The sequence below is a fragment of the Actinomycetota bacterium genome, assembly GCA_030017835.1.
Lineage (GTDB): Bacteria > Actinomycetota > Aquicultoria > UBA3085 > Oleimmundimicrobiaceae > Yes70-04.
This window is the reverse complement of sequence record JASEGU010000005.1, coordinates 1-57,671: the sequence shown is the minus strand read 5'-3', so window position 1 is coordinate 57,671 and position 57,671 is coordinate 1. Positions and strand designations below refer to the sequence as shown.

Genomic DNA, 57,671 nt, shown 5'->3' with positions numbered 1-57,671 from the left:
TAAACCAAACGCCGATAATAACTACGCACTGGCTGCTTAAATAGCAACCACGTCCTTTAAGAAAAGCTCACGGTCTTAAATGGACGTCGCAAGTGAGCTACTTTTAAGCCGACTCCCGTAGGCTTAAGGGGAAATTTACGGGATAACTCCAAAGGATCTTTGCCGACCGGGGCCTTTGGAGCGAAAAATTAGATCGGATACGCTCGTAGAAGGCTTGACCTGAGTTGCTCTAGGACCGGAGTTCGATTCTCCGCACCTCCACCAATATTTAAAGCCTTGCTCACCCGTGGTAAGGCTTTAGTTTTTGAAAATCAAGAAGCCGCAAATCATCCGCTCCCATTTAATTTCCCTTAAATTCCATCTATAATGTATCAGTCATTTTTCAAGGATTCGAGGCGCAATTTGAATGAGAAACCGATAGGCATCTTCGACTCGGGCGTCGGTGGGCTGACCGTGGTCGGCGAAGTCTTAAGGCAGCTTGAAGGCGAAAGCCTGATATATTTTGGCGATACGGCCCGTTTCCCCTATGGCCTGCGTCCGGCCGAGGAGCTGAAGAGATTCGTCTTTCAGATAGCCGATTTTTTGCAGGGTCAGGGCGTCAAGATGATCGTCATCGCCTGCAATAGCGCCTCGGCGGCGGCCCTAGAAGAGGCCCAGAGGCACTTTTCCATTCCGATAATCGGGGTGGTCGAACCGGGGGCCAGGGCCGCCGCCCAAGCGACCGTGAGCCGCAAAATCGGAGTCATCGGGACTCAGGCGACCATCTCGAGCGGTGCTTATCGGAGGGCGGTCCACGCCTTCGATATGGGAGCGGAAATTTTCGATCAAGTAACCCCCGAATTGGCCGACTTCGTTGAAGAGGGCAAGCTGAGCGGAGAAGAGGTCGAGATAAAATTGAAGGGTTATTTAAAACCACTATTAGACGGAGGGATAGATACCCTCATTTTGGGCTGTACCCATTACCCTCTTCTCGGTAAGACCATAGAGAAGGTGGCGGGGAACGGCATAAGCCTCATAAACTCGGCCAAAGAGACGGCCATGGAGATAGGGGAGATATTGCAGAGGAAGGGTTTTATTAATTCCGGCAGCAATCTGAAAAGATGCAGGTTCATATCGAGCGGCGATTCAGATAAGTTTTTGAGGCTCGGCAGCCGCTTTCTGGGTGGAGAAATAGGGACGGTAGAACAGACAATACTAGGATGAGGTGGAATATGATGACTAAATATCGAGATATCAAGATAAATTTCATAACCAGAGCGGCCCTGATAGCCGCCCTCTACGCTGGCTTAACGGTCGCTTTTGCCCCCATAAGCTATGGGCAGGTCCAACTCAGGATATCGGAGGCCCTGACCGCTTTAGCCTTTTTTGAGCCGGCGGTGGTACCCGGTCTATTCATCGGCTGCATGATAGCCAACATATACGGAGGTCTGGGTCCTTGGGATATCTTCTTCGGTTCCTTTCTCACCCTCGCTGCGGCCATCATGACATGGCGCATAGGCGCGCACTTTTTGAAGAGACCGACTAAAGGCCACCCCCACATCGGAGCACTTTTGGGCCTTACGCCGCCCGTATTATTCAACGCCTTCGGAGTTGCCCTGATCCTGAAGATGGTCCTTGGCCTGCCTTACTGGTTGAGCGTCGTATACGTCGGTCTTGGTGAGGCGGTCTCCGTCTACGGCCTCGGCTATCCACTTCTGCTCTTTCTCCTTAAGCGGGGAGGCGTTCCAAAGGACGGGTCTTAAGTGAAGCTGACTATCCTTGGAGCCTCGGCCGCCTACCCCGGCGTCGGCCAGGCTTGCAGTGGTTATCTGCTTGAAGATGGAGAGACAAGGCTTCTGATAGATATCGGGACGGGATCATTGAGCAACCTGTTGAGGTGGATCGATCCCTCTGATCTCGATGCCTTGATAATAACCCATCTCCATCCCGATCACTTTCTTGATATCTATCCCTTAAGATATCATTATCAATTCGACGCCTCTAGGCCGGATTTCAGACTGAAAACCTTCGCTCCAACCGGGGCTTTTGAGCTGATCGGATCGATACTGCCCGAAGGTGCCGGGGCAGAGATGTCCCGTATCTTTGATTTCAATGATATAGTTGATGGCATGAGCCTGGGCATCTCCACTCTCAAGCTGAAATTCGACAGGACCCGGCACTCCATAGAGACTTTTGCCGTTACTGTCAGCGGAGATAAGAGATTCGTCTATACGGCCGACACCGGGTATTTCGAGGGGATGGTAAGGATTGCGGCCGGCGCAGACCTTCTGCTCTCAGAGGCTACATTACAACAAGCTCATTTGGGCATGACCGAAGATCATCTTGCGGCCGAGGAGGCGGCTCACCTTGCCAAGGAGGCGGGCGCAAAGAGGCTGATTTTGACCCACATCTGGCCGACTTACGACAAGGCGGTCTCACTTGCTGAGGCCAAAGGGATCGGTTTTAAAGGGGTCGAGTCGGCCGAAGAAGGCCAGATATTTCAGTTTTAGAGTCTAAAATCAGTTCTATTCGATGGAGGGAAGATGTCTTTTAGGGTTGACGGCAGGGCTTACGACGAGCTTAGAAAGATCGCTATTCATAGGAACTATATCGCTCACGCCGAAGGCTCGGTCTTAATTGAGCTCGGAGGCACCAGGGTCATCTGCACGGCCACCGTAGAGGAGGGCAAGGTACCGCCATTCCTTCGGGGGAGCGGCCAGGGCTGGGTCACGGCCGAATACTCGATGCTTCCCAGATCTACAACCATAAGAAGTAGCCGCGAATCGTCGCTTGGCCGGGTGGGGGGAAGGACCCATGAGATACAACGCCTGATCGGACGGTCTCTTCGTTCGGTTATCGATCTGAAAAAGCTTGGCGAGTTGACCATTTGGATAGATGCAGATGTCATCCAAGCCGACGGCGGTACCAGGACGGCCGCAATAACCGGCTCCTTCGTAGCTCTGTTTGATGCCGTGAAATACCTTTATGATCAGGATAAGTTCGACTCATTTCCGATCGGGGCCGGGGTGGCCGCAACCAGCGTCGGTATAGTGGGAGGAAGGCCCCATCTTGATCTCTCCTTCGTGGAGGACTCGGCGGCCGAGGTCGACATGAATGTTGTCATGACGACGGCCATGGAGTTTATCGAGGTGCAGGGAACGGCCGAGTCTAAGCCCTTCAACAGGGCAGAGTTCGATGAGCTCTTGAACCTGGCCGAGGTCGGCCTCCTGGAGCTGATCGAAGCTCAAAAGGCATTGATCGGAGAAGATTTCGAGAGGTTCATTCCGTTTTCCGGGACGGGGTAGGATGAAGATCATAATAGCCAGCAAGAACGACGGAAAGATAAGGGAGATCGTCGAGATACTGGGCTTAAAACCGTCTCAAGTCTTGACCTACAAGGACTTTTCTGACTGGCCTGATATCGAAGAGACAGGGGCCACCTTTGAAGAGAATGCGAGAATAAAGGCTCAGGCCTTGACGGAGTGCCATGATATGGCCGCCTTGGCCGACGACTCCGGTCTTCAGGTCGATCATTTGGGCGGCAAGCCCGGGGTCTTATCGGCAAGATACGCCGGAGTTCAAGGTGACGATAACGCCAACGTTGCAAAGCTGCTCAAGGAGATGGAGGGCGTGCCGGAAGACGGAAGATCGGCTAGATTCGTCTGCTTGGCCGTCCTTACGCTTCCAGGCGGCAAGAACTATTCTACCTGCGGCGACTGCAAAGGAGCGATCGCAACCGAACCAAGGGGCCTTAAAGGCTTTGGTTACGACCCGGTCTTCGTCCCGGATGGCTATAATAAAACCATGGCTGAACTTGAACCAGAATTCAAAAATGAGCTTAGTCATCGAGGCAAGGCTTTTCGGCAGATGAAGGAGATAATAGAGGTCCTAAGAGATTGATTTGAGCCCCCATGAGGCTACAGACGATTTTTAGGGCAAGATGTTGCACAAAAGCGATACTCAACTCTTTAAGGTTGACGCGATCCCTTAATCGATTTGCACGCCACGAAACGGGCCTCGCTCATTTGACTGCTTAAGATATTTTTCTTATACTACTACTGGTCTTTTGCAAGGTATGCCCCGCAAATATTGCGGGGCAAAAATATTCTTTGAAAACCTTATCATTTGTTTTGAGCGATCTTTTATAGATCACGCGGGGTGTAGCGCAGCTTGGTTTAGCGCGCCTGCTTTGGGAGCAGGAGGCCGGGGGTTCGAATCCCTCCACCCCGACCAGGAATAAACCTGGCCAGATTTCAGAGATTGACTCTTAGATGGTGGCTGTAGCTCAGTTGGTTAGAGCGTTGGACTGTGGCTCCAAAGGCCGGGGGTTCGAGTCCCCTCAGCCACCCCATCATCTTTTTAAGCGGGAGTAACTCAGTGGTAGAGTCACAGCCTTCCAAGCTGTTGGTCGCGGGTTCGAGTCCCGTCTCCCGCTCCAACATCGCCGAAGCGATGGGTGAGTGCTGAAAGCGCTTGGTTGGGTAAATTTCAACCAGCAAAAGTTTGACCAGATGCGCCTGTAGCTCAGCTGGATAGAGCATCGGACTTCTAATCCGCAGGTCGGGGGTTCGAATCCCTCCAGGCGCGCCAGAGTTTTAGCTAAAGATGATCCATGCATATAAATGCGGGCCGTTAGCTTAGTTGGTAGAGCAGGGGACTCTTAATCCCAAGGTCACAGGTTCGAATCCTGTACGGCCCACCACTTATCTTTATCACCGTCGATCAGATTTGCGGGTGTGGTGGAATGGCAGACACGCATGCCTTAGGAGCATGTGCCGCAAGGCGTGGAGGTTCAACTCCTCTCACCCGCACCATCATCATAAAAACCGTTTGGAGACGAATCCTTGAAGGTAGAAGTAGAGCGCGGCGAAAAGAATAAGGTCATCTTGAAGGTGGAGGTCCCCAAGGAGGATGTGGCAAAGGGGATGGTGGCCGCTTATGCCAAGATATCCAAGAAGGTCAATGTCCCCGGTTTTCGCAAAGGAAAGGTTCCCAAAAAGGTCATAGACTCCCATTTTGGAGAGGGATTGGTCATCGATGAGATGATCAAAGAGGTCGTTCCGGGCTCCTACGAACGGGCTGTGGCCGAATCGAATGTGGAGCCGATAGATCTTCCCAAGATCGACGTCAAGGAAGCCGGGGCAGATCATCTGGTCTATCAGGCTGAAGTCGAGGTCAAACCCGAAGTGATCCTTGGCGACTACAAGAAGATATCGGTCAAGAAGGCTGAAGTTAAGGTGACCGACGACGAGGTCAAGGCCCAGATTGAGTCGGCTAGAAACCGGAAGGCAACCTTGAGCGTAGCCGATGATAGGCTGGTAAGAGAGGGCGATTTTGTCATGATCGACTTCGAGGGTCTTTTGGACGGCAAAGAGTTTGAGGGTGGCTCAGGGATCGACTCAATGATCGAGATCGGAGGCCAGATGCTCCTTCCCGGATTTGACAAGAACCTGATCGGAGCCGGCGTCGGAGACGAATTGAGCTTTTCCATAGACGCAACGGCCGATTTCGATGCTGTCGAGATTGCGGGCAAAAAAGTAGATTTCAAGGTAATCGTCAAGGAGATAAAGGTCAAAAACCTTCCCGAGCCAAACGACGAATTTGCCGATATGGCGGCCGGCTGCAAAGATATGGCCGAGTATAAGGCCGATATCAAAAAGAAGTTGACCGATATCAAGGCAGCCAAAGCTGAGGAGGACTTTCATAGGGAGATACTGATTAAACTAGCCGAAGAGTCAAAGGTTGATATACCCGCTATAATGGTTGATAGGAGGGTAGATGATATGGTGAGTCAATTTATGGTCGGCATGAAGTCCCGTGGTGTCGGGAGCGACGAGTATTTCAAGGCTACAGGGTCAAGTCCCGATATTCTCAAGGAGTCTTTCAAAGAGAGGGCGGCCGGGACCGTAAAGGAGTCACTCGTTCTTGAGGCGCTGGCCAAAAAAGAGAAGATAGAAGTCTCTTTCGAAGAGGTCGACAAGGAGATTGGTGAGCTGGCCGACGGGATAGGCGAGGAGAAGGAAGACCTCAAGAAGACATTGCAAGAGAGGGGCGTCATATCAGATATCGAGGACGATTTATTGATGAGAAAGGCGATGGAACGCCTGGTCGAAATGGTTAAAGCCAAGGCGGATAAGAAGGACAATAAAGAGGAGGAAACGGGTAAATGAGTCTGATACCGATAGTAATAGAGCAGACCAATCGAGGCGAGAGATCATTTGATATATACTCCCGTCTCTTAAACGAGAGGATAGTCTTTTTGGGCAGTGAGATAGATGACAATGTGGCCAACGTGATCATCGCCCAGCTCCTTCATCTCGAGTCTGATGATCCCGAGAAGGACATCCAGCTCTATATCAATAGCCCAGGCGGGCTGATAACCGACACCTTGGCCATCTATGACACGATGCAGTACATAAAACCGGACGTTTCGACCCACTGCATCGGTCAGGCGGCAAGCGGCGCAGCCGTTCTACTTCTTTCGGGAGCGGTTGGCAAGAGGTTCGCTCTGCCAAATTCGCGAGTGCTTCTACATCAACCGCACGGCGGGGCCAGTGGCCAGGCTGTTGATATAGACATCCAAGCTAAAGAAATACTTAGGATGCGTCGATTACTCGATGAGATAATAGCCAAGCATACTGGCCAAAGCATAGAGAAGATATCCTCAGACACCGATCGCGATTACATAATGACTGCCGAGGAGGCCAAGAATTACGGCGTGGTCGATGAGGTAGTTGCTGAGAGGAAAAAATAGGGAGCTTTAAATGGCAAAATTCTCAGATACCCCTCCTGAACATCTGAAATGCTCTTTTTGCGGCAAAGGCCAGAGGCAGGTCAAAAAACTGATAGCCGGTCCCGGCGTCTATATCTGCGATGAGTGTATCGATCTCTGCAACGACATCATCGATGAAGAGTTGGAGCCCGAGACCGAATTCAGCGTGGACGAGCTGCCCAAGCCCAAGGAGATCTTTAGTATCTTGGGCGATTATGTGGTCGGTCAGGAATCGGCCAAAAAGACCCTATCGGTTGCCGTCTACAACCACTACAAGCGGGCCAAGATGGGCAAGGTCAAAGAGGATGATATCGAGCTCCAGAAGAGCAACATCTTAATCATCGGGCCAACCGGTTGCGGAAAAACACTGCTCGCCCAGACTCTGGCCAAGATATTAAACGTTCCCTTCGCCATCGCCGACGCCACCGCTTTGACCGAGGCCGGCTACGTCGGTGAGGATGTTGAGAACATACTGCTCAAGTTGATACAGGCGGCCGATTTCGACGTCAAGAAGGCCGAGACCGGCATCGTCTACATTGATGAGATCGACAAAATAGCCAGGAAATCGGAGAATCCCTCGATCACCCGGGACGTCTCCGGCGAGGGCGTTCAGCAGGCACTTCTCAAGATACTCGAGGGGACGGTGGCCAGCGTTCCGCCCCAAGGCGGCCGCAAGCATCCGCATCAGGAGTTCATTCAGATAGACACCACCAACGTCCTCTTCATTTGCGGCGGAGCCTTTAATGGTTTAGACAAGATAGTGAGCTCTCGGGTGGGTAAGAAGGGCCTCGGTTTTGGGGCCGACCTTAAACCCAAAGATGACGAGGACATCAGTCATATCTTGGAGTACGTTCTCCCCGAAGATCTGGTCAAATACGGACTCATCCCCGAGTTCGTCGGACGTCTGCCGATGATTGCGGCAGTCAATAATCTGACCAAGGATGACCTGATAAAGATACTCGTCGAGCCGAAAAATGCCCTGGTCAAGCAGTTCAAAAAGATGCTCTCATATGACGGAGTCGATCTCGTCTTCACCGAGGGGGCGCTTCTGGCCATCTCTGAGAAGGCGCTTCAGAGGGCGAGCGGAGCAAGGGGTCTTAGGGCCGTTCTGGAGAAGATTCTGCTCGGTCCCATGTACGAGGTTCCTTCGACCTCATCCATCTCCAAGTGCGTTGTCACCAAGGATACGGTGGTCAAAGAGATGGAGCCGACCTTGGTCGCCGAGGGTGAAGATCCAAATCTAGTCGATGAGGAGATAACGGCTTAAGAGAATCTCTTAAAGGCTGTCGATAAGCTCAAAATCCCCAACTTGTTTGGGGATTTTCTTTTTGGCCATCGTTTTTAAGCTTTAGCCAAACATTTAAAGATTTGTTAAGATATCCTAAAGGTTAACAAAAGGGGCAATCTGTTAGATGTCGGGACATTCCAAGTGGAGTTCGATCAAGCATAAGAAGGCTGCGGCCGACGTAAAAAAGGGCAAGATATTCAGCAAGCTCTCAAGGGCCATAACGGTTGCTGTCAAAGAGGGCGGTGGCAAGGTCGAGGGCAACTCCCCCTTGGCCTTGGCCGTGGCCAAGGCCAAGGAATACAATATGCCAGCTGTAAATATCGATAAGGCCATCAAGAAGGGGACCGGCGAACTGAGCGGCGAGTCCTATGAAACCATCGTCTATGAGGGATATGGCCCGGCCGGGGTCGCGGTCATGGCTTACGCCATGACCGATAACCGTAACCGGACGGCCGCCGACGTTAGAAACATATTCTCCAAGCACAATGGCAATCTGGGCACCACCGGCTGCGTGGCCTGGATGTTTGATCGCAAAGGGGTGGTCTCGGTCGATAAGGACGGCTCGTTGACGGAGGACTCCATACTTGCCATCGTTTTAGAGGCGGGGGCCGAGGATATTGTCGATGAAGGCGACCGTTTTGAGATAATTTCTGATCCAGCCGATCTCAAAAGCGTTCTCGAGGCGCTAGAGGCGGCCGGTATCGCAAATAATTCGGCTGGCATCAGCTGGCTGGCCAAAGAGACGGTAGAGCTGTCCAAGGACGACGCCAAGAAGGTCCTAAGGTTCATGGACGCCTTGGAGGATCACGACGACATTCAGGAAGTCTATTCTAATTTCGATATCTTAGACGAGATCATGGAGGAGCTCTCCTGATATTCGCACAGGTTCAACAATCTCTTAAGAGGTTAACCTTTTGATAATCTTAGGGATAGACCCCGGTCTTGCCACAACCGGTTATGGCGTGATCGATTGCATAGGCAACAAGATAAGTCCGATAGACTTCGGGTGCATCAGGACCGAGGCGGACTTAAGTCTGGCTCTGCGCCTAAGTGAAATCTTTCTTCAGACCGAGGAGCTGATAGAGAGGTATGCTCCAGAAGAGGTGGCCATCGAGCGCCTCTTCTTCAATTCCAACGCAAAGACCGCCTTTTCGGTCGGCCAGGCGAGAGGGGTTGTTCTTTTGGCCATGGCAAGATCGAATCTTGTCATCGCCGACTATACTCCGCTTGAGGTCAAGCAATCGGTTGTCGGTTATGGCCGGGCTGAGAAGAGACAGGTCCAAGAGATGGTCAAGACCATACTAAACTTAAGCGTTACGCCAAGGCCCGATGACGCTTCGGATGCCCTGGCGGTCGCAATATGCCATTTTCACTCAAGGAAGATGAAATCGCTTAAGTAATCCTTAAAACCCCCACATGGGTGGAGATTAAGATCGGGAGGAAGATGATCTCCTATCTGGAAGGGATCATAAAAGAGAAGTCCTTGGACAGGGTCGTCTTATTGACCGGCGGGGTCGGCTATGAGCTCTTCATATCGGGGGCCACCCATGGGGACCTAAAAGATGTCGGCGCCCAAGCCTCCCTATTTGTCCACCTTCACATCAGAGAAGACATCATGCAGCTCTTTGGCTTTTCGAGCCGGGTTGAAAAAGAGATGTTTATGAAACTCATCTCGGTGTCAAAGGTTGGGCCAAAACTTGCCCTATCCATATTGAGCAGCCTCTCTCTGGCTGATCTTACAGGGGCCATAATTTTAGGCGATATTGACCTCATCGTCAGCATTCCAGGCATCGGCAAGAAGGTGGCCGAGCGGCTGATTTTGGAGATGAAGGAGAGGGTAGAGGTGCCCGCATCTTTCATTGGAGAGAGCGGGATTTACGAAGACTCCGATTACCTGAAGGCAAAAGAGGCATTGGTTAATCTGGGCTACTCTCAGACCGAAGCATCCATTGCGCTCAAGAACGAAGTGCGCAAGGATGCTTCGGTCGAGGATATGATAAAGGCGGCGCTAAAGAGGCTTGCCAAGAGCTAGCCGCCGAGGCTTAAAAGATCCATTGAGCCGGATTGGAGAACGGTTTGGAAGATAGGATGCTGGGCGGTCACCTGACCGAAGAAGAGATAGAGTATGACAGAAGCCTGCGCCCTAAGCTTCTTAGCGAATTCATCGGCCAGGAGAGCGCAAAAAAACAGCTTAGCATCTATATTGAGGCTGCCAGAAATAGAAAAGAGGCTCTAGATCACGTCCTTCTATCGGGCCCGCCGGGACTCGGCAAGACGACCCTGGCCACCATTATCGCAAATGAGATGGGCACAAACATCAAGATAACCTCGGGCCCGGCCTTGGAGCGGGCGGGAGATCTGGCGGCCATTTTGACCAATCTTGAGCCCTTCGACGCCCTCTTCATCGATGAGATACATCGCTTAAACAGGTCGGTCGAGGAGATTCTCTACCCAGCCATGGAGGACTTCGAGCTCGATATAATCATCGGAAAGGGGCCGAGCGCAAGATCACTGCGCCTCGATATCCCACATTTCACTCTGGTCGGAGCGACGACAAGAACCGGCCTTATAACCTCACCACTACGCGACCGCTTCGGCGTCCAAGCCAGGCTTGATCACTATGCGGCCTCCGAACTGAAGGAGATAATCATCCGCTCCGCTTCCATACTCTGCATAGGGATAGATGACGGTGGGGCCGAAGAGATCGCCAAACGTTCGCGCGGAACGCCCAGGATAGCAAATAGGCTCCTAAAGAGGGTTCGTGATTACGCTCAAGTCAAATGCGACGGCACCATAGACCAGGTGGTCGCCACCGAAGCTCTCTCCTTCTTCGAGGTGGACAAGGAGGGGCTGGACAAGCTGGACCAGAAGCTGCTTCTGGTTCTGATCGAGAAGTTCAAGGGAAGGCCCGTCGGTCTGACGACTCTGGCAACCGCTCTGGGCGAAGAGCCTGGTACGATCGAGGATGTCTACGAGCCCTATCTTCTGCAACTGGGTTTTTTGATGCGTACGCCGCGTGGCCGGGTAGCCACCGAGAAAGCCTATGACCACCTGGGAATCGGATATTCAGCCAGCAACGAGTCCCTATTCTAACCCATTCTGCCCGGAGCGTACTCTTCGCCCAAGGAGGTAGTCATTTGACTAGAAAAGCAAATAGGATCCTTCTTCCCTTCACCAAATCTAGTCCGAGCGGGATCTTGATAAAGATAGCCTCCCAGATGATAGGGGGTCCGTCCAGCAAATTGATAGCCTTAGGTCTTGTGGAAGTGCCCGAAGACCTCTCCCTAAGTTATGGAGCCATCCCCGCTCGCAGATTCCGGTTTGCGATAAAGAACTTTTTCGAAATGGGCAGAAGCGAGACGGTTGAAATGAAGACCCTGGTCGGAGTGGCTCGCGTGGCCGGTCCGGAGATAATCGAGACGGCCAGAAGAGAGGATTGCAACTTAATATTTCTGGAGTGGAACGGGAGAAGGCCGAAAGCGCAAGACAGGAACCTCTCCTTGATCGATGAGGTTGCCGATGGCTACTTGGGTGACATTCTTCTCGTCAAGCCGGGCAAGACCGACCGGATGGATAGCATACTTCTCCTCATCAGGGGCGGGATTCACGCCAAACTTGTGCTGAACATAGCTAACTCTATCGCCAAAGAGCATGGGTCAAAGATTTCTCTGCTTCACGTGGCAAGCCTGGCCTTTGGCCAGGCCGAAAAGGACAAAAGAGATCTAGAGACCTATCTTAAGAAGGATTCGGCCCTAGCCAGGGATGTGGAGATCATATCAATTGCCTCCGAAGACGTGACTAAAACAACCCTTGAGTTTGCTTCCGGGTATGATGTGGTGATCATGGGGGCCACTGCCGAGGCCGAAAAGGGAGCCCTAATCGGTCCCATTTCGGAAAATATCGCAAGAAAGCTGGAGAATACCCTGATAATTGCCAGATCCTCCTCTTCCTCTAGAACCAAAATCTTCGAATCGGAAAAGGAGTCAAAAGAGGGGGCTAAGGTCAAGCCGGACATCTCCACCATCGTGGATAGATGGTTTGCTGAAAACACCTTTCATGTGAGTGAATTCGACGACATAGATGAACTTCTCGAGCTTAAAGTCAAGCAGAAGTTGACCATCAGCCTCGGTCTTCCCACTTTGAACGAGGCCGAGACGATCGGAAATATTCTCTCAATTCTAAAGGGTGAGCTCGTCGAGAAGTATCCTCTTCTCGACGAGATAGCCATCTTGGACAGCAAATCTATCGACGGGACCAGAGAGATCGCCAAAGAGCTTGGGGTGAAGATAATCACCGATGATGAGGTCCTTGCCTCTCACGGAAGCTTTCCCGGCAAGGGTGAGTCGCTCTGGAAGAGCCTCTATGCTCTAAATGGCGACATAATCGTCTGGGTCGATAGCGACATAAAGAACATGAATCCCGGTTTCGTCTACGGTCTGGTCGGCCCGCTTCTAAAATATAACAAAATCAAGTACGTCAAAGGATTTTATCACCGTCCCATCAAAGAGGGGGGTAAATATAAGGAAGCCGGCGGCGGCCGGGTGACCGAGCTCGTCGCCCGGCCCATAATCAATCTATTCTTTCCCGAGCTCTCCGGGATGGTTCAGCCCCTGTCCGGCGAATACGCTGGCCGCCGGGGGGTCTTGGAGCAGGTCGGCTTCTACTCCGGCTACGGGGTCGAGATAGGTCTTCTGATAAACATCTTAGAGAAGTTCGGCTTGCAGGCTTTCGGTCAAGTCGACCTGATAAAAAGGATCCACCGCAACCAAAACCTTGCCGCTTTGAGCAAGATGTCCTTTGGCATAATCGGGGTGGTTATCGATCATCTTGAACGGGAGAAGAGGGTCCATCTCCTTCAAGAGACCAATAAGTCGATGAAGTTGATACATCAAGATCCCAAGAATTTCTTTCTCGAGGTCAAAGAGATAGCAGACATAATGAGGCCTCCGATGATCGAGGTTGAAGAGTATGTTAAAAAGTTTAAAAAGGGCCTTTGATTCACTCAACTTGGGCTCCGGACGCAAAGAGAGAGGCGTTCTCCTTGCCGTGATCGCGCTGGCCCTGATCCTCCCCTTCATGATCCCGCTCTTTTTTAACCAGCCCACAGCGGGAAGAAGAAAGGTTTTGAGCGTCCCCAAATTCTGCCAAGCTCCCTACAGTCATCTTTGCGGTGCGACCGTCGCCTCGATGACATCGGCCTATCTTTTGGGCGACGAGATCGATAGGGATACCGAGATAGCTAAAGGGCTCTTTGGAAAGGATGATTTCGACCGGCCCCTCTTCATTGAGGATATCGTCGAGGGGATCGACCGATTGGCCGCCCATCGGGCCAAGATCAAGCGGGAACCCTTGAGCTTCAAGGCGGTAGAATACCAGATAGATTCGGGGTTTCCCATAATCGTTGTCGCCTGCCACAAGGGTCTCAATTTCTCTCACGCCGAACTCATTGTCGGCTACGATAGGGCAAAAGGGGCGGTCATCTACCATGATCCCTGGGATGGCAAGGAGTATAGCCGGAATTATCTAGATTATGTCAGCAGCGACAGGAAATACTGGCTATACTCGGCCTATTTCGGCTAGGATAGTAAAACGATTCAGTCCAACATAAAGTCGCCACTGCAACGAGGGAAGAGGCCAGCTTTCGACCCCATTTCGAGCAGACGGCTCACGGCCCTTACGCCTTCGCCTTTGAGGCTTAGAGAAAAATCGTTCACGTAGAGAGTGATGTGGCTCTTTATGACGTCATCATTCAATTCGCTGGCATACCTCCGAACGTAATCCATCGGTCCATCCGGATCGGCTAGGGCAAACTCCAAACTCATTTTGATTAGGCGTTCGATCGTCTTAATCATCTCCCGCCCAAGGCTCTTTTTGGCAAAGATTGCGCCCAAGGGCAGGGGTAGGCCGGTCTCATCCTGCCACCACTCACCCAAATCGGCCACTTGGAAGAGGCCCTTTTCGGCAAAGATGAACCTGCTCTCATGGATTATTACCCCCGCATCGACCCGTCCACTCAGGATGGATGGAATTATCTCATCAAAACGCATCTGAATCGGCCTACCCAAAGTCGGGCAATAGAGCTTTAGGAGGAGACTTGCAGTCGTAAATTCTCCCGGGGCGGCCATCCTCTTGCTTGGGAGATCTCTCTTTTTCAGGGGCTTTTTGGCGATAATCAGGGGGCCGGAGTCTCGACCGATGGCCGCCCCGCTGTTTAAGAGGACATAATCATCGAGCAGATGGCCGAAGGCGGCAAACGAGAGCTTACTGACATCAAGCTCCCCCTCAAAGGCCATCTCGTTCAGCTTCTGAACATCTTCGATATGTGGGTCGAAGGAGGGACCATTTTGCTTAAGAAGGCCGTTTACCAAGGCGTAGAAGATGAAGGTATCGTTGGGACAGGGGGAGAAGCCCAGGCTAATCCGTTTCAAGGAGGGCCTCCAGGGCTAGGTTATCCACGATGGATGAGATCTTGGCCGCCGCCTCTTCGAGCTTCCAGGCCGCTCTATCTCTCACCCCGACCATGTTGCTTACGCACCTGATCTCGACTAAGGGGGTGTGATAAATCTGACAGACCCTGGCCAGGGCCGCACCTTCCATGTTTTCACAGATGGCGTCAAATCTTTTAGCAAGGCTCGCCCCTCTCTCTTTGGAGCCGCTAGACGAATTTACGGTGACGAAATTTCCTCTCTCATAGGGGATATCAAGTCTTTTCATGCTCCTCTCAACCTTGTGCAAGAGATCATTTTGCAGGCTAAAAGTGATCTTTTTGTTCAATTCTGCCAGGTCAAAAGGGAGTATCTCATTGCCCTTGGCCAGCCCTAAATCCCCGAATGATTCCCTGATCGCAAGGCAGATGTCCAAAAGATTTGCTCCACCACCCTGGTAGGCTCCGGCAGTGCCAAAGAGGATGACACCATCGAAATTGTCGGTTTCGAGCCTTCTTGTCAAAGAGATTGCGCTTTCGACCATACCAAAGCCTGAGATCATAAAGCTCGACCTTGAGCTCCCGCCGTAAAGGGATCCAGTTATCGTCTTCGATTCCAAGTGGGTCGGGCAGACCATCAGATACATATAGACCATTAAAAAGAAGTTCGACTTCAAGGTCAATCCCGTTTGACGGATTGGTTCATCACCCTGATCTTTGCCTTCCTCTTCTTGGTCTATGCCTACTCGCTCCTCTGGAACATCGGGATCGAAATTGACATAAATATCTTGATGCCCGTCGCCATCGGTCTTCTGATATTTTACTCAAGCGTTCTGATCGAGCACGCCAAACCGAATTGGTTTATCGGCATAAGAACCCCTTGGACTCTGAGTAGCGACGAGGTCTGGGAAAAGACGCATAAGCTTGGAGGAAGGCTATCCAAGGTGGCCGGCCTGATCTCGGCTTTTGGCGTTCTCTTCAAAGATTTTGCCTTCTTCATAGTCATCATCCCGGTCACCCTTGTCTCCATCTACTCAATCCCCTACTCCTTTTTCGAATATCAGAAGCAGGCTTCCAAGAATCCTTAAAAAGAGCCCAAATCTTTTTGTAAGTCACATTTCTTTCATATTTGCCGATATAAAGATAGATGCCCGTTTGGGCCATTAATTATCGAGGCGATAGGCAGACAAAGGGAGAGGGAGACGATATGGCGGTCTATGCAACCCCCAAAGAGAACATGGGCTTTGAGGTCATACTTCAGGACGGCAAGAGCCTCCGCATCAGAGCAATTGCACCGGAAGACAAAAGAAAGCTGGAAGAATTCTTCTATCGTTTGAGTCCTCAGACCAGATATTTCCGCTTTCATTACGCCAAAGAAAAGATAACCGCCGAGGAGCTCGCCTATTTTACCGAGGTCAATCCCCCAAAGAGGGTGGCTTTCGTGGCCACCATCGGCGAAGGTGAGGCCGAACGGATAGTTGGAGTCGGCAGGTGGGACATAATAGGCGATGGCAAAACGGCCGAGATTTCCTTCGTGGTCGAAGATAGGCTCCAGGTCCGCGGGGTCGGAACCGCCCTCATCGAGCAGTTGGCAGGGGCCGCAAATAAATTCAAAATCAAGAAGTTCGTCGCAAATGTTCTGCCCGAAAATACCAGGATGCTCAAGATATTCGACGAGAGCGGGTTTAAGCTTGACAAGAACTTCCATGAAGGCGTCTACGTAATAGAGATAGACTTAGAAGAGCAGGAGGAGTTCGAAAAGAGACAGCTAATTAGGGAGCACATGGCAAGGTCGGCCGGGGTTAAAAGGCTCCTCTATCCAAGGAGCGTGGCCGTCATCGGAGCTTCGCGCGATCCGGAAAGCGTCGGGGGAGCCGTCTTTCGCAACCTCTTGGAGTATCCTTTTAACGGCCCGGTCTTTCCGGTCAACCCCAACGCCTCATCAGTTGCCGGCGTCTTATCATATCCCTCTGTCACCGAGATCCCCAGCAACATCGATCTTGCTGTGATAGTCGTTCCGGCCAAACGCGTCATCGATGTGGTAGATGAATGCGGCAAAAAGGGCGTGGCGGGACTGGTCATAATCTCGGCCGGCTTCGGCGAGTCGGATGGTGAGGGCAAAGAGAGGGAGCGCCTCCTCAAAGAGAAGGTCCTCTCCTACGGCATGCGGGTCATTGGGCCGAACTGTTTGGGCATCTTTAACGGTGATGCCGATGTCCAGATAAACGCCACCTTTTCACCGATAAGACCGCCCAAAGGACGTCTTAGTATCGGCTCTCAGAGTGGGGCGCTCGGCCTTGCTCTTCTCGATTATTCCAAGGACATGAACCTTGGCATCTCAAAGTTTGTCAGCATCGGAAACCGCCTCGACATATCCAGCAATGATCTGATCGAGTTCTTCGAGGATGACGAGGAGACCGATGTCATCCTGCTCTATCTGGAGTCATTCGGTAATTCCAGAAGGTTTAGCCAGATCGCAAGGCGCGTCTCGCGCAAAAAACCGATCATCGCGGTTAAATCTGGCCGCTCGGCCGTGGGGGCTAGGGCCGCCTCCTCACATACCGGGGCGCTGGCCGCCTCTGAAGTAGCTGTCGAGGCCATGTTCAAAAAGTCGGGCGTCATCAGGGTGAGCACCATCGAAAACATGTTTAACGTGGCCGAAGTTCTGGTAAATCAACCGCTTCCCAAGGGGCCGCGGGTGGCCGTCTTGACCAACGCGGGCGGGCCGGGGGTTTTGGCCGCCGACGCCTGTGAGGGCTGGGGTCTGGTGGCCCCGCCCTTGAGCCAAGAGACACAAAAGAAACTCAGGGAGTTCTTGCCCAAGGAGGCGGCCGTAACCAATCCGGTCGACATGATCGCCTCGGCCGAGCCCGCTTCATACAGGAAGGCCTTAAAGGTCATCCTTGAAGACAAGGGGATAGATTCCGTCATCATGATCTATATACCCCCGCTTGTGACCCACCCCGAAGAGGTGGCGGCCGAAGTAAAGGCGGCTATGGAGGGGTATAAAGGGGAAAAACCTGTCATCGCCTGCTTCATGATGTCCCGTTCCCCTTCAGTCGATCTCAAGATCGATGAAGCGCGCTACGTACCCTCCTTCATCTTTCCGGAAAATGCGGTCGGGGCCCTGGCCAGAGCATATCAATATGCCAAGTATAAGGAGGCCGAAGAGGGCAAGGTCGTCAAATTCGATGATATCAACGCGGAAGGGATAAGAGCCCGCTTTTTGGAGAAGATGGCTGTCTCCTCCAAGGAAGGCAATTGGCTCATGCCAGAAGTCGCCGCAGAGTTACTTGAGGCCTATGGCATACCTATAGCCAAAACTGGTGTGGCGGCCTCCGAGGAGGAGGCCGCCACCTTAGCCAAAGAGATCGGTTTTCCGGTCGTCATGAAGATCCGTTCCGATACCATAACCCATAAGACCGATGTCGGCGGGATAGTCTTGAACCTGAAGAACGAAAAGGAGGTCAAAGAGGCCTTCAAGAAGATAAGAGAAAAGATGAAGTCTCTGGGTCAACTGGATGAGATGATGGGAGTGATAATCCAGCCCATGCTGGCCGATGGTCAAGAGGTGATAGTTGGGATGTCGCTTGATCCAACCTTTGGGCCTCTCATAATGCTGGGTCTTGGCGGAACCTACGTCGAACTCATAAAGGATGTGGCCTTTGCCATCCATCCCTTGACCGATATAGATCCGAAGAAGATGCTCGCTCAGCTTAAAGGGAGCCGGCTCCTTACCGGCTGGCGCGGCTCGAAGGAGAGGGATATCATTTCCTTTTGCGACATCATTCTTCGTTTTTCGGTCATGATCTCAGATTTTCCCGAGATAGATCAGGCCGAGATGAATCCGGTCATGGTCTTCGATAAGGGGAGAGGCTGCGCGGTCGTGGACGCCCGCATCTACGTCAAATCCGATGAGGTGGATTAGATATGGCAAATGTAGTTTAATGTTGGGGTTAAGAAAGTTATTATCATTCCAAACTTGAGGTGAAGTCGTGAAACGATTTCGTTGGCAGATAATACTTGGACTGACCCCTGGTAATAGCCTCTCTGCTTTTGTATCTACTCTATTTCTCGATATTTCAGGACTCTTACCATATCGCCATCTATCTTTTGGGCGACATCGCCTTCATTCCCCTGGAAGTTCTCCTCGTCACCTTGGTTGTTAACGAGCTCCTTAGCCACCGCGAAAAGGTGGCCCGGCTCGACAAGCTCAACATGGTCATCGGGGCCTCCTCTTCGGATGGTTTAAAAATGGACTCGCATGTCGCCATAATCGATTCCACCCCATCGGTTAAGGCGGCTCACCAGATCCAGGCCGTTACGGTCGGACCCGACAAAAAACTCTATGTAAATGTGGGCGACGGCATGATAGATCCTGAAGTTGCACAGGATGAGAGCGATCTTCGCGGTAAGATTCTGCGCATGGAGCTTGACGGCTCCGTTCCGCCCGACAATCCGATTAAGGGGAGCTATGTCTTTGCCAAGGGCTTCCGCAACCCCCTTTGGGGCGGTTTTCCGAAAGAGTGACGGCCACCTCTACATCTCCGATAATGGTCCCCATAATGATGACCGGCTGGCAAAAGTGAAAGCGAAAGGCGACTACGGTTGGCCCTACGATATGCGCAAAAACTCCCTCTTTGTTTGGGAGTTCTGCCAAGCTCCGACCGCCCTCGATTTTTCCCAATATGGTGAGTTTCCGGCCGGATACGACGACGAACTCTTCGTGGCCCTTTTTGGCGCCGCCCATGCAAAGGGGAGAGCGGTCAAAGGGAAGAAGGTTGTCAAGATTCGCCAGGGCGATGATGGTCGCTCCATTTTGACTTACGATACTTTTGTGGAGTATGTTGGAGAGGGACCGGCCAGCATCTGTGGACTCGCCTTCGGGCCGGGCGGGCTATATTTCACCGACCTTCACGGTGACGATCCAAACGGATCCGGCAAGGGAAGCGGCAGCGTATATAGGGTAAAACCCAGATTTTAAAGAAGGAAAGGAGCGATCAAGATGAAAGTTGACGACACAAAGGAGAACATGGAGAGGTGCATTTGCATGAGCTGCCCAACTTACGACGAATGTATGAAGGGAAAAAGCGAAGGCTTCTTCTGCGCGTGGGGCAAAAGCGGCTGCGGCTTTAAAAAGCTCGGCTGCATCTGTGGGGAGTGTCCTCTCTCTGGTGAATATATGCTTAACAAGATGTATTACTGCTCGATTGGGGCGTCCGAATAGATTTGCCTAATTTCTTGAGAGTGATTTGAATGAGACTTTTGCTTCACGTCTGCTGTGCGCCTTGTCTGATATATCCGCTTAAGGTTCTAAAGGATAAGGGCTTTGAGGTGACCCTCTTCTTCTTCAATTCAAATATCGATTCTAGGGGGGAGTTTGATAGAAGGTGCGATCAGGTTAGAGATTACGCACTTAAAGAAGGCCTTTCGCTCGAGGTCGTCTCCTTTGATCCCACCATCTTTGAGGATAAGGTCAGGGCGGGTTTGAAGGAACGCTGCCGCCTCTGTTATGATATCCGTTTAAGTGGGGTGGCCCAGTTTGCCAAAGCAGGGCGCTTCGATGCGTTTAGCACGACGCTTCTGGTCAGTCTCCATCAAGATCAGGATGAGATAGGGGAGGCCGGCTGGCGGACGGCATTTGAATCGAATGTCGAATTCATCTTCATAGATTTTAGGCAGGGCTTTAGGAGCGCTCAGAATGAAGCCAGGGAGCTCGGTCTCTACATCCAAAATTACTGCGGCTGCGCCTATAGCAAAGAGGAGAGTCGCATAAGAAGGAGCAAGAAATGAACTTCGAATCGCTTGGCCGGATGCTGATAACGTTTGGCCTTGTCATCTTGATAGTCGGCGCCCTATTTTTTGCCCTTGGCCACCTTGGTTTCAAAGGCTTGCCCGGCGACATCTTCATCAAGCGGGATGGCTTTAGCCTCCACTTTCCCTGGGTTACCTCTATAGTGGTCAGCCTGGTTTTGACCATCCTCATCAACCTCATTCTCCATCTCTTTAGACGCTGATATGAAGATATCCGATTTTGATTATCATCTTCCCAAGGAGCTAATAGCCCAGACTCCCATCGAGCCAAGGGATGCCTCCCGCCTGATGATTGTCGAGCGAAAGCGGCCCATTGACTGGGAGGATTCAAAAAGAGGGGGCAAAATAACCCACGCCGCCTTTTCGGATATCAAGGGCTACTTAAACCCATCCGATTGCTTGGTTTTAAACGACACCCGGGTCATTGCTGCAAGGCTGATTGGAGAGCGGAAGGGGACTAAAGGCCAGGTCGAGCTGCTACTTCTCAAAAGAAGGGGCGATAATCTCTGGGAGGCCCTGGTTAGACCAAGCCGCCGTCTTAAGCCTGGAAGCAGGGTCTTATTCGGCCCGCCCAAGGTGGGCTTGAGCGCGACCATTCTGGATGAACTTGGAGAGGGAAAGAGGCTGGTGGATTTCGAGACTGCTAAAGATTTCGACGGAGCCCTAAAAGAGGTCGGCATCCTTCCGCTTCCTCCCTACATAACTGAAGAACTCAGCGACCCAGAGCGTTATCAGACCGTCTATTCCAGGGCGCAAGGATCGGTTGCCGCCCCGACGGCCGGCCTTCATTTCACAAAAGATTTGATATCCGAGCTCAAAGAGGTGGGCGTAAGATTTGCCCACGTTACTCTGGACGTCGGTTTGGATACCTTTCGGCCGATCAAGATGGAGGATCCGAGGGACCATAAGATCCATACCGAACGCTTCTCGCTTAGCCAGGCGGCTGCGGATGCGATCAACTTAAGCCGTAAAGAGAAAGGCCGGATCATCGCGGTTGGGACGACTTCCGTCAGGGTGCTGGAGACGGCCGCAGGCGAAGGAAAGGACGGCAACCAAGTGAGCCCAAAGGATGGCCTTACATCGCTTTTCATTTACCCCGGCTATCGTTTCAGAATCGTGGACGCCCTGATTACCAACTTTCATCTGCCCAAATCGAGCCTCCTCCTCATGGTCTCAGCCTTTGCTGGGACGGATTTGATAAAGAGGGCTTACGAGGAGGCCATAAGCGAGAGATACCGCTTCTTCAGCTTTGGGGATGCCATGCTCATAATCTAGGCCGCCCAAGATTGCCCTTACGGGAGCCTGGATATAAAATATTCTTTCACTCGTATTTAAGGAGCAGCTTTTGTCGTTCTCTTTTGAAGTAAGGGCCGTGGACAGCAAGACCTCTGCGAGGCTGGCCAGGATGGAGACCAACCATGGAGAGGTAGATACGCCCTTATTCATGCCGGTTGGAACGAGGGGCGCAGTCAAGACGATGGCTCCGAGCGAGCTTAAACTTGCCGGAGCTAAGATGATCCTCTCCAACGCCTACCATCTCTACCTGCGTCCTGGAAATGAGCTGATCAGAGAGGCGGGCGGCCTCCATAAGTTTATGGCTTGGGATGGACCAATCCTGACCGATAGCGGTGGCTTTCAGATATTTAGTCTTAACGAGACGCTAAAAGTCAAAGATGAAGGGGTCGACTTCAGATCGATAATCGACGGGTCGCTTCATCATCTCAGCCCGGAGATGGCCATCGAGATTCAGCACGATCTCGGATCCGACATAATGATGGCCCTCGATGAATGCCCGCCCTATCCGGCCGATAAGGAACGGATCCTTGCCGCCGTCGAGCGGAGCCTGGCCTGGGCCAAACGGTGCAAAGAGAGACGCGAACTTAAAGAGACCGGCCAGGCTCTATTTGGAATAGTCCAGGGCGGCATATATCCCGATCTTCGGAATTACAGCTTGAAGGGGACGGTTGAGATTGGTTTCGACGGCTATGGGATCGGGGGCTTTTCCGTCGGAGAGCCTCATGAGATGATGTTTGAGATCCTGGCCGGATTTCTTCCCGAGATGCCCTTTGAAGCCCCTCGCTATCTGATGGGTGTCGGAAATCCCGAGAGCATCCTTCATGCCATTTCTCTTGGCGTAGATATGTTTGACTGCGCACTGCCAACCAGGATCGCAAGGAACGGCACCGCCTTTACAAAGAAAGGCAACCTAAACATCAAGAACGCCGCTTTCGCCAAGGACCTCACTTCTCTCGACGACACCTGTAAGTGCTACGCTTGCGCCAATTTTACGAGGGCCTATATCAGACATCTCTTTAAAGCGGGCGAAATCCTTGCCTTGCGTTTACTCACATGGCATAATTTAAACTTCCTGTTTGACATGATAGCCCAGGCGTCAGAGGCGATTCAAAGGGGCAGTTTCCTCGATTTCAAAGAGGACTTTTTAGCCGAATTCGGCGCATCGAGCAGAAGAGCTTGAGAAGCCGCAAGAATTTGAAAGGGTGATTTACTTGTCTTACTTAAGTCTTATCTATCTGGTCTTTTTGATCGGCCTATTCTATTTGCTCCTGGTCAAACCGCAGCAAGCCAGGGTTAAGGCTCACAAACAACTGGTCAGCGAGCTAGCCTCCGGAGACGAGGTCATCACCATGGGCGGCGTCCACGGCAAAGTGAAATCGGTGGGCGAGGAGACCGTCGAACTAGAGTTGGCCGATAATGTGGTAGTTGTGTTTGCCAAAAATTCCATTCTGGCCAAAAAGTAAAGAATCCATCCATATGAGCGAGACGCTGAAGCCGATGTTCGAAGAGGAAGAATTAAAAGAAGATAGAGTAACCTTAGATGTTTTGACCAAGAACGAAACGGTCCCCATATACCTTGATATGGCCGACAAGTACATTGGGGCCATAGGATTCACCGAGCACGGCCCAAGACACGCCGCCCTGGTCGCCCACATAGCCCACAACGTCTTGGATAGGCTAAGATATCCCAAGAGAGAGGCTGAACTTGCGGCCATAGCAGGTTATCTGCACGATATCGGCAACACCATCAGCCGCCAGGAACACGGTCTTTCGGGCGCCTTGCTCGCTCGCAGCATTCTAAAGGATATGGGTATGGCCGAAATAGAGATTGCCCTGGTCATGAACGCCATCGGTAATCACGAAGAGGAGTATGGCTGGGCCACCCATCACATCACGGCCGCTCTGGTCCTGGCCGATAAAGCCGACGTCCACCGGAGCCGGGTGCGCCAACAGGCCCGTTCCATGTCGCACCAGAAAAATGACATCCACGATCGTGTCAACTATGCCGCCCAGAAATCCTTCCTCCGCGTCGATGACGCGGCCAAGAAGATATCGCTCGAGATACAGATAGATACCACCATCAGTAAGGTTATGGACTATTTTGAGATATTCTTGACCCGCATGGTCATGTGCCGTCAGGCGGCCGAAGTTTTGGGTTGCAGCTTCAGTCTGGTCATAAACGACGTTCAATTACTATAAATTTTAAGGAGGTTTTTCAGTTTGCGACAGAATACAAAGAATCTTATCTCGCTATCATTGGTACTCGTCATCATCTTGACGGCCGTCTACTTGATCGTTCCGCCGTCCAAATCGACAAAACTCGGTCTTGATCTCAAGGGTGGCCTTAGCGTTCTCTTGACCGCTCAGGGGACCAAGGAGGCTCCGATCACAGAGGAGTCAATGGAGCAGGCGATGCTGGTCATCAGAAAAAGGGTCGATGGTCTCGGCGTCGCCGAGCCTCAGATCCAGCGGCAGGGTCTATCCAGCATCTCCATCCAGCTTCCCGGAATCGAAGACCCACAGATGGCTTTGGAGATAATCGGCAAAACCGCTCAGCTCGAATTCAAAGAGGTGCTAGGTCTCGACGGTGAGAACTATAGTCTGGGCGAAACCCTTCTCACCGGAGATAAGCTCAAGAACGCCTTAGTCTCGTTCGACCAGTTCAACAACGCCAAGATCGATATCGAATTCACCTCAGAGGGAACGCAAATTTTTGCCGACGTTACGGGAAGGATGGTTGGCAAGCAGCTTGCCATAGTCTTGGACGGTCAGGTGATGTCGGCCCCGCTCGTTCAAGAGAAGATAAGCGACGGCAACGCCAACATAACAGGAAAATTCACGATTGAAGAAGCCAAACAACTGGCTCTCGTCCTTAAGACCGGCTCGCTCCCCGTAAACCTCGAAATCGATGAGAACCGGATGGTCGGCCCGACCCTGGGCAAGGATTCCTTAAGAGAAGGCCTTGTGGCCGGAGGCATCGGCCTTATATTAGTTGTTCTCTTCATGATCGCCTACTATCGCGGTCTCGGCCTCATAACCAGCATGGCCCTCATCGTTTTTGCCACCATCTTCTGGGGGATCATAGCCTTCATAGGGCGCTATCAGTCCTGGACGCTGACCCTGCCAGGAATCGCCGGAATGATCCTTAGCATCGGCATGGCGGCAGATTCATCCATCGTTATCTTTGAAAGATTCAAGGAAGAGGTGAGAGGGGGCAAGAGTATCCGCACAGCGGCGGATGTCGGCTTCAGAAATGCCATCAAGACCATGGTTGACGCCAACTTCGTCACCCTGTCGGCCGTAATTTTCCTCTTCTTTCTGGCCGTCGGTCCGGTCAGGGGATTCGCCTTTACCCTCATACTCGGCGTCTTCATAGACCTCTTTACGGCCTTCTTCTTCACCAGGCCGATGCTGGCCTTGATGGCTCAAGTCAAATTATTCAACAATCACCTGTTCATCGGGGTTAAGGGGGTCCAAAATTGAGAAAGTTCGATTTCATGGGGAGAAAGAATACCTGGTTTATAATCTCGGCCGTCCTGATAACCATGGCCGCTCTGGCCATGCTCTTTAAAGGGATCAGACCCGGCATAGACTTTAAGGGTGGGACCCTTTTGGATCTCGCCTTCAAGAACGAAATAACCGCCGCCGATGTCAGGGACGTGCTCAGGGAGTTCGATCTCTCTAACAGCACCATTCAACAGGTTGAGACCAAAGAGTTCTTGATAAGGTCCAAGAAGCTGGATCAGGCGACTCAGAAAGAGATCTTGGCCGCATTTGAGACCAAGGCCAAAATAGAGGAGATACGTTACATCCAGGATGTCGGCCCCGGCTGGGGAGAGCAGGTTACAAGGGGCGCGCTCCTCGCTTTGGCGGCGTCGCTGGCCACCATCCTTATCTACATCACTTTAAGGTTCGAGTACAAGATGGCCTTTTCGGCTGTGGCCGCCCTCTTGCACGACGTGGTCATTACGGTCGGTGTCTATGCGCTTTTGGGGCGCGAGGTTACGCCGAATATGATAGCAGGCCTTCTAACCATCCTTGGATACTCGCTCTACGACACCATCGTAGTCTTCCACCGCATCTTGGAGAATACCCGGGCGCTGGGTAAGAGAAGATATCTCGATATGGTGAGCGATTCTCTCAATCAGGTCCTGGCAAGATCTATAAATACCTCGCTCACCACCATAATACCTGTCTTCATCCTCCTCCTTTTCGGCGGAGAGACGCTCAGGGACTTTGCCCTGGTTTTGGTGGTTGGCATAATTGCCGGTACCTATTCGTCCATCTTCATAGCGAGCCCGCTCTTTGCCATCTGGAAGGAGACCGAGCCGAGATATGCTCCGAGCGAGGTTTAAAGCGTACCGATTTAGGGTTAAAATTGAATCGTTAACCAAAACTATTTGGAGGAAAAGGTGCTCATTTCACTAGCTTTGATCCTTGTCTTGATCCTTTTTGTAACCATCTTGGCCATAGAGAACGCCGCCGCCGTCACAATATCCTATGGTCTGGGCAGCGTAGAGGTCTCTTTGGCCCTGGTCATCGTCATCTCGGTTATGGTCGGAGGGGCGATGGGGATGCTGGCCGGCATAACCGCTCTCATCAAGACCAAAAAGAGGACGAAAAAGAGGCAAGAAGAGAAAGAGAGAGCCCTTCTGCGGGCAAAAGAGAAGGAATACGCCGCAAAACTTATAGAGGCCTGTCCGCCGGAGCCGGCGCCGGCGCCGGCGCCTAAAGTGGAGACCGAGAAATCTTAAGACCCCTTCCAACAATGGCGGTTAGTCTGGAGACCCAAGTTGTCCTTGCAAGAATCCTTCGATGATGACCGGACCGCTCAATCTGCGGGTGGTTACATATGGTCATTTAAGGGTTTCGATGAAACCGTTGCTCTAAAGCTCTCTAAAGAACTCTCCGTATCCATCCATCTTGCCAGCCTTCTTGCGGCAAGGGGAATCACCTCAGCCGGTGCGGCCTTTGGCTTTTTATCTCCCAGCCTCTCATCCCTTCTTGATCCCTTTCTGTTAGAAGGCGTCCAGGCCGCGGCCACCCGTTTAGCTGAAGCCATCTCCAAGGGCGAGCCCATAGCCGTCTTTGGAGATTTTGACGTCGATGGCATAACCGCCGCGGCTCTGGCCGTAAGGGTCCTTCGTGACCTTGGGGCCGAGGTCAACTTCTATATTCCAAGCCGCTTTAAAGAGGGCTATGGGCTGAGCGCGTCCGCTCTAAAGCGTTTGAAGGAGTCGGGCGTCTCAATAATCTTGACGGTCGATACCGGCATTTCGGCCATAGAGGAGGTTGATTACGCTAATGATCTTGGTCTTTCGGTAATAATCACCGATCATCACGAGCCCGGGATAAGCCTCCCCAAAGCCTATGCCGTCATAAATCCCAAAAAGGATGGCCCAGATCATCCAATGCGAAATCTTGCCGGCGTCGGCGTCGTCTTCAAACTCCTTTCGGCTCTGGCCCAGAAGCTCCCAGAGAAAGATTATGATATCTTAAACCATCTTGACCTGGTGGCTCTGGGGACGGTGGCAGATATGGTCCCCCTCCTTGGGGAGAACAGGGTCATGGTCAAAGAGGGGCTTAATAGACTTAAGCCTAGCGGCAAACCCGGCCTTAGGGCTCTTATGCAGATCGCCTCGCTCAAGGCGGATAAGGTCTCGGCCGAAGACGCCGCCTATTTTCTTGTCCCCCGCTTAAATGCAGCCGGAAGGGTGGCCGATGCCACCAAATGCGTAAAACTCCTTCTCTCAAGCGACTTGGACGAATCGATTGAGCTTGCAAAGCGAATCGATGGAAGGAATAAAGAGAGGCGTAAGATAGAGGAGACGATCACGGCCGAGGTCTTCTCCATGGCCAAAGAGCTGGATTTGGATAAAGAATTGGTGATAGTTCTCGCCTCAGCCGATTGGCACGAGGGGGTCAAGGGGATAGTCGCCTCACGCCTTGCCAATCGATATAAGCGTCCCACCTTTCTTCTAACCCTAAAGGACGGTCTGGCTGTTGGCAGCGGCCGCAGCATCCCCTCCTTCAACCTTTTCGAAGCTTTGACAGGCTGCGAGGATATCCTGGAGACTTTCGGCGGGCACGCCGGAGCCGCCGGCTTAAAGATCAAAGAGGAGCTGATTGAGGATTTTAAGGAGCGGATCAACCGGATAGCCAAAGAGAGGCTGAGTCAAGACGATCTCATCCCTCGCCTCGCTATCGATCTAAGGATAGATTCTTCAGATATATCGCTTGAGCTCCTTGAGGAACTTGAAATGCTCTCCCCATTTGGCGTGGGCAATCCCCCGCCCATTTTTCGGTTGAGGGCCGCATCTCTAGAGGGGTCAAGTTATGTTGGAAGCGATAAGAGGCATCTATCATTCAAGATAGCCGCTCACCCAAGTGGGGGGGGTGGGAGAAGCCCGTCACTTTCCGGGATATCGTTCAATCACAAGGATAAGTTCGATTCGTTCAACTCCGATAGTTTGGCCGGGGCCGACTTAGTCTGCGGGCTCGTCAAAAATGAATGGAACGAAAACGTTTCCCCCCAACTTCATCTGGTCGATTATCTCAAAAAAGAGACTTTAGGCGATAATTTTCTAAAAGAGCTTTTTTTGCGCTCGTCCGAAGTGCTCGAGGATGATCCCCATCGAAACATCATCGACTCCGATTCATTCTATACCAAGGCGGTTGGGGTGACATTCGAGGGTCGCCAGGAGACCATCAAAGCGCTCACTCCGGGCGAAGATCTCAAGTTGATTAGGGATGAGAATAATTCCTTCGACCCCAGCGCCATCAAGATTGTGGACGGGCGGGGAGCCCAAATCGGCTTTCTTAAGGCGGCCATCTCCAAGCATTTGGCCGCCGCTATAGATTCGGGGGTGCCTTACAAGGTAAAGATAACCGAGGTAACCGGAGGCGGGGACAAGAATCTTGGAGTAAACATCCTGGTCAAAAAGGATGCACCCTTAAGGAAAGAAGGAGCACTTAAGCACGGGCTCACCTTTGCTGGTCTTGCAGATTTAAGCGAAGATGAGCTCATTAAATCACTTGCAGAAATCTTGCTTAGCGGAAAGGAGCTATTTGCCAAACAGAGGGAGGCCATCAGCCTGCTAAAAGAGGGCAAAAATACCCTGGTCATCATGGGAACGGGGCGGGGAAAATCAGCCATCTTCCACATATTCTCGGCTCTTCGAGCTATTAAGGAGGACAAGATATCCATAATCCTCTACCCCTTGCGTTCGCTCATAAACGACCAATTAAACTATCTTCAAGAGGAGTTCTCAAAGATAGGGCTCGGGGTCGTTCGTCTCTCTGGTGACATCGATTTCGAGGAGAGGGAGGCGATATTTTCGGCGCTTTTTGCCGGAGCGGCCCACATCGCCCTGACGACTCCAGAGTTCCTCCATCACAATATGGATCAGTTTCAAGTGCTCTCAAAGAAGATCGGTTTTTTTGTTGTCGATGAGGCTCACCACGTAAGCACCTCATCCGAGCTTCATCGTCCGCTCTACTCCCGCCTCAAGCAGATGGCCAAAAATTTAAAAGATCCTCTAATCTTGGCCTTGACGGCTACGGCCGGCGAAAAAGTGGCAAGGGAGATAATCGACACTCTGGGGATTGAGCGTTTGGTAATAGATCCCTTCATAAGGGAAAACTTAAAGCTGGTGGACAAGAGGGGAATAAAGAAGAAGGACGATTATATCAGGAATTTTCTTTCAAAGAGGACCGGAGGCAATAAGTCCATAATTTATGTCAACAGCCGGGAGCAGAGCGTTAAAATAGCCTCCTTTCTGAGAGATAACCTTCCAGCTTTAAAGGATCGAACGGCCTACTATAACGCGGGGCTTGATGCCGCAACCAGGCATGAAATCGAGGCCAGATTCAAGCGGGGGGACATTTCGGTGGTCGTCTCCACCAGCGCTTTCGGTGAAGGAGTCAACATCCCGGACATAAGCGACATCTTCATCTATCATATGCCCTTCAGTTTCATCGAGTACAATCAGGAGAGTGGCCGAGCGGGCAGGGACGGCGAGCGGGCCGACATCCACCTCCTGTTCGGCGAGGATGACGCCAAGATCAATCGCTTCATCTTGGAGTCGATGGCCCCTTCCAGAAAGAGTCTTACCGATCTCTATCTGACCCTAAAGAACCTATCTTCTACTTCAGGAAGTATCGAGGCAGGAAACTGCGATATCTTGAGCGAGCTGGAGGCGACCGGCAGCAAATTTTTGAGCGAATCGGGGATATATGCAGGGCTTAAGATATTCGAAGAGATCGGTCTCCTTGAGATCGTTGGAAGCCGGGGCGACAGGGTCATAAGACTCAAGAATCACTCGATGAAACTCTCTCTCTCGGATTCGGTAAGGTTCGAAGAGGGCGTTGACGAAAAGGACCTCTTTGCCAGCTTTAAGGACTGGGTTATGATGAGTGGTGAAGACGAACTCCTCTCGATGATAAATCAGCCCATCTACCCCAAAGGTCTGCTCAAAGTCGAATAATCCAGCCAAAGTTCAGAAACCATTTTTGTCTTGAATAAAATCTTCAACTGCTGTACCAATAATAAATAAACGGTTTTACGCAAGGAATAAATTTTGGCGGATTAATCAGGAGGGGCCAATGTTCTTCTATGACGGATTTTTGCCTTCGCAATAATAGTTGTTTTATATCTAATATGGCGGCCCGCTCAATATCGACCGAATTCTTGCTCCTTGGAAAGTCCAAGGAGGTCATCTTCCAAATCGAAAAGGGCGATAGTTGCTCCCTCTATTACTCAAACTCCAGGGGATCGAGGCCTATCTTGTCACTTAGACCGGCATTCCTATTTCAACCTGCAAATATTTGTTAAAATATCCCTATCATGGAAAGATACATCAAGCAGTTAATCGAAAAGATAAATAGCTACAGCCCCGAGGCCGATCTTACTCTGATTAAGAAGGCATATACGCTGGCCAAGAAGGCTCACCTAGATCAGTATAGGAAGTCAGGCGATCTCTACATCTTTCATCCGCTCGGCGTGGCAAATATCTTGGCTGAAATGGAACTCGACTCAACCAGCATTGCGGCCGCCCTTCTTCACGATGTTGTCGAGGATACCGCGATAACCTTGGAAGAGATCGAGAGCGAGTTCGGAAGCGAAGTGGCCGAGCTGATCGATGGTCTGACAAAACTTGGCAAAATAGAGTTTGTTAGCAGGGAAGAGGAGCAGGCCGAGAACCTGCGCAAGATGCTGATTTCGATGGCCAAGGACATCAGGGTCATCCTGATAAAGATAGCCGACCGCCTCGACAACATGAGGACCATCGAACACTTGAGCCCGGAGAAACAGCGGCAAAAAGCCAAGGAGACTCTTGATATTTACGCCCCCCTTGCTCATCGTCTGGGAATCTTCAAGGCTAAGTGGGAGTTGGAGGATCTTTCATTTAAGGCTCTGGAGCCCAAGAAGTATGCTCAGATCGCAAAGACCGTCTCAGAGACGAGGCGGCAGAGAGAGGCCTATCTCGAGGAGGCGACAGGCCAACTTGCCGCTGAACTCAAGAAGATGAGGATAAAGCATGAGATAATCGGCCGGGTCAAGCACTATTACAGCATCGATCAGAAGATGATAAGGCGAGGGAAGGAATTCAACGAGATCTATGATCTCTCCGGTCTGCGCATTCTGGTGGGTTCGGTAAGAGACTGCTACGCAACCCTTGGCGTCGTCCATTCCCTCTGGAAACCGATACCTGGCAAATTCAAAGATTATATCGCCATGCCCAAATTCAATATGTACCGCTCCCTCCACACCGTGGTCATCGGGCCCAATGGCAAACCCTTAGAGCTTCAAATCAGGACATATGAGATGCACAAGACTGCTGATTATGGCATCGCCGCCCATTGGCGCTATAAAGAGGGCGGTAAGATGGACAGATTTGAAGAGCGTCTCTCCTGGCTTAGGCAGATGCTGGAGTGGGAAAGCGAGACCAAGGATCCCAAAGACTTTTTGGAGACCCTAAAGACGGATCTCTTCGAGAGCGAGGTCTTCGTCTTCACCCCAAAAGGCAAGGTGATCAGCCTGCCAATGGGCTCGACTCCGCTCGATTTCGCCTACACCATTCATACCGATGTCGGCCACAGGTGCATCGGGGCCAAGGTGGGCGGCAAGATCGTTCCTTTGGGCTATGAGCTGAGAAGCGGCGATATAGTTGAGATCTTGACCTCTAAATCGTCCAATCCCAGCCGCGACTGGTTAAAGATCGTCAAGACTTCTCGGGCCAGGACCAAGATAAGGCAGTGGTTCAGCAAGGAGAGCCGCGAGGGCATGGAGCATGCGGGCAAGGAAGCCCTGGCCAAGGAGCTCAAAAAGAAGGGGATGAGCCTCGCTTCAATCCCGGCTGAAACCCTGACGGCCGCGGCCAAATCGATGAACGCGAGCGATCAAGAGACTCTCTTTGCCAACATGGGAAGCGGCAACATCTCTGCCCGTCAACTTGTGACCAAGCTTATGAATCTCTTAAGCCTGGAAGAGGAGACTCAGGAAGAGGTGGAGCTGAAGTTTTCTCAAGTTCCAAAAAAGGAGATCAAAAAGGCGAAAGGAGTTAGGGTGGCCGGTTCGGAAGGGATGCTGACCCGTCTTGCCCGCTGCTGCGACCCGGTCCCGATGGATGACATAGTTGGCTTCATAACCGTCGGCCGGGGAGTGACGATTCACAGAAAAGACTGTTCTAACATGAGAAGCATTCGGGAGAAACACTCGGCCCGCTTGATCGATGTCCATTGGGATACAAGCGGAGGCGATCTCTTCCAGGCCGAGATACAAGTCGAGGCGATTGACCGGACCAAGCTCCTTCGCGATATCAGCTCGGCCATCAGCGAGATGGGCGTCAATATAAAATCAGCCTCCCTTCTGACCGACAAAAATAATGTGGCCATCTTCAAGTTCGTTTTCGATATAAGCAGCCTATCCCATCTCGATCACATCCTGGCCAACGTCAAAAAGATAGACAGCGTCTACGATGCCTATCGAGTGTCGGCTTAAAAAGGGGGACCTTCGCTGAAAGGAGTAATTCAGAGGGTAAAATCGGCTGAGGTTAAAGTGGAGGGAGAGGTTGTCGGATCCATTGGAGCTGGCCTCCTTGTCCTCCTCGGAATCTCTTCATCAGACTCAAGGGCGGATCTCGATTATATGGTCGACAAGATCTTAAATATGCGCATATTTCCATCAAACGAGAAGAATATGGACGTTTCGGTCAGAGAGATCGGCGGTGAGATCCTGATCGTCTCCCAATTTACCTTGCTTGCGAATGTGCAGAAGGGGCGGCGTCCAAGCTTTACCGACGCCGCCCCTTCCACGCTCGCCAAAGAGCTCTACAAAGCGGCGATCGAGATGTTTGGCCGCGGGGGCCTTAAGATACAGAGCGGGGTCTTTGGGGCGATGATGGAAGTTGGGATGATCGGAGACGGTCCGGTGACCATAATTTTGGACAGCGCAAAGAATATCTAGCGGTTTGTGTTAATATTTAGAGGTTTATGGAAGATTTATTGTCCCCCTTGGAGGAGAGTTTGGTCGTAAAGAGAGTAGTCGTTGGAGGTATCGGGACCAATTGTTACATAGTCGGCTCAAGCTCCAAAGAGGCAGCCGTCATCGATCCAGGAGCAAATGCTGACCTTATAATGGCCGCCTTAAAAGAGGAGGGCCTTAAAGCCAAAACGATCATCTTGACTCATGGACACTATGATCATATCGGGGCGGTCAAGGACCTGGTCGAGAAGACTTGCGCCAAGGTTTGTCTTCATGGTCAAGATGGAATATTATTGGCCAAACCGGGCGGCAATCTCTCGACCCTATTTGGACGGGCGGCTACCTTCGATTTTGAGATAAGAGAGGTCGATGATGGAGATGTGATTGAGCTTGGCGATCTCAGCTTCGAGGTGATCCACACTCCCGGACATACGCCGGGCAGCATCTCCCTTAAGCTGGATGATTTGTTGTTCACCGGCGATCTCCTCTTTGCCGGTTCGGTCGGGCGGACTGATTTTCCCTACGGCTCTTACGAGGTCTTAAAGGAGTCACTAGAGAGGGTCGCTTCTCTGCCTGATGAGGTCAAAGTTCTTCCCGGTCACGGCGATCCGTCGACCATCGGACGAGAGAAGATAAGCAATCCCTTTTTGCTCGAAATTTTTGGCTGATTTTTGGAGGCTATCATCAAAGCGGCACGCGGCACATCAGACATACTCTTAGATAAGGCGGTCAAGAAGTCGCATGTCGAACGAAGGATCATGGAAATCTTTGAGAGATTCGGCTACTCACCCATTATCACCCCAACCTTCGAACATACCGAGCTCTTCACGCGCACCATAGGTGAGGCGACCGATATTGTCAGCAAGGAGATGTATACATTCAAAGATAAGGGAGGCCGCAGCCTGACTTTGCGTCCCGAAGGGACGGCCCCGGTAATCAGGGCCTTTTTGGAGCATGGGCTAACATCGATGCCGATGCCGGTCAAGCTCTACTATAGCGGGCAGATGTTTCGTTATGAGAGGCCACAGGCCGGACGATACCGCGAGTTCTACCAGATCGGGGTGGAGGCAATCGGCTCAAGCGATCCTCTCATCGATGCCGAGAATATCACCCTCCTTCACTACGCCTTGACCGAACTCGGTCTGAGCGAACTCGCCCTTCACCTAAACAGCATGGGCTGCAAGGGATGCCGCAAAGACTTTGCCGCCTCACTCAAGAAAGACCTCAAAGAGAGGGCTCGCGATCTCTGTGATGATTGCCGCTTAAGGGCGGCGTCCAATCCCTTGAGAGTCTTTGATTGCAAGAATCCAAATTGTATCGAGAGCCTTAAGACTGCGCCCAAGATAGGCGACTACCTATGCAAAGACTGCAATGATCATTTCGATGCGGTCAGAGAGGCGCTCGGTGATCTTGGGATCGATTTTATCGTCGATTCCTCACTGGTTCGCGGTTTCGATTACTATACCAAGACGACCTTTGAAGTGAGGTCGGGCGCGCTTGGAGCCCAGAATGCCCTTGGCGGCGGCGGCCGCTATGATGGGCTCTCAGAGGAGCTTGGAGGCCCGCACATTCCATCGATCGGTTTTGCCATCGGGACCGAGCGGGTCTTGCTGGCCCTTCAAGCTTTGGACATCCCCCCCTCGGCCACCCCATCCCTAGATCTCTTCATTATCTCAACCGATGAGGCCAGGCGAGAGGCGTTCAAGCTGCTTATGAACCTACGCAAAGCCGGGTTATCGGCTGAGATGGACTACGGCTTAAGGACATTTAAGGGGCAGATGAAGCTTGCTGGAAAGATGGGCGCCACCTTCGTTATCATCCTTGGCGAGCAGGAGTTGGCAAGGGGGATGGTCTCGATAAAGTCCATGGCGGCCGGAGAGCAGACAGAAGTCTTGCTGGCTGATGCAGCGGGCTGGCTTATAAAAAATCTTAATCGGAACAAAGAGGCATAGATGACGGATAAAAGGATAAGCTATTCCAAGAGGAGCCATGGTTGCGGTCTTTTAAGCCGGGGCGATGCGGGCAAAAAGGTAGAACTATCAGGCTGGGTTAACAGCCGAAGGGACCACGGCGGTCTGATCTTTATCGACCTTCGGGACCGCCACGGTCTCGTCCAGGTGGTCATAAACCCGGATGGCGGCGGCCTATTCGAGCTTGCGGGCAGCCTTAGAGACGAGTTCGTGGTCAAGGTTACGGGCTCGGTCTCACTTCGGCCGGAGGGGACGGCAAATCCCAACATCAAAACGGGTGAGATCGAGGTGATCGCCGAGGATATCATCATATTGAGTTCCTCTAAGACGCCGCCCTTTGAGATAAACGATGATATTCCGATAGATGAGAATCTGAAGCTCAAGCATCGCTACCTCGACCTTAGAAGGAAAGGGACCTTTAAAAGCTTCAACTTAAGACATGAGGTCTGCCAGGCGGCGAGAGACTTTCTCAATGAGCACGGATTCATAGAGACCGAGACGCCTTTTCTGACCAAGAGTACGCCGGAGGGAGCCAGGGATTATCTGGTGCCAAGCCGGGTCCACCCGGGTCACTTCTATGCCCTTCCCCAATCTCCCCAGCTCTTCAAGCAGATACTCATGGTGGCAGGCTTCGACCGCTACTACCAGTTTGCCCGCTGCTTTCGGGATGAGGATTTGAGGGCCGACCGCCAGCCGGAGCACACCCAGATCGATATGGAGATGTCCTTCGTCGATCAGGAGTCGATCCTTGCGATGGCCGAAGATTTGATGAAGAGGATATTCGCCTCTCAAGGGGTGGAACTAACAACCCCGTTCAAACGGTTGACCTATGCCGAGGCCGTGGGACGCTACGGAAGCGACAAACCGGATTTGCGCTTTGGTTTAGAACTCGTGGACATCGGGAGGATAGTCAAGGGCTCGGGCTTCAAGGTATTCGACTCGGTTCTAGAGGCGGGCGGAGAGGTCAAGGGGATAAGGGCGCCCGGCTGCGCCGATTTTTCCAGAGGCAAAATAGAAGAGCTGACCAAAGCCGCTTCCATTTATGGAGCCAAAGGTCTTGCGACCATTCAAATTCTAGAAGATAGTCAGATAAAATCGCCAATAGCCAAATTCTTCTCTCCAGAAACCATAACCCAGCTCATAAGGGAGCTCTCGGCCGGACCCGGCGATCTCATCCTGATCGTCGCCGATAAACCTTCGATTGTGAGCGAATCTCTGGGCCACTTGAGGCTGAGGCTTGCAGATGAACTCGGTCTCATTGACGAGGAGGAGTACAACTTTCTCTGGGTCGTCGATTTTCCCATGTTTGAATATGACGAGGAGGAGAAGCGATATAAGGCCCATCATCACCCCTTCACCTCGCCAAAAGAGGATTCGATTGCCCGCTTGGAGATGGACCCCATTTCGGCCGTTGCCTGGGCCTACGATCTCGTTCTGAACGGAACCGAGCTTGGAGGAGGCAGCATCAGGATCCACGACCAAGATGTTCAGAGGAGGGTATTCAACCTTCTCGGAATAGCCGATGAAGATATAGAGGCAAAATTCGGTTTTCTTGTCGAAGCGTTAAAATACGGCGCCCCTCCTCACGGTGGGATGGCAATAGGCTTGGATCGTCTGGTTATGTTGATAGCAAAGAAGGAGAGCATCAGGGATGTAATCGCTTTTCCCAAGACGCAGGCCGCCGTCTGTCCTCTAACCGGCGCTCCAGATGAGGTCGACGAGAAACAGCTGAAGGATCTTGGCATCAAGCTTAAATAGTACTGAAGGGTCAGATGTTGCTTTCTTTTAAGTTATGGTATATTTAATCTAGTATGGGGGTTCTGCGATGTGCGTGGATGCGACGCTTAATTTGAACCAACACTCACAGTAGGGAGCCTTAGGTCCGGGTACGTTGAACATGCCTCAATGCTTGAGGACTTTCAAGGTGCTTGGCAGGGCACCCACCTTTTTGGGCCTCGGGTTCAAAAAGGGTCGTTTCAAACGGCATGGCGGAGCCTCCTCCTCTATTCTCCACCAGTATGAGTCTCTTATGGATCAAGATAAAACCTCTCACCTCAATTCGTTCGCCCTTGAACCGCTTGCGAGCAGAATGCGCCCAAGGAGACTAGACGACTTCTTCGGTCAAGAGAAGATCATATCCAAAGGCGCGCCGCTCGCAACGATGATAGCCGAGGACGGCATAAGGTCCGTCGTATTCTGGGGACCGCCTGGCACAGGCAAGACCACGCTTGCTGAGATCATCTCAAATATCACCAAATCCCATTTCAGGAAGATAAGCGCAGTCAGCGCAGGCGTCGCTGAGATGAGAAAGATAATCGATGAGGCCAGAGCTCTTGCTGAGGCTGAGTCGAAGAGGACGATCCTCTTCATCGATGAGATCCATAGGTTCAACAAGGCTCAACAGGACATCCTCCTTCCCGTCATCGAGGACGGAACCATCGCCTTGATCGGGGCGACGACCGAAAATCCCTATTTTGAAGTCAATCCTCCCTTGATCTCGCGCTCCTGGGTCTTTCGCTTCGAGCCTCTCTCCAGCCAGGCCGTGGGGGCGATTCTAAGAAGGGCCCTCAAATTGGAAGGAGGAGAGGGCGATGTAAGCTTTGAGGGCGAAGCCATCGAGACAATAGCCGATATGGCGGGTGGCGACGGCCGGACTGCCCTAAATCTTCTCGAGGCGGCCATTCTTCTGGCCGAAAAGGGCGCAAAGGGTAAGGTGGTGGTGGGTAAGGACTTAATCCTCAGCCTGATTCCCGAAAGGAAGAGCTACTACGGCAAAGGCCTTGATGTCCACTACGATAACATATCGGCCTTCATCAAGAGCATCAGGGGCTCTGATCCAGACGCCGCCATTCATTGGCTTACCGCGATGCTCAAGGCCGGAGAAGATCCCAAATTTATCGCAAGAAGGATGATAATACTAGCATCCGAAGATATCGGGCTTGCTAACTCGCGCGCTCTTGAAGTGGCCGTCTCGGCCTTTGATGCGCTAAACGTGGTTGGTCTCCCCGAGGCCAAACTCAATCTGGCCCACGCCGCTCTCTATCTATCCCTTTCTCCTAAGAGCAATTCGGTGACTCTGGCTCTGATGGAAGGCGAGAGGGCTCAGGAGAGATACGGAGCTCTGGATGTGCCAAATCACCTTAAAGAGGCGGGTTACTCTGGAGCCAAAGAGATGAAATTTGGTCAGGGCTATAAGTATCCGCACAATTATCCGAATAATTTTGTCGATCAAAATTATATGCCCGATGAGCTGAAGGAGGTAAAATACTATCATCCGTCAAGCTCTGGACTGGAGGGGCGCCTATATGCCGATTGGTTAAAGAGACGTGACGGCCAGAGGCGCGGCAAATGATGTTAAAATTCTTGCATGAAATCTATCCTTTTTGGAGGTAGCAAGTTGAAGGAGACCGTGGCCGTGGGCTTGAGCGGTGGAGTCGATAGCGCCGTTGTTGCTGCTCTCCTGCTTGAACGGGGGTACGATGTCATCGCCATCACCATGAAGTTATTTGGTTGGGGCGAAGCGTTGGAGCCGGCCAGCCGGGTCGCCGCCGCGCTCAAGATAGATCACAAGGTGGTCGATCTGACCGATGAGTTCGCAAAGTTCGTAATCGAGTCCTTCATTCAAGATTACTCCAATGGTCTCACTCCCAATCCCTGTGTCAATTGCAACAAGATGATAAAGATGGGCCATCTTCTCAAAGCCGCCAAATCCTTTGGGGCCGATAAGCTTGCGACCGGCCATTATGTTAATCTCGAAACCGACCAGAAGAGCGGGCGCCGTCTCATCTTGAAGGGCCGAGATAAGATGAAGGATCAATCATACATGCTCTGGAGGCTGGGCCAAAGCCAGCTCAAAGATATCCTGACACCCCTGGGCGGATATCTAAAAAGTGAGGTCAAGAAGATCGCAAGCGATTTGAAGCTTCCGACCTCAACTGAGGAGAGCCAAGAGATCTGCTTTGTCGCCGGAAACGAGTATGTCAAATTCTTACAAGAAAAAGGCGGTCTTTCGCCTAAAGAGGGTGATATCGTGACCACCGATAAGCGGTTTTTGAAGAAGCATTCGGGTCTCTTCAACTTCACCATCGGTCAACGCAAGGGCATCGGCATATCTCACGACAAGCCCCTCTACGTCATTGAGCTCGATCCGGTGAAAAACCGAGTTGTTGTCGGTGAAAACGAAGAGCTTTACAAAAAGAGCCTGATCGCCAAGGACTTGAACTTCATCGCCTTCGATGAACTCAATACCGAGATGAAGGTCGAGGCCAAGATAAGGTACAATATGGAGGCCAAGGCGGCTCTCATGAGGTCGATTGATGGGGCGAGGATGGAAGTCATATTCGATGAAACTGAAAGGGCAATAACCCCAGGACAGTCTGTTGTCTGTTATCAAGGCGACGTCCTTATCGGCGGTGGAGTGATAGAAAAAGCAAGCTAGATTTCATTTTTTGGTTATGATAAACTTTGTCTTGGCTTCTGACCAGGTTTAACAGGTAAAAGTCTTAAACGATGGTGTTTGAAAAGAATCTGAGCCCTCTTTTTCAAGGCGACGACCCCGACTCGAACTTAAAAGAAGGTTTAATGGGAAGAGAAGATACCAGAAATGCAAAGTTTTTACTCGGACTCCTGGCTGGGCTTGGCATGGTCTGCGCCCTCAGCCCGACCCTTCGCGAGCTTGTGAAGGATCGGCTCGAAGAGGCGATGGATAATTCGAAGCCGCATCTGATAGAGGCGATGGGCGGTTTGATCAAAATATTGGATGAGGCCAAATTGGCGGCCGTCCAGGCCGAAGCCGATCTTTTGGGGTCTAAGCTCAAGGATTCCCAAGAGGTTGAGGAGCCCTTGGATTACATAGTCTAAGAAGTCACTTCAATGATTCTTCCAGGTGAAGCTGTGAATAGAAGCTCAAAGTTTAATATGGACGATTTCAAAAAGCTCTTCTTCATCTCCTGGTCAGTTGTGGGCCTCTTGATGCTCGCCTACTTCCTGATGATAGCCATGTCCAAAATAAGCGACGTTATAACCCTCTTCCTATACGCTCTCATCATCGTTTACATCTTGAAACCCGTAGTAAATTTCTTTGAGAAGAAGAGAGCGCCAAGGTTTTTGGCGGTCATTTTAAGCTATCTGGTCCTTGCTATTGCTCTCGGTCTAATTGTGTTGGCGGTCGCCCCCATATTCATTTCTCAGATAAGCGGCTTGATCGAAAAACTCCCCGGCTACTTTTTTGAGCTGGAAAAGGTGGTAAGCGACTATCGGACCCAATTTGCAGCCTTAAAATTACCTCCAGAGGCTCTGGATTACCTAAGCAGTGCCGCCGTATCATTCGGCGAATATATGCTCGAGGCATTCTCTCTTTTGCCCGGCCACACTGTCGGCGCTCTATCCTTCATCGTTTCGGCCGTATTAAAACCCTTTTTTGCTCTGATCATATCCTTCTATATCCTGATGGATTATGAGACGATATCCGGTTTCTTTTTAGGGCTTGTGCCCAAGTCTCATCTGCAAAACTTCAACGAGGCCTTAAGGATGGTCAACGTATCACTGAAGGGTTTCTTGAAGGGACAAGCCCTGGTCATTTTGGCCGTTGCCATTTTGAGCTGGATATCACTCTCTCTCCTTAAGGTCGAATACGCATTCGCCCTCGCCTTCATAATAGGATTATTCGATATCATCCCATACCTTGGTCCCATAATCGGCGGCGGGCTCGCCGTCATTGTTGCCTTCTTTCAGTCGCCCATGACGGCCTTCTGGGTGATCGTTGCCATGGTTGCGATTCAGCAGATCGAGGCCTTCTTAATATCGCCAAACGTCATGGGCAAGCAAGTAGACCTCCACCCCCTGGCCGTTCTAGTAGCCATCCTTATCGGGGGCAGTCTCTTGGGACCGCTCGGCATCCTTTTGGCCACCCCGGTTGCGGCAACTGTCAAGGGGCTCTACTTCTACTTCTTAAAGAAAAGAGGGGAGACTATCCCCTTAAGCTAACCAACTGGAGAGTCATTATTGATGAAGAGTTCTGAAATAAAAAAGAGTTTTCTCTCATTCTTCGAAAAGAGGGGACACAAGGTTCTACCAAGTTCGTCCCTGGTTCCGGACGACCCCACCCTCCTTCTTACGACGGCCGGCATGGTCCAATTCAAGCCAATATTTCAGGGCGACATAAAGCCCGAATTTACCAGGATTACTACCGTCCAGAAGTGCTGCAGGACGACCGACATAGAAAAAGTCGGTCACACTGCCCGCCACTTGACCTTCTTCGAGATGCTCGGAAACTTTTCTTTTGGCGATTATTACAAGAAGGAGATGATCCCCTGGGCATGGGAGTTTTTGACCAAGGATTTGGGTCTGGATCCAAACCATCTTTGGGTCAGCGTATTCACCGACGATGATGAGGCTTTCAAAATCTGGAAGGATGATGTGGGCGTCGATCCAAAAAGGATAGTAAGGCTTGGTGAGGATAGCAACTTCTGGTCGGCCGGTCCCGTCGGACCCTGTGGCCCCTGTTCTGAGATCCATTACGATTTTGGTAAGGAGAGGGGCTGCAAAAACGAAGATTGCACGGTCGGCTGCGATTGCGACCGTTTTTTAGAGATCTGGAACCTGGTATTCATGCAATATTACAGGAGCGAAGACGGAAAATTGACCGATCTCCCGGCCAAGAATATCGATACCGGATTTGGCGTCGAACGGGCCGCCTCGATACTTCAGGGGGTAAAAACCAATTTCGAGACGGACCTCATAGGGCCCATAATAGACAAGATATCCGCTTTAAGCGGGGTCAACTATGGAGCCGCAGAAAAGAGCGACATTTCGCTTAAGATAATCGCCGACCACATAAGGGCGGTAACCTTTTTGATAAACGACGGGGTTATCCCCTCAAATGAGGGCAGGGGCTATGTCTTAAGGAGGCTTTTGAGAAGGGCCATCAGACATGGCCGCCTCCTTGGCATAGACGAGGGGTTCGCTTTCGAGGTGGCCTCGGTCGTCATTGATCTCATGCGACAGACCTATCCCGATCTCAAGGATAACCTCGACTACGTAAAGCGGATCATGGTCAGCGAGGAGGAGAGATTTTTAAGCACCCTAAAGCAGGGCTTGGGGATTTTGGATAACATCATTTCGGTCGAGCGGAGCAAGGAGAGCGCTATGATCTCGGGCGATCTTGCCTTTCAACTCTATGATACCTACGGTTTTCCCATTGAGCTCACGCGCGAAATTGCCCAAGAGAATGGGTTTAGTGTCGATGACAAACTCTTTAAAGAACTGATGGCCGGCCAAAGGGCCAAGGCCAAGGCGGCCAGGGTAGATTCAGCTTTTGAGTCAGCAGGTCAAGTCCATCTTACGGCCCTGGATAGTTTCGGAAAGACCGAATTTACAGGTTATAATTCAGCCTCCCAAGAGACGGTCGTCTTGGGCATAATAAAGGATAATGACTTTATAGAGCGGGCCGGCGAAGGAGACGAAGTCGAGATCATTCTCAAAGAGACGCCCATCTATGCTGAAAAGGGCGGCCAGGTTGCAGATCATGGAGTTATCGAGACGGAGACCGGACGGCTTTTGGTAAACCACGCCTTCTATCCGGCCCCAGACCTAATCGTTCATAAGGCTAGGGTGCTAAGTGGGCACATAGAGGAAGGCCAGAGGGCGACCGCATCGATAGATATCAGCAGAAGGGCTTCGATCTGCCGCAACCACACGGCAACCCACATCCTTCACTGGGCGCTTTCAAATGCCCTGGGCAGGCACATAAAGCAAGCGGGCTCCTCAGTTGATGAGGAAAAATTAAGGTTCGATTTCACGCATTTCGAAGCGATACCGCCTTCGACGCTTCGGAAGGTGGAGAAAATGGTCAACGAAAAGATAATGGCCAACCTGACCGTAAGTTTCCATGAGACTTCATTGGAGGCGGCCAAAGCGGCCGGCGTCATCGCCCTTTTTGGAGAAAAATACGGCGAAACGGTGCGTGTTCTTGAAGTCGGCGATTTCAGCCGCGAACTTTGTGGGGGCACCCATGTCTCGGCCACCTCCGACATCGGTCTCTTCAAGATAGCCGCTGAAAGTAGCATCGCCGCAAATACCAGAAGGGTCGAGGCGACGACCGCTCTGTTAGCCTTGAATGAATTCTACCTTGAAGAGGATGAGTTAAAGGCGGCAGCGGCCATCTTAAGGTGCGGCGATTTTGAGGTCGCCAAGCGGACACAAGCCTTGCAGGAGGCCTTGAAAGCGGCTGAAAAGAGGGCGGCCGATCTGAAGAGACGCTTGGCCGGCGCCGACATCGACGGCCTAATTTCAAGCACTCAGTCCCTTAGAGGAGTTGAGCTAATCGCCCAAATAGTTCAGGCAGATGATATCGATGGGCTCCGTTCATTCGTGGACATTTTAAAGGAGAAGGCCGCGGGCGCACTCGTCGTTCTCGGCGCCTCCAAGGATGATCGCGCTTTTCTTCTTGCTCATGTTCCCTTAAAACTGATTGAAAAGGGTTTTGATGCCGGCGAAATCATAAAGGAGATATCCCCGCTTATCGGGGGGGGAGGCGGCGGTCGAAAGGAGATGGCTCAAGCGGGTGGCAAGAATCCCGGCGGTCTTGAAGCCGCCATCGAACGGGCTGTCCAATATGTGCGAAAAAAGGACGAAGGAAGTTCATGAGATGGATTTTGTGATTCAATTTGCGGAGGAGCTTTAGGTGAGACGGCTAGGTCTCGATGTCGGCCAGAAGAGGATAGGCATCGCCCTTTCCGATCCCCTTCTCCTTGCGGCCACCCCCCTGAAGACCATCAACCGGGGTGATCATGATGAGGAGATTCTTGAGATAAAGGGTTTGGTAGAGGAGAACGAGGTGGATAAGGTGGTTGTCGGCCTTCCTACCAGCATGAACGGCTCACTTGGTCCCCAGGCCGAAGAGACCATTGCTTACGTCAAGAAGCTCGAAGATAAGCTGAAGGTACCCGTCATCACATGGGATGAGAGATTTACGACCTCCATGGCGACCCGTCTGCTCATCGAAGCTGACGTCGGCCGCAAGAAGAGGAGGGGACTGGTCGATAGGGTGGCCGCCGTCTTCATATTACAGAGCTATCTGGATAGCATAAGAGATAGAGAGGCCTTTTGTGAAGAGACTGAATGAAGATATTTATCGAAAAAGGAGAACGACATCTCTCTTCCTGGTCTCCCTATTCATCTTCTCTCTCCTTATAAGCATAATTCCAATAAAGATAGTCGGGCTCAACTCATCCGATTTGGATAGGTTGGTTTTGATAGAGGCCCCTTCTGGTAGCGGAGTTACAGAGATAGCCGAAAAGCTGGCCAAAGGCGGCGTCATTCCCAGCCGCTTCAAATTTACCCTCTTTACGCTGCTTGGCGGTCAGGGGGCCAATTTGAAGTCGGGAAACTATATCATGAGCGAGGAGATGTCCTATTTCGATGTAATAGATCGACTTGTCAAGGGTCCCAAGATGAGCGATAAAAAACTCTTTACAGTCGTCATTCCCGAAGGGTTTACCGCAAAACAGATAGCGGCGAGATTCGAGAATATCATGGATCTTGATCGATTGAAGCTGGAGAATATGCTGCTCGATGGGGAGTCATTGGATTTCGGCGTCCCGACGGTCGTCAATGAGAGGCCCACAGGATCGCTTGAGGGCTATCTCTTTCCCAAGACCTACCTCTTCACCGAGGGTGATGATGAATCGTCCGTGGTCCAAGAGATTCTTTCTCAATTCAACCGGGAGGTTTCAAGTGTCCGCTTAAAAAAGGTGATGGGCAAGGAGTACAGCCTCCACGAGATACTTACCATCGCCTCCCTCATCGAAAAAGAGGTAAAGGTCGAAAGCGAACGCGAGTTGGTCTCGGCCGTCATCCACAATCGCTTAAAAAAGGGAATGGCTTTGCAGATATGCGCCACGGTCCAATATGTCCTCCCCGAGAGAAAAGAGGAGCTAACCTTGGCCGATCTAAAGTTCGATTCGCCCTACAATACCTATCTTCACCCCGGTTTTCCTCCTGGTCCGATTTGCAATCCCGGCCTGAGCTCCATAAAGGCCGCTTTGAACCCGGCCTCGGTCGATTATCTCTACTATGTTTTGACTGATTCGGCCGGAAACCATACCTTCACCTCGTCCTACGAAGAGTTTCAGGCCGCCAAAGCCAAGGCGAAGAATGGTTTCTAGTAGGACGGCCAAGACGGCGCCCCTCAAAAGACCGGAGCTTCTCGCTCCGGCCAAGGACCTAGAGACTCTAAAATATGTCATAGCCTACGGAGCCGACGCCGTCTATGTCGGAGGACCCAAGTTTGGATTGCGCAGCTCCGCCTCGAATTTCGATATTTCTAAGATTAAAGAAGCGGTTGAGTTCGCTCATAAGCGCGGCAAGAGGGTCTACGTGGCCGCAAACATCTTTCTGAGAAACGACGACATTATCCCCCTTGCCGCCTATCTTTATGATCTGGCCCAGGCTGAGGTCGATGCCGTCATAGTGGCCGATCCGGGGCTTCTTCTCCTTATCAAGGAGAAAAATCTGCCTCTCTGCGTCCATTTAAGCACCCAGGCAAATGTGACCAATTTTATGGCCGCAAGATTCTTCGAAGACCTTGGAGTGAAGAGAATTGTTCTAGCCCGCGAGCTTTCACTCTTGGAGATCGAAAAGATAAAGAAAGAAATAAAGGCTGAGATCGAGGTATTTGTCCATGGGGCCATGTGTATCGCCCATTCGGGGCGCTGCTTGATAAGCGCTTATCTTGCGGGAAGGGAAGCCAATAGGGGCGAGTGCGCCCAGAGCTGCAGGTGGAAGTATCATATGATGGAAGAGGAGAGGCCGGGCGAGTTTCTGCCCGTCTTTGAGGATGAGCGGGGGACATACCTCTTCAACTCCAAGGATCTCTCTCTGGCCCGCCGAATCGATAGCCTTATTTCGGCCGGCGTCGATAGCTTCAAAATTGAGGGGCGGATGAAGAGTCTCCACTATGTAGCGACCGTCACCAAGGTCTATCGCACCATCATCGATGAATGCTTAAAAATGGGCGAGGATTTCGTCTTTAATGAGGCTTGGGAGAAGGAATTGGCCAAGGTCAGTCATCGGGGCTACACCGAGGGTTTTCTGTCGGATGAGATGTCTTTTCCGGTCGCTCCCGTAATGGAGAAGACATCTAGCTCGAGTTATATTAAGACTCACGATTTTCTGGGAGTCGTTATCGGCTCAACCGACCAACTGACCAGGATCTCGGTCAAGAACCGATTCGAAATTGGGGACAGGGTAGAGGTTATGACTCCAAGCTCCCTCTTCGAATTCAGTTTGCAGTCGATGTTTGACGCTTCAGCGGGCGGCCAGATGCAGGTCGCCAATCCCAACCAGATTGTAGATATAGACTTTGGTTATGCTCTAAGCCCATACGCTATTTTAAGAAGGAGGGTAATCGGTCTGACTTAATAGGCCGATTTATTCTATAATGTTTTCTCTGACAGAAGTCCCTATCGATGGGCTAAATTCTTGCGTTAAGGATGAGATTTGAAGGGAGCATTTTTTATTAGAAGATTCTTTCCGGATGAGTACCACAATTCGATATTTGAGATAGATACCTTGAGGCTAAAGGAGGCCGGCAAAAAAGGCCTTCTCATAGATTTAGATAATACTATGGTGGCCAGAAACGAGAACGGCACCTCAAAAGAGCTAAAAGACTGGCTCATCGGTCTGAAAGAGAGAGGGTTCTTGGTCTGCATCGTCTCTAACAATTGGAAGCTTAGGGTAAGCCGTATAGCAGATGAACTGAGCCTCCCTCTGGTCGCAAGGGCCACAAAGCCTTCCAAGGCGGCCTTTTTGCGTGGCATGAAGGCGCTTGGAACCGTTCCCTGCCAGACGGCGGTTATCGGAGACCAGATTTTTACCGATATTTATGGAGGGAACCGTCTGGGTCTATACACCATTTTGGTCGTCCCCTTAAGCGGACATGAGCTCTTTCACACTAAAATACTTAGGCGGATTGAAGGATTCATTTTGCAGAGATTCCAGAAAGAGGCAAGTTAAGATGGTCAAGATCAACGGCAGGACCAAACTGGTGGGCATAGTGGGCGATCCGGTTGCTCACACCCTATCTCCTGTCATGCATAACGCCGCTTTTCAGGCACTCGATCTCAACTGGTCTTATCTTCCCTTCCATGTCGAGGAGGATGGTTTTAACGACTTCATAAAATGGGCCACGACCATAGAGAACTTGGTCGGGCTCAATGTGACCATGCCGTATAAGGAGAAAGTAAAGCCGCTCTTGGATGAACTGACTCCTCAGGCGGAGATACTGGGGGCGGTCAATACCATACATTTTCAAGAAGGAAGACTGATAGGTCACAACACCGATGGTCGGGGTTTTCTGGTCAGCCTAAAGAAGGATGGCCGAAGGGATCCTTCCGGCAAACGCGCCCTGGTGATCGGGGCCGGAGGAGCCGCCAAATCGGTCGCCATAAGTCTGGCCATCGCCGGGGCTAAGGAGATATTCATTGTAAACAGAACAAAAGACAAAGCGGGTAGGCTGGCAGAACTGGTAGCCAAGAGCTTCAATTGCCCGGCCTTCGGCTTTGATTTCTCCGATGATCTAAAAGAGAGAGTCCAAGCGAGCGAATTGATTGTGAACGCCACGCCCTTAGGGATGCTCACCAATGAAGTTCCCCAATTTTTTGAGCACGTAACGGAGAAGAACTTCGTTTATGATCTGACCTATTCGCCAAAGGAGCCAAAGCTTTTGAGTCTGGCGAAATCCAAGGGAGCGAGCGGCATCGATGGCATAGGCATGCTATTATATCAAGGGGCCGCGGCCTTTGAGATATGGGCTCACTTGGATCCACCGGTGAGCGTGATGAAGAGGGCTTTGATGGATTCTTTGAAGAAAAAGGGAGTTTAACCCATGATGGATAAGAAGGCGACCAACATCCTGGCGAGCAACTTGGTAAAGGCCGGCTTAGTCACCGATGAGCAGATAAAAGAGGCTCTGGCCAAACGTGGCAAGAACAAGTCGTTTGCTCAGGCGCTCAGCGATTGCGGGTATTTAAGCGAAAAAGACTTCGCCATGTTCATAGCCAAGACCAACAACCTACCCTTCGTTGATCTGGCAAATTTTCGGATAAAGCTCGAGATATGCGGCATGATACCCCAAGAGATGGTCAAAAAGAAGTCGGTTCTGCCGATCAAGGTCGAAGGCAAGACCCTCTTTGTGGCCATGACCGATCCCTCTGATGTCATCGCCCTAGATGATATCTCCGTAATAACCGGATACGAGGTCAAGCCGGCCGTGGCCATCGAATCCGATCTTCTACATGCCATAAACCGTTACTGCCGGGGAGAAAGAAACGCCGAGAAGTATCTGGCCGAGACCTTCGGCAAATCGGAAGAGAGCGGGGGCAAGATGACGAGCGTCCTTTTAAAGGACGCTGAAGAACGGGACGCCCCCATAATCGAGCTCGTGGAGTCGTTAATCAGACGGGCGGTGGCCGAAAGGGCCAGCGACATACATTTCGAGCCCGACGAGACGGATTTTAGGGTGAGGCTTAGGATAGACGGCGTCTTGCAAGAGATCATGACCTATCCAAAGAGGATTCAACCCCTGGTTATTTCACGCCTCAAGTTGATCTCGGGCATCGATATCGCCGAGCAGAGGAAGCCGCAAGACGGCCGCTTCGGCATGTTTGTGAACAAGAGCCCGATAGATTTTCGGGTGGCTTCCTTGCCCGGAGTATTTGGCGAAAAGGTGGTCATCCGCATTTTAAGAAAAGAATCGACCTTAATAAGTCTGGAAGAGCTGGGCTTTTTGCCCAAAGTCTTGGAGAAATTCAAGAACTCTTTCAACCGTCCCTATGGGGAGATATTGATAACCGGCCCGACCGGAAGCGGTAAATCAACCAGCCTATACGCCACATTAAACATCTTAAACAACGTAGAGAAGAAGATAATAACCATCGAGGACCCGGTGGAATACAAACTAAACGGCCTCTCCCAGATGCAGATAAACGTCAGGGCGGGCTTAACCTTTGCGAGCGGCCTGCGCTCAATCCTTCGGGCCGATCCCGACATCATCATGGTCGGCGAGATCCGCGACCGCGAGACGGCCATGATATGCACCGAGGCGGCGCTGACCGGTCACTTGGTCCTTTCCACCCTGCATACTAACGATGCCTCCTCCGCCGTTACCCGCCTTATCGAGATGGAGATTGAGCCCTTTCTGATATCTTCGGTCTTGAATGCGGTCCTCGCCCAGAGGCTGGCAAGAAGGCTCTGCGACGAGTGCAAGGTGGGATACAATCCTTCCAGCGAAATTCGATCCTCTTTCGGTCTGCCCCCTAAAAAGAAGTTCAAATTCTACAAAGCCAAGGGTTGCGCCGAGTGCAATAAGACGGGCTATCGGGGCAGGATTGGGCTCTTTGAACTCATGGTAGTGAGTGAAACCATAGCCAAGATGGCCATCGAGCGGGCAAACTCAGATGACATAAAACGGGTGGCCATAGAAGAGGGCATGATGACCCTAAGAGATGATGGTCTGGAGAAGGTCACAAAGGGTCTGACCTCGCTTGAAGAGATGATGAGGGTGGTGGTCTGATGGCTCAAGAAGATACCTTTCTTGATTCTCTCGTCTTCCAGAACGTTATCGGTGAAGATGAGGCCAAGGAGATAAGAGCGGAGAGCCTGGAGCGAGGCGTGGGTCTAGAAATAGTCATGGTCGAGAGGGGCCTTTTGGAAAGAAGGAGCGCCCCAAGAGGTTCTTTGGATGAAAACGGCGAAGCCTTGGTGGACCTTAGCGATTTTAAGGTCGATACCGCAGCAGCCATGACCATCGGTGAAGACATGGCCAGGAAGTACATGGCTCTGCCCGTAGCCTTTGATGGCACCGGCGGGCTGGTTGTCGCCGTTTCGGATGCGGATAATGTATTTGCCTTAGATGATATCAGGATACTTACCGGCTACAATATAAAGACCATATTGGTTAGGGAGCAAGACCTCTTCTCGGCCATAAGCAAGTATTATCACTTGGGCAAGTTCGGCGCCGAAGAGGAGGATAAGGATAAGGGCGCGGCCTTAAGCGAACTCAAAGAGATCGCCAAAGAGGCTCCGGTCGTAAAACTGATAAACCTCGTCTTGAATCAGGCGGTAAATGATGGGGCGAGCGACGTCCACTTCGAGCCGATGGAGGACGATCTTAGGACAAGGACGCGCATAGATGGCATAATGGTCGAGACGATGCGCTCGCCCAAAAATCTTCAATCGGCTCTCATTTCACGCCTAAAGATTATGTCTTCCATGGACATCGCCGAGACGAGAAAGCCGCAGGACGGCCGCTTTGAACTTACGGTCGGCGACGCCAAAGTAGATTTTAGGGCCGTAACCATCCCATCGGCCTTCGGTGAAAACATGATCCTTAGGATCTTGCGAAAGGAAGGCAACGTCATAACCCTGCCCGACCTCGGTTTCCTTCCAGATACTCTCGCCAAATTCACCCAGTCATTCTCCAAACCATACGGCGAGATCCTGGTTACAGGTCCAACCGGCTCTGGTAAATCGACCACCCTTTATGCCGTCTTGAACATCTTAAACACGCCTGAAAAGAACATCGTGACCATCGAGGATCCGGTAGAATACCGTTTCAACCGGATAAATCAGATGCAGATCAACGTCAAAGCGGGCTTGACCTTCGCAAGCGGTCTGCGCTCCATCCTTCGAGCCGACCCCGACATTATTATGGTCGGCGAGATCCGCGATCGCGAGACGGCTCTGATAAGCACCGAATCGGCCCTCACCGGCCACCTGGTCTTATCCACCCTGCACACCAACGATGCCCCCTCGGCTGTCACCCGCCTAATCGAGATGGGCATCGAGCCCTTTCTTATAACATCGGCTCTGGACAGCGTCCTCGCCCAGCGTTTGACCCGCCGTCTCTGCGATGCCTGCAAAAAGGAGTATACGGTCGACAGCAAGCTCAAAAAATACTTTGGGCTTTCGGCCAAGACCAAGCTCAAGGCATATAAGGCTATCGGTTGCAACAAGTGCAACAACATGGGTTATAGGGGGCGCATCGGTCTTTTTGAGTTCATGATCATGAGCGAGGAGGTCCAAAGGCTCGCCGTGATGAGGACAAGCTCCGAAGAGATAAAGAAGGTGGCCGTAAGCGAAGGCATGATGACCTTAAAGGAGGATGGCCTCGAGAAGGTGAAGCTGGGCTTAACCTCGATAGAAGAGGTAATGAGGGTTATAATATAATTTTATTTGAATTTGAAGGGGTGATAAGAAATAGCGGACCAACTGACTTCATTGCTTGTAAAACTTATTGAAACCAATGCTTCCGATCTCCATTTAAGCGCCGGATTTCCTCCGGCCACCCGGATAAACGGCAATTTGACGCCCCTAGAGGGGAGCGGGAAGTTGACTCCGGATGCCATCAAGGAGATGATCTATGGCATCATCACCGACAAACAGAGGATGATCTTGGAATCCCAATGGGAGCTCGATTTCTCCCACGGAATTCCGGGCAAGGCCCGCTTTAGGGTAAATGCCTACTATCAACGGGACAGCTTGGGCGCGGCCTTCAGGATGATCTCCCATGAGGCGTTGACCTTAGAGCAGCTTGGTCTTCCCGCCCACTTGGCCGAGCTTGCCAAGAGGCGAAAAGGTTTCATACTGGTTACCGGGCCGACCGGAAGCGGCAAGACGACCACCTTGACCTCACTCATCAATATCATCAACGACACCCGGACAGATCATATTATGACGGTAGAAGACCCCATAGAATTCTTGCACCAACACAAGAGGTGCATGGTCAACCAGAGAGAGGTCGGCTCAGATACCAAATCTTTTGCCAACGCTTTAAAGCACGTCCTTCGCCAAGACCCAGACGTCATTCTGATCGGTGAGATGAGAGATTTAGAGACGATAAAGATAGCCCTAACGGCCGCCGAGACCGGCCACTTGGTCTTTGCCACTCTCCACACCCAAGACGCCGCTCAGAGCATCAACCGTATAATAGACGTCTTTCCGGCTGAGCAGCAGGAACAAATAAGGGTGCAGCTCTCCGGCTGCCTCCAAGGCATCATAGCCCAACAGCTCCTGCCGACTAAGGACGGAAAGGGCAGGGTTGTGGTGGTCGAGCTTCTTCTGCCCACCCCAGGCATCCTAAATATGATCAGAAACGAGAAGATTCACCAGATATACAGCCTGATGCAGACGGGCGCCCAATATGGCATGATGACTATGGATCAGAGCTTGGCCAAGCTCTACCAGCAGGGCAAGATAGATTTAGACGTCGCCTTGACCAGGGCCATATTCCCGGCCGAGCTGAAGAGGATCCTAACCGGTTCATAACAAGGAGGCGAATTTATTATGCCGCCGATATTCGACTACAAAGTTAAAGATGCGGGAGGTTCTCTCATAACCGGCAATCTGGAGGGTGACAGCCGCACCCTGGTTGCCAGCCGCTTGAAAGAGATGGGCTACATCGTCTTGGCCGTAGATGAAAGGGTTGAGTCGCCCGATGTCGGCAAGGCCTTCACCCGCTCAAGAAAGGTAAAGCTGGGCGACCTTAAGATATTTTCACGCCAATTCTCGGCCATGATGAGCTCGGGGTTGACCCTGGTCAGAGCCCTTTCGATACTGACCCAGCAGACCAGAAACAGGAGTTTTGCCGAGGTGATTGCCAAAGTCATGAAGGATGTCGAGGCTGGAACCTCACTCTCCTCGGCTCTGGCCAAGCACCCCAAGATATTCAAGAACATCTTCATCAGCATGGTCAAGGCTGGCGAAGAGGGCGGCTTCTTGGATGAGATAATGGCAAGGCTTGCCGATCACTATGAGCGGGAAGCCGGTCTTCGCCACAAGATAAGGTCGGCCATGGCCTATCCCTTGGCCGTTTCGGCCTTTGCTCTGCTTATACTCATAGCCATGATGCTCTTTGTCGTTCCCATCTTCGTCAAGATGTTCGAAGACATGAATGCTAAGCTTCCTCTTCCTACCAGAATAATAATCGGCACAAGCAACGCCTTGCGCAGTTACTGGTATATATTTATTCTAGGTTTTGTCGCCGTCTATTACGGTATTAAGGCTTTTGCGGCGACGGAGAGGGGCATACTGCTCATAGATACCGTAAAGCTGAAACTGCCCGTCTTTGGCGAGCTCTCAAAGAAGGTGGCCATCTCCCGCTTTGCCCGCACCATGGCAACCCTTCTGGCTAGCGGCGTGCCGCTTCTTACAGTCTTCGATGTCGTCTCGGATACTTCGGGAAACGCTCTGGTGGCCAGAGACGTTCGGGCGGCCTCCTTGAGCGTCAAGGCGGGCCAGGGCATCGCCAAACCTCTGGCAAACAGCCCAATATTCCCGCTCATGGTCACCCAGATGATTGCCGTCGGCGAGGAGACCGGGGAGCTCGACCCCATGCTCTATAAGGTGGCCGACTTCTATGACGAGGAGGTCTCGGCTTCAGTTGATACCTTGACCTCGCTCATAGAACCGATCATGATAGTCGGTGTCGGCATCCTGATTGGAGCCATACTCATTTCTCTCTATCTGCCGATGTTCCAATTGGTCCTCTTGGTCGGTCAGGGTTAAAACTCAAGGGGCGTATCCTTTGGGCCGATATTTCGTTTTACAGTTAAAGATAATTTTTATCAATTTGCCTTATTCTTTAAAAAGCATTATATAACGGATGACCTCGATAAATGCTTGCGTCATTGCCAAAAGGGATGTATAATTTTTATGAATAGATATTTAATCACATGGCTTCTAATGGGAGGGGGTGAATAGATTGAAGAGATTTAAGAGAGAGGGCGGCTTTTCACTTGTAGAGTTGATGGTGGTCATCCTGATCATCGGTATTCTGGTGGCCATAGCCATTCCGGTTTATAATCTGGCAGTCACGAATGCACAAAGAAGAACTTGCCAGGCAAATCTTAGAACCTTAAATGGAGCGGCCACAGTTTACAGGGCAACTGAAGCAGCTGGGACTTTCCCAGCAGATATTGCTGCAATGGTGCCTAACTATATAAAGGCAGCTCCAGCGTGTCCTGCAGGGGGAACATATACTTATACTGCTGCCGACGGCACAACAGTATGTAATGTGGCCGGCCATGCTCTATAGGTGAAATTTTTAATTACTAAAAAAGCGGCCTTAATTCTTAGGGCCGCTTTTTTAGTTTGCCCCCAAGCCAACTCCCAACATTTGACACCCAACCGCAATAGTTATAACATGAATAGTACAAGAGAGGTGAAACAAGATGAGCGTAAAGATTCTTCCTTCAAGTGAAGTTCGTGATCACATCTCCACGATCCTAAAAGAGCTCTCTCAAGATAAGAAGCCCGTATTTATCACTCAATACAGCCGTCCCAGGGCCGTTCTGGTCGACATCGATCAATACAATTATTTAGTAGATTTACTTGAAGATCTGGAAGACATCAACGATTTCAGGCTGGCTGAGAAGGAGGCGGCCATCGGCTTTGATGATTTCATCGCCTCCGTAGAGGGCAAGGCCAGTGTACCGGATTGAGATAAAGAAGCGCGCTCAAAAAGATATAATAAAATTGTCGCCTTCCGTTCGCGCAAGTTTGACGCAGCTAATTCGCTCACTTGGTCATCAACCAAGGCCGGCCGGGTCTCAAAAACTGACCACTGGGCAGGAGTGGCGGGTGCGCTGTGGTGACTATCGAGTTCTCTATGTGATAGATGACCAGGATAATGTGGTGACGATAATCCGTGTTAAGCACCGCTCAAAAGCTTATATGTAAGCTAGCGGCTAGCAGACTTCAGCCTCCAAGCTCCCCACTTACAGGTTTTTCATAAAATCAACCGGATCAACCTTGGCGAGCTTGTCGGATTCCACGCAGCGTTCCTATCTTCAGCTCATCATGCATCGGGACCACGCAGCCGGTAACCTCGTTTTGAGTCGATTTTTTTAAGATTACATGGCTTCCGCGCTGTCGGATTTGCTCAAAGCCGAGGCGCTTCAATGCCTGGATGCATTATACGCCTGAAACCTTTCTTAAACTAGGCATTAACTGCTACTTCGAAGGTGGTTAAAAGGGGTTTTTCGATCACGATATCGGGAAACTCCTCCAAATAAAGCTCGGTCGCCTCTTTAAGGTTGTCCAAGGCCTCCTCTATCGTTCTGCCTTGGCTGACTGTTCCGATCTCTGGGCACTCCACGATATAGAGGTCCTCTTCGCGATGGAGCACCGCTGTAAGCGTTTTGGTTTTCATTGAAACCTCCCTGTTTGCGCTGTAAAACTTGACTAAAAGCATATCATAGGCAAAAAATAGTAACAAACATTAAGTTAGCCGTCATAAGCCAGCCGCCAGCCTCCAGCCACAAGCCAGCCTCCAGCAACCCATTCCCAACTCCCAACTCCCAACTCCCGACTCCGAAGGGCTTTCACTTGAACCCTAGAATCCTAAAATCATTGAGCCCTCCAGCCTCCCAACCATCTTGCCGAAATATGACTTTAAGCTTAAAATCAAATTCTATTTTACCGGTGAACGCAAATTCCGTCTCTGCCCAAAAGAAGAGAGGTCGATATGAAAAAATATAAGATTTCTGTGGTGGTTGAGAGAGACTCCGACGGTTACTTCGCCTATTCTCCAGAGCTTCAAGGCTGTTACGCTCAAGGGGAGACTTACGAAGAGGCTCTCGAGAATATCAAGGACGCGATCCGTCTTCATATAGAAGACAGGCTGAGCGCCCAAGAGGATATCCCTTCTTCAGAAATGGTAAGCTTGACCCAGGTCGAAATAGCCGTATGAGCCCAAAATTGCCCCGCCTTACCGCTTCAGAGGCGATAAAAGTTCTTGAAAAGATAGGTTTTTCGCTTGCCAGACAGAGCGGCAGCCACATGATATACAAAAATGAGAAGGGCAAGCGGGTAACAATCCCTTTCCACGGCGCAAAGGTTCTCCATCCAAAAATCCTAAAGAGCATCTTAAAAGACGCTGAAATCAATCTGGACGATTTTTTCGAGCTTCTGTAATCAATCGGCCAGCCTCCAGCCTTCAGCCTCCAGGCTTTTAAATACAATTTTATTTTTATGTGCAAGAACAGCCCCCATTCCCAACTCCCAACTCCAAAAGCCAATCGCCATCACCGCTTTCTTTCATATATTTTCATAAATCTTCTTGCATTTTACCGAAATTTATCTTTAAATATAGCTTAGAGAAAACATGGAAAAATTGATGAGCGTTAAAGAATTAGCAAAATATTTAGGCGTAACAGAGCGCACCATCTACAACATGATAGAGCGGGGCGAGATACCCTCACTAAAAGTCGGCGGCCAATATCGGTTCAGAGAGGACGACGTTGCCCTCTGGCTGGATAAGGCGTCCGCTAAAAAGGGCGGGCAGGGTTTGGAGAGGGTAAAATGGGAGAAGGACCCCCTTACCAAGAGGCTCTTCTTTATGGCGCTGCTTACCAAGGCCCTTGAGCCGAGTGGCATAAAACCCATAATAATCGGGGGCAATGCCGTCGAGTTCTATACCGCCGGCGGTTATGCCACAGCCGATATCGATATTATTGCTCCCACAGAACCTATAGACATCATTTTGAAGGATTGGGGCTTTAGCAAAGAAGGCAGACATTGGATAAGCGAAGAATTTGATATCGTTATAGAAGCCCCCGCGAGCTATCTTGAGCCGGAACAGCTCAAAAGGATATATGAGGTGGAAATAGAAGACCTAAGAGTTTACATTTTAGGTGTTGAAGACCTGATAATCGATCGTCTTAACGCCTGTGTCCACTGGAAATCAAAAGGCGATGGCGAGTGGGCTAAGGAACTTATGATGCTCCACTTATCTGAAATCGATTGGGATTATATCGAAGAGAGGGCTGAAACGGAGAAGGTCAAAGGGGCCTTAGCTGAGCTTAGAGGGGAACTTAAAGTCGATGAAGACTGTTAAATACGAGGACTATCTGAAGAGACGAAAGGAATTTTTAAGGACAAGTGTTAAGCTGGGTCTCAAAAGGTCGCCCTCTTCAAAAATGCGTGATAAAAAAGAAAGAGATCTTTTAATAAGGCTAGATAAGCAGCGCCTAGAACGATGGAAGGCGAGCGGAAGACTCGTTCGCCTAGCCGCAAGAAGATACAGGCTAAACATCAACTCTTAATCGCTGATCTCAGAGCCAGCCCCCAGGTCCCAGTCTCCGTGAAAAGCAGGATCCAAGGAGCCGAGCGGTCAAAAAGTGCAGGAGTCAAGGAGTCAAGGATTCAAGGGCCGAAAGGGATTTACACTTGAATCCTCAAAGACTTCTACCCATCCCGCTTCCCACGGCCGTGCCCTTAAACTTCTGTAAAAAGGATATAACACCTATAGCTCTTTGACAAAGAGAGCCATCGTCCTCCAAGATAAGGGAAAAGCATCAACAAATCTCTTATCGAAAGGAGTAACGATGGCTAAGAAAAAGGATATAACGATTGAGGAGGCAATACAAGTAATCCTTAAATCCGGAGGTGATAACCCCTTAAGACAGATGCTAGAGTTCATGGCCCAGCAAACACTTGAGTACGAGATGACCGAGCACCTTGGGGCAGAACCATACGAGCGCACCTTTAAAAGAAGGGGCATGCGAAACGGATACAAACCCCGTACCCTGATAACCAGGGTGGGAGGCCTTCACCTCATGGTTCCTCAAGATAGAGAGGGAACC

At 51.2% G+C, this 57,671-nt stretch carries 57 protein-coding genes, 6 tRNA genes, 2 other RNA genes and 1 pseudogene (1 of these 66 running past the window's edge); 62 read left to right on the top strand and 4 right to left on the bottom strand.

Features of this window, described 5'->3' with window-relative positions:
* The 21 genes from ssrA to QMD53_02475 all read left to right on the top strand — a co-directional run.
* Positions 1-264: a transfer-messenger RNA gene (ssrA, locus tag QMD53_02575) on the top strand; it begins 82 nt to the left of the window's first position.
* Positions 265-366: 102 nt separating this feature from the next.
* Positions 367-1,203: a glutamate racemase gene (gene murI / locus QMD53_02570; GenBank protein ID MDI6799543.1), complete on the top strand. Its 837-nt coding sequence runs from the start codon at positions 367-369 to the stop codon at positions 1,201-1,203.
* An 11-nt stretch (positions 1,204-1,214) separates the two neighbouring features.
* Complete coding sequence (locus QMD53_02565) at positions 1,215-1,742, top strand: QueT transporter family protein (protein ID MDI6799542.1); 528 nt, start codon at positions 1,215-1,217, stop codon at positions 1,740-1,742.
* Positions 1,743-2,489 (top strand): MBL fold metallo-hydrolase, encoded by a 747-nt coding sequence (locus tag QMD53_02560; protein MDI6799541.1) that lies wholly within the window; start codon positions 1,743-1,745, stop codon positions 2,487-2,489.
* 33 nt (positions 2,490-2,522) lie between these two features.
* The gene (rph, locus tag QMD53_02555; GenBank protein ID MDI6799540.1) at positions 2,523-3,284 is read left to right on the top strand and encodes a ribonuclease PH; all 762 of its coding nucleotides are present in this window, start codon (positions 2,523-2,525) and stop codon (positions 3,282-3,284) included.
* Position 3,285: 1 nt separating this feature from the next.
* Positions 3,286-3,879 carry an XTP/dITP diphosphatase gene (locus tag QMD53_02550; protein ID MDI6799539.1) on the top strand — a complete coding sequence of 198 codons (594 nt, stop codon included), beginning with the start codon at positions 3,286-3,288 and terminating at the stop codon, positions 3,877-3,879.
* A gap of 254 nt (positions 3,880-4,133) precedes the next feature.
* A tRNA-Pro gene (locus QMD53_02545) sits at positions 4,134-4,212 on the top strand.
* Between the two features lie 41 nt (positions 4,213-4,253).
* A tRNA-His gene (locus QMD53_02540) sits at positions 4,254-4,330 on the top strand.
* Positions 4,331-4,342: 12 nt separating this feature from the next.
* A tRNA-Gly gene (locus tag QMD53_02535) sits at positions 4,343-4,417 on the top strand.
* Positions 4,418-4,492: 75 nt separating this feature from the next.
* Positions 4,493-4,569: transfer RNA gene (locus QMD53_02530), tRNA-Arg, on the top strand.
* Between the two features lie 36 nt (positions 4,570-4,605).
* Positions 4,606-4,681: transfer RNA gene (locus QMD53_02525), tRNA-Lys, on the top strand.
* A gap of 28 nt (positions 4,682-4,709) precedes the next feature.
* Positions 4,710-4,793: transfer RNA gene (locus QMD53_02520), tRNA-Leu, on the top strand.
* A gap of 30 nt (positions 4,794-4,823) precedes the next feature.
* Positions 4,824-6,149 carry a trigger factor gene (gene tig, locus QMD53_02515; protein MDI6799538.1) on the top strand — a complete coding sequence of 442 codons (1,326 nt, stop codon included), beginning with the start codon at positions 4,824-4,826 and terminating at the stop codon, positions 6,147-6,149.
* Complete coding sequence (gene clpP, locus QMD53_02510) at positions 6,146-6,733, top strand: ATP-dependent Clp endopeptidase proteolytic subunit ClpP (GenBank protein ID MDI6799537.1); 588 nt, start codon at positions 6,146-6,148, stop codon at positions 6,731-6,733. The genes tig and clpP overlap by 4 nt, the downstream gene beginning before the upstream one ends.
* A 10-nt stretch (positions 6,734-6,743) precedes the next feature.
* Positions 6,744-8,018, top strand: coding sequence for an ATP-dependent Clp protease ATP-binding subunit ClpX (gene clpX / locus QMD53_02505; protein ID MDI6799536.1), 1,275 nt, complete (start codon positions 6,744-6,746; stop codon positions 8,016-8,018).
* Between the two features lie 145 nt (positions 8,019-8,163).
* Positions 8,164-8,913: a YebC/PmpR family DNA-binding transcriptional regulator gene (locus tag QMD53_02500; protein ID MDI6799535.1), complete on the top strand. Its 750-nt coding sequence runs from the start codon at positions 8,164-8,166 to the stop codon at positions 8,911-8,913.
* A gap of 40 nt (positions 8,914-8,953) precedes the next feature.
* Positions 8,954-9,439, top strand: a complete 486-nt coding sequence (ruvC, locus tag QMD53_02495; GenBank protein ID MDI6799534.1) for a crossover junction endodeoxyribonuclease RuvC — start codon at positions 8,954-8,956, stop codon at positions 9,437-9,439.
* Between the two features lie 20 nt (positions 9,440-9,459).
* Positions 9,460-10,071: a Holliday junction branch migration protein RuvA gene (ruvA, locus tag QMD53_02490; GenBank protein MDI6799533.1), complete on the top strand. Its 612-nt coding sequence runs from the start codon at positions 9,460-9,462 to the stop codon at positions 10,069-10,071.
* Between the two features lie 56 nt (positions 10,072-10,127).
* Positions 10,128-11,132, top strand: coding sequence for a Holliday junction branch migration DNA helicase RuvB (gene ruvB / locus QMD53_02485; protein MDI6799532.1), 1,005 nt, complete (start codon positions 10,128-10,130; stop codon positions 11,130-11,132).
* A gap of 44 nt (positions 11,133-11,176) precedes the next feature.
* Positions 11,177-13,036 (top strand): glucosyl-3-phosphoglycerate synthase, encoded by a 1,860-nt coding sequence (locus QMD53_02480; GenBank protein ID MDI6799531.1) that lies wholly within the window; start codon positions 11,177-11,179, stop codon positions 13,034-13,036.
* Positions 13,008-13,619, top strand: a complete 612-nt coding sequence (locus QMD53_02475; protein ID MDI6799530.1) for a papain-like cysteine protease family protein — start codon at positions 13,008-13,010, stop codon at positions 13,617-13,619. Before QMD53_02480 ends, QMD53_02475 begins: the two co-directional genes overlap by 29 nt.
* Before the next feature lie 14 nt (positions 13,620-13,633).
* On the opposite strand, the gene QMD53_02470 is transcribed toward QMD53_02475, so the two are convergent.
* Entirely contained in the window at positions 13,634-14,467 is an 834-nt protein-coding gene (locus QMD53_02470; protein ID MDI6799529.1) for a 1,4-dihydroxy-6-naphthoate synthase, read from the bottom strand.
* Positions 14,454-15,119: a futalosine hydrolase gene (gene mqnB, locus QMD53_02465; GenBank protein ID MDI6799528.1), complete on the bottom strand. Its 666-nt coding sequence runs from the start codon at positions 15,117-15,119 to the stop codon at positions 14,454-14,456. Before mqnB ends, QMD53_02470 begins: the two co-directional genes overlap by 14 nt.
* Before the next feature lie 33 nt (positions 15,120-15,152).
* Between mqnB and QMD53_02460 the strand changes: the two genes are divergently transcribed.
* The 37 genes from QMD53_02460 to QMD53_02280 all read left to right on the top strand — a co-directional run bounded on the left by QMD53_02460 (position 15,153) and on the right by QMD53_02280 (position 54,527).
* Positions 15,153-15,551 carry an SdpI family protein gene (locus QMD53_02460; protein MDI6799527.1) on the top strand — a complete coding sequence of 133 codons (399 nt, stop codon included), beginning with the start codon at positions 15,153-15,155 and terminating at the stop codon, positions 15,549-15,551.
* Between the two features lie 119 nt (positions 15,552-15,670).
* Positions 15,671-18,391 carry a GNAT family N-acetyltransferase gene (locus QMD53_02455; protein ID MDI6799526.1) on the top strand — a complete coding sequence of 907 codons (2,721 nt, stop codon included), beginning with the start codon at positions 15,671-15,673 and terminating at the stop codon, positions 18,389-18,391.
* 128 nt (positions 18,392-18,519) lie between these two features.
* The gene (locus QMD53_02450; protein MDI6799525.1) at positions 18,520-18,993 is read left to right on the top strand and encodes a PQQ-dependent sugar dehydrogenase; all 474 of its coding nucleotides are present in this window, start codon (positions 18,520-18,522) and stop codon (positions 18,991-18,993) included.
* The gene (locus QMD53_02445) at positions 18,944-19,447 is read left to right on the top strand and encodes a PQQ-dependent sugar dehydrogenase (GenBank protein MDI6799524.1); all 504 of its coding nucleotides are present in this window, start codon (positions 18,944-18,946) and stop codon (positions 19,445-19,447) included. Before QMD53_02450 ends, QMD53_02445 begins: the two co-directional genes overlap by 50 nt.
* Positions 19,448-19,468: 21 nt before the next feature.
* Positions 19,469-19,690: a DUF2769 domain-containing protein gene (locus QMD53_02440; protein ID MDI6799523.1), complete on the top strand. Its 222-nt coding sequence runs from the start codon at positions 19,469-19,471 to the stop codon at positions 19,688-19,690.
* Between the two features lie 29 nt (positions 19,691-19,719).
* The gene (locus QMD53_02435; protein MDI6799522.1) at positions 19,720-20,256 is read left to right on the top strand and encodes an epoxyqueuosine reductase QueH; all 537 of its coding nucleotides are present in this window, start codon (positions 19,720-19,722) and stop codon (positions 20,254-20,256) included.
* Positions 20,253-20,480: a DUF2905 domain-containing protein gene (locus QMD53_02430; protein MDI6799521.1), complete on the top strand. Its 228-nt coding sequence runs from the start codon at positions 20,253-20,255 to the stop codon at positions 20,478-20,480. The genes QMD53_02435 and QMD53_02430 overlap by 4 nt, the downstream gene beginning before the upstream one ends.
* Position 20,481: 1 nt before the next feature.
* Entirely contained in the window at positions 20,482-21,552 is a 1,071-nt protein-coding gene (queA, locus tag QMD53_02425) for a tRNA preQ1(34) S-adenosylmethionine ribosyltransferase-isomerase QueA (GenBank protein ID MDI6799520.1), read from the top strand.
* A 70-nt stretch (positions 21,553-21,622) separates the two neighbouring features.
* A complete protein-coding gene (gene tgt / locus QMD53_02420) occupies positions 21,623-22,753 on the top strand; it encodes a tRNA guanosine(34) transglycosylase Tgt (GenBank protein MDI6799519.1) in 1,131 nt (376 codons plus the stop codon).
* A 31-nt stretch (positions 22,754-22,784) separates the two neighbouring features.
* Complete coding sequence (gene yajC, locus QMD53_02415; protein MDI6799518.1) at positions 22,785-23,036, top strand: preprotein translocase subunit YajC; 252 nt, start codon at positions 22,785-22,787, stop codon at positions 23,034-23,036.
* Between the two features lie 13 nt (positions 23,037-23,049).
* Positions 23,050-23,772 (top strand): HD domain-containing protein, encoded by a 723-nt coding sequence (locus tag QMD53_02410; protein MDI6799517.1) that lies wholly within the window; start codon positions 23,050-23,052, stop codon positions 23,770-23,772.
* 21 nt (positions 23,773-23,793) lie between these two features.
* Positions 23,794-25,056: a protein translocase subunit SecD gene (gene secD, locus QMD53_02405; GenBank protein MDI6799516.1), complete on the top strand. Its 1,263-nt coding sequence runs from the start codon at positions 23,794-23,796 to the stop codon at positions 25,054-25,056.
* Positions 25,053-25,928: a protein translocase subunit SecF gene (gene secF, locus QMD53_02400; GenBank protein MDI6799515.1), complete on the top strand. Its 876-nt coding sequence runs from the start codon at positions 25,053-25,055 to the stop codon at positions 25,926-25,928. The genes secD and secF overlap by 4 nt, the downstream gene beginning before the upstream one ends.
* Before the next feature lie 57 nt (positions 25,929-25,985).
* Positions 25,986-26,327 (top strand): LapA family protein, encoded by a 342-nt coding sequence (locus QMD53_02395; GenBank protein MDI6799514.1) that lies wholly within the window; start codon positions 25,986-25,988, stop codon positions 26,325-26,327.
* A 39-nt stretch (positions 26,328-26,366) separates the two neighbouring features.
* A complete protein-coding gene (gene recJ, locus QMD53_02390; protein ID MDI6799513.1) occupies positions 26,367-30,059 on the top strand; it encodes a single-stranded-DNA-specific exonuclease RecJ in 3,693 nt (1,230 codons plus the stop codon).
* Between the two features lie 359 nt (positions 30,060-30,418).
* Entirely contained in the window at positions 30,419-32,575 is a 2,157-nt protein-coding gene (locus QMD53_02385; protein ID MDI6799512.1) for a bifunctional (p)ppGpp synthetase/guanosine-3',5'-bis(diphosphate) 3'-pyrophosphohydrolase, read from the top strand.
* Positions 32,576-32,590: 15 nt separating this feature from the next.
* Positions 32,591-33,040 (top strand): D-aminoacyl-tRNA deacylase, encoded by a 450-nt coding sequence (gene dtd / locus QMD53_02380; GenBank protein ID MDI6799511.1) that lies wholly within the window; start codon positions 32,591-32,593, stop codon positions 33,038-33,040.
* A 59-nt stretch (positions 33,041-33,099) separates the two neighbouring features.
* Positions 33,100-33,726, top strand: a complete 627-nt coding sequence (locus QMD53_02375; protein MDI6799510.1) for an MBL fold metallo-hydrolase — start codon at positions 33,100-33,102, stop codon at positions 33,724-33,726.
* A 3-nt stretch (positions 33,727-33,729) separates the two neighbouring features.
* Positions 33,730-35,010: a histidine--tRNA ligase gene (gene hisS, locus QMD53_02370; protein ID MDI6799509.1), complete on the top strand. Its 1,281-nt coding sequence runs from the start codon at positions 33,730-33,732 to the stop codon at positions 35,008-35,010.
* The gene (aspS, locus tag QMD53_02365; protein ID MDI6799508.1) at positions 35,011-36,786 is read left to right on the top strand and encodes an aspartate--tRNA ligase; all 1,776 of its coding nucleotides are present in this window, start codon (positions 35,011-35,013) and stop codon (positions 36,784-36,786) included. It begins immediately after the preceding gene.
* A 56-nt stretch (positions 36,787-36,842) separates the two neighbouring features.
* Positions 36,843-37,027, top strand: a non-coding RNA gene (gene ssrS / locus QMD53_02360) — 6S RNA.
* A 30-nt stretch (positions 37,028-37,057) separates the two neighbouring features.
* Entirely contained in the window at positions 37,058-38,380 is a 1,323-nt protein-coding gene (locus QMD53_02355; GenBank protein MDI6799507.1) for a replication-associated recombination protein A, read from the top strand.
* A gap of 45 nt (positions 38,381-38,425) precedes the next feature.
* On the top strand, positions 38,426-39,466 hold the full coding sequence (mnmA, locus tag QMD53_02350) for a tRNA 2-thiouridine(34) synthase MnmA (protein MDI6799506.1): 1,041 nt from the start codon (positions 38,426-38,428) through the stop codon (positions 39,464-39,466).
* Positions 39,467-39,609: 143 nt separating this feature from the next.
* Positions 39,610-39,888: a hypothetical protein gene (locus QMD53_02345; protein MDI6799505.1), complete on the top strand. Its 279-nt coding sequence runs from the start codon at positions 39,610-39,612 to the stop codon at positions 39,886-39,888.
* A 57-nt stretch (positions 39,889-39,945) separates the two neighbouring features.
* The gene (locus tag QMD53_02340; GenBank protein ID MDI6799504.1) at positions 39,946-41,013 is read left to right on the top strand and encodes an AI-2E family transporter; all 1,068 of its coding nucleotides are present in this window, start codon (positions 39,946-39,948) and stop codon (positions 41,011-41,013) included.
* A 21-nt stretch (positions 41,014-41,034) separates the two neighbouring features.
* Positions 41,035-43,674, top strand: coding sequence for an alanine--tRNA ligase (gene alaS / locus QMD53_02335; protein ID MDI6799503.1), 2,640 nt, complete (start codon positions 41,035-41,037; stop codon positions 43,672-43,674).
* A gap of 37 nt (positions 43,675-43,711) precedes the next feature.
* A complete protein-coding gene (gene ruvX, locus QMD53_02330) occupies positions 43,712-44,152 on the top strand; it encodes a Holliday junction resolvase RuvX (GenBank protein ID MDI6799502.1) in 441 nt (146 codons plus the stop codon).
* Entirely contained in the window at positions 44,136-45,194 is a 1,059-nt protein-coding gene (mltG, locus tag QMD53_02325) for an endolytic transglycosylase MltG (GenBank protein MDI6799501.1), read from the top strand. Before ruvX ends, mltG begins: the two co-directional genes overlap by 17 nt.
* Positions 45,184-46,449, top strand: coding sequence for a U32 family peptidase (locus tag QMD53_02320; protein MDI6799500.1), 1,266 nt, complete (start codon positions 45,184-45,186; stop codon positions 46,447-46,449). The genes mltG and QMD53_02320 overlap by 11 nt, the downstream gene beginning before the upstream one ends.
* Positions 46,450-46,527: 78 nt before the next feature.
* On the top strand, positions 46,528-47,043 hold the full coding sequence (locus tag QMD53_02315) for a YqeG family HAD IIIA-type phosphatase (protein MDI6799499.1): 516 nt from the start codon (positions 46,528-46,530) through the stop codon (positions 47,041-47,043).
* On the top strand, positions 47,000-47,911 hold the full coding sequence (locus QMD53_02310) for a shikimate dehydrogenase (GenBank protein MDI6799498.1): 912 nt from the start codon (positions 47,000-47,002) through the stop codon (positions 47,909-47,911). The genes QMD53_02315 and QMD53_02310 overlap by 44 nt, the downstream gene beginning before the upstream one ends.
* Positions 47,912-47,914: 3 nt before the next feature.
* Positions 47,915-49,600, top strand: coding sequence for an ATPase, T2SS/T4P/T4SS family (locus QMD53_02305; GenBank protein ID MDI6799497.1), 1,686 nt, complete (start codon positions 47,915-47,917; stop codon positions 49,598-49,600).
* Positions 49,600-51,255, top strand: a complete 1,656-nt coding sequence (locus tag QMD53_02300) for an ATPase, T2SS/T4P/T4SS family (GenBank protein MDI6799496.1) — start codon at positions 49,600-49,602, stop codon at positions 51,253-51,255. Before QMD53_02305 ends, QMD53_02300 begins: the two co-directional genes overlap by 1 nt.
* A 51-nt stretch (positions 51,256-51,306) precedes the next feature.
* Positions 51,307-52,353, top strand: a complete 1,047-nt coding sequence (locus tag QMD53_02295; protein MDI6799495.1) for a type IV pilus twitching motility protein PilT — start codon at positions 51,307-51,309, stop codon at positions 52,351-52,353.
* Positions 52,354-52,371: 18 nt separating this feature from the next.
* Positions 52,372-53,592: a type II secretion system F family protein gene (locus QMD53_02290; GenBank protein ID MDI6799494.1), complete on the top strand. Its 1,221-nt coding sequence runs from the start codon at positions 52,372-52,374 to the stop codon at positions 53,590-53,592.
* A gap of 196 nt (positions 53,593-53,788) precedes the next feature.
* Entirely contained in the window at positions 53,789-54,121 is a 333-nt protein-coding gene (locus tag QMD53_02285) for a prepilin-type N-terminal cleavage/methylation domain-containing protein (protein MDI6799493.1), read from the top strand.
* Positions 54,122-54,257: 136 nt separating this feature from the next.
* Entirely contained in the window at positions 54,258-54,527 is a 270-nt protein-coding gene (locus QMD53_02280; protein ID MDI6799492.1) for a type II toxin-antitoxin system Phd/YefM family antitoxin, read from the top strand.
* A gap of 276 nt (positions 54,528-54,803) precedes the next feature.
* Here QMD53_02280 and QMD53_02275 read toward each other — a convergent pair.
* Both QMD53_02275 and QMD53_02270 read right to left on the bottom strand, forming a co-directional pair.
* Positions 54,804-54,996 (bottom strand): annotated as a pseudogene (locus QMD53_02275) (type II toxin-antitoxin system HicA family toxin).
* A 28-nt stretch (positions 54,997-55,024) separates the two neighbouring features.
* On the bottom strand, positions 55,025-55,237 hold the full coding sequence (locus QMD53_02270; protein ID MDI6799491.1) for a type II toxin-antitoxin system HicB family antitoxin: 213 nt from the start codon (positions 55,235-55,237) through the stop codon (positions 55,025-55,027).
* Between the two features lie 315 nt (positions 55,238-55,552).
* Here QMD53_02270 and QMD53_02265 point away from each other — a divergent pair, with 315 nt between their 5' ends.
* The 4 genes from QMD53_02265 to QMD53_02250 all read left to right on the top strand — a co-directional run.
* Positions 55,553-55,777, top strand: a complete 225-nt coding sequence (locus tag QMD53_02265) for a type II toxin-antitoxin system HicB family antitoxin (GenBank protein ID MDI6799490.1) — start codon at positions 55,553-55,555, stop codon at positions 55,775-55,777.
* The gene (locus QMD53_02260) at positions 55,774-56,001 is read left to right on the top strand and encodes a type II toxin-antitoxin system HicA family toxin (GenBank protein MDI6799489.1); all 228 of its coding nucleotides are present in this window, start codon (positions 55,774-55,776) and stop codon (positions 55,999-56,001) included. The genes QMD53_02265 and QMD53_02260 overlap by 4 nt, the downstream gene beginning before the upstream one ends.
* Positions 56,002-56,191: 190 nt before the next feature.
* Positions 56,192-56,923: a helix-turn-helix domain-containing protein gene (locus tag QMD53_02255; GenBank protein ID MDI6799488.1), complete on the top strand. Its 732-nt coding sequence runs from the start codon at positions 56,192-56,194 to the stop codon at positions 56,921-56,923.
* Between the two features lie 490 nt (positions 56,924-57,413).
* Positions 57,414-57,671, top strand: a 258-nt coding sequence (locus QMD53_02250; protein ID MDI6799487.1) for a transposase, incomplete at its 3' end; no start/stop codon positions are given.

Coding starts and splice junctions, on each gene's coding strand:
- murI (MDI6799543.1), top strand. CDS start 367: ATGTATCAGTCATTTTTCAAGGATTCGAGGCGCAATTTGAATGAGAAA.
- QMD53_02565 (MDI6799542.1), top strand. CDS start 1,215: ATGACTAAATATCGAGATATCAAGATAAATTTCATAACCAGAGCGGCC.
- rph (MDI6799540.1), top strand. CDS start 2,523: ATGTCTTTTAGGGTTGACGGCAGGGCTTACGACGAGCTTAGAAAGATC.
- QMD53_02550 (MDI6799539.1), top strand. CDS start 3,286: ATGAAGATCATAATAGCCAGCAAGAACGACGGAAAGATAAGGGAGATC.
- clpP (MDI6799537.1), top strand. CDS start 6,146: ATGAGTCTGATACCGATAGTAATAGAGCAGACCAATCGAGGCGAGAGA.
- clpX (MDI6799536.1), top strand. CDS start 6,744: ATGGCAAAATTCTCAGATACCCCTCCTGAACATCTGAAATGCTCTTTT.
- QMD53_02500 (MDI6799535.1), top strand. CDS start 8,164: ATGTCGGGACATTCCAAGTGGAGTTCGATCAAGCATAAGAAGGCTGCG.
- ruvB (MDI6799532.1), top strand. CDS start 10,128: ATGCTGGGCGGTCACCTGACCGAAGAAGAGATAGAGTATGACAGAAGC.
- QMD53_02475 (MDI6799530.1), top strand. CDS start 13,008: ATGTTAAAAAGTTTAAAAAGGGCCTTTGATTCACTCAACTTGGGCTCC.
- mqnB (MDI6799528.1), bottom strand. CDS start 15,119: ATGGTCTATATGTATCTGATGGTCTGCCCGACCCACTTGGAATCGAAG.
- QMD53_02455 (MDI6799526.1), top strand. CDS start 15,671: ATGGCGGTCTATGCAACCCCCAAAGAGAACATGGGCTTTGAGGTCATA.
- QMD53_02440 (MDI6799523.1), top strand. CDS start 19,469: ATGAAAGTTGACGACACAAAGGAGAACATGGAGAGGTGCATTTGCATG.
- QMD53_02435 (MDI6799522.1), top strand. CDS start 19,720: ATGAGACTTTTGCTTCACGTCTGCTGTGCGCCTTGTCTGATATATCCG.
- QMD53_02430 (MDI6799521.1), top strand. CDS start 20,253: ATGAACTTCGAATCGCTTGGCCGGATGCTGATAACGTTTGGCCTTGTC.
- queA (MDI6799520.1), top strand. CDS start 20,482: ATGAAGATATCCGATTTTGATTATCATCTTCCCAAGGAGCTAATAGCC.
- QMD53_02410 (MDI6799517.1), top strand. CDS start 23,050: ATGAGCGAGACGCTGAAGCCGATGTTCGAAGAGGAAGAATTAAAAGAA.
- QMD53_02385 (MDI6799512.1), top strand. CDS start 30,419: ATGGAAAGATACATCAAGCAGTTAATCGAAAAGATAAATAGCTACAGC.
- aspS (MDI6799508.1), top strand. CDS start 35,011: ATGACGGATAAAAGGATAAGCTATTCCAAGAGGAGCCATGGTTGCGGT.
- QMD53_02355 (MDI6799507.1), top strand. CDS start 37,058: ATGGATCAAGATAAAACCTCTCACCTCAATTCGTTCGCCCTTGAACCG.
- QMD53_02345 (MDI6799505.1), top strand. CDS start 39,610: ATGGGAAGAGAAGATACCAGAAATGCAAAGTTTTTACTCGGACTCCTG.
- QMD53_02340 (MDI6799504.1), top strand. CDS start 39,946: ATGGACGATTTCAAAAAGCTCTTCTTCATCTCCTGGTCAGTTGTGGGC.
- alaS (MDI6799503.1), top strand. CDS start 41,035: ATGAAGAGTTCTGAAATAAAAAAGAGTTTTCTCTCATTCTTCGAAAAG.
- QMD53_02320 (MDI6799500.1), top strand. CDS start 45,184: ATGGTTTCTAGTAGGACGGCCAAGACGGCGCCCCTCAAAAGACCGGAG.
- QMD53_02305 (MDI6799497.1), top strand. CDS start 47,915: ATGATGGATAAGAAGGCGACCAACATCCTGGCGAGCAACTTGGTAAAG.
- QMD53_02300 (MDI6799496.1), top strand. CDS start 49,600: ATGGCTCAAGAAGATACCTTTCTTGATTCTCTCGTCTTCCAGAACGTT.
- QMD53_02290 (MDI6799494.1), top strand. CDS start 52,372: ATGCCGCCGATATTCGACTACAAAGTTAAAGATGCGGGAGGTTCTCTC.
- QMD53_02280 (MDI6799492.1), top strand. CDS start 54,258: ATGAGCGTAAAGATTCTTCCTTCAAGTGAAGTTCGTGATCACATCTCC.
- QMD53_02270 (MDI6799491.1), bottom strand. CDS start 55,237: ATGAAAACCAAAACGCTTACAGCGGTGCTCCATCGCGAAGAGGACCTC.
- QMD53_02265 (MDI6799490.1), top strand. CDS start 55,553: ATGAAAAAATATAAGATTTCTGTGGTGGTTGAGAGAGACTCCGACGGT.
- QMD53_02260 (MDI6799489.1), top strand. CDS start 55,774: ATGAGCCCAAAATTGCCCCGCCTTACCGCTTCAGAGGCGATAAAAGTT.
- QMD53_02255 (MDI6799488.1), top strand. CDS start 56,192: ATGGAAAAATTGATGAGCGTTAAAGAATTAGCAAAATATTTAGGCGTA.